At 60.0% G+C, this 57,671-nt stretch carries 47 protein-coding genes (2 of these 47 cut by a window edge); 39 read left to right on the forward strand and 8 right to left on the reverse strand.

The genetic code is table 11. From position 1 onward, the window contains the following. The 15 genes from E0486_RS07150 to E0486_RS07220 all read left to right on the forward strand — a co-directional run. A protein-coding gene (locus E0486_RS07150) for an acyltransferase (RefSeq protein WP_131851467.1) crosses the window boundary here: on the forward strand, nucleotides 1-301 show its 3' portion. The gene continues 281 nt to the left of window position 1, outside the view; 301 of the gene's 582 nt are visible here — the last part of the coding sequence; the start codon falls outside the window, past its left edge; it ends in the stop codon at nucleotides 299-301. Between the two features lie 111 nt (nucleotides 302-412). After that, entirely contained in the window at nucleotides 413-1,435 is a 1,023-nt protein-coding gene (locus E0486_RS07155; RefSeq protein WP_131851468.1) for a Gfo/Idh/MocA family protein, read from the forward strand. After that, nucleotides 1,425-2,768, forward strand: coding sequence for a lipopolysaccharide biosynthesis protein (locus tag E0486_RS07160; protein ID WP_131851469.1), 1,344 nt, complete (start codon nucleotides 1,425-1,427; stop codon nucleotides 2,766-2,768). Before E0486_RS07155 ends, E0486_RS07160 begins: the two co-directional genes overlap by 11 nt. Further along, nucleotides 2,765-3,379 (forward strand): imidazole glycerol phosphate synthase subunit HisH, encoded by a 615-nt coding sequence (hisH, locus tag E0486_RS07165; protein WP_131851470.1) that lies wholly within the window; start codon nucleotides 2,765-2,767, stop codon nucleotides 3,377-3,379. Before E0486_RS07160 ends, hisH begins: the two co-directional genes overlap by 4 nt. After that, complete coding sequence (locus E0486_RS07170; protein ID WP_131851471.1) at nucleotides 3,379-4,143, forward strand: AglZ/HisF2 family acetamidino modification protein; 765 nt, start codon at nucleotides 3,379-3,381, stop codon at nucleotides 4,141-4,143. The genes hisH and E0486_RS07170 overlap by 1 nt, the downstream gene beginning before the upstream one ends. Before the next feature lie 4 nt (nucleotides 4,144-4,147). Further along, nucleotides 4,148-5,317 carry an N-acetyl sugar amidotransferase gene (locus tag E0486_RS07175; protein WP_131851472.1) on the forward strand — a complete coding sequence of 390 codons (1,170 nt, stop codon included), beginning with the start codon at nucleotides 4,148-4,150 and terminating at the stop codon, nucleotides 5,315-5,317. Nucleotides 5,318-5,330: 13 nt separating this feature from the next. Then, nucleotides 5,331-6,383 carry a non-hydrolyzing UDP-N-acetylglucosamine 2-epimerase gene (wecB, locus tag E0486_RS07180; RefSeq protein WP_131851473.1) on the forward strand — a complete coding sequence of 351 codons (1,053 nt, stop codon included), beginning with the start codon at nucleotides 5,331-5,333 and terminating at the stop codon, nucleotides 6,381-6,383. Continuing rightward, nucleotides 6,380-7,537, forward strand: coding sequence for a glycosyltransferase (locus E0486_RS07185; RefSeq protein ID WP_131851474.1), 1,158 nt, complete (start codon nucleotides 6,380-6,382; stop codon nucleotides 7,535-7,537). Before wecB ends, E0486_RS07185 begins: the two co-directional genes overlap by 4 nt. A gap of 10 nt (nucleotides 7,538-7,547) precedes the next feature. Beyond that, the gene (asnB, locus tag E0486_RS07190) at nucleotides 7,548-9,389 is read left to right on the forward strand and encodes an asparagine synthase (glutamine-hydrolyzing) (RefSeq protein ID WP_131851475.1); all 1,842 of its coding nucleotides are present in this window, start codon (nucleotides 7,548-7,550) and stop codon (nucleotides 9,387-9,389) included. 121 nt (nucleotides 9,390-9,510) lie between these two features. Beyond that, entirely contained in the window at nucleotides 9,511-10,407 is an 897-nt protein-coding gene (locus E0486_RS07195) for an NAD-dependent epimerase/dehydratase family protein (protein WP_131851476.1), read from the forward strand. Next, nucleotides 10,392-11,849, forward strand: coding sequence for an NDP-hexose 2,3-dehydratase family protein (locus E0486_RS07200; protein ID WP_131851477.1), 1,458 nt, complete (start codon nucleotides 10,392-10,394; stop codon nucleotides 11,847-11,849). Before E0486_RS07195 ends, E0486_RS07200 begins: the two co-directional genes overlap by 16 nt. A gap of 99 nt (nucleotides 11,850-11,948) precedes the next feature. Further along, the gene (locus E0486_RS07205; RefSeq protein WP_131851478.1) at nucleotides 11,949-12,914 is read left to right on the forward strand and encodes a Gfo/Idh/MocA family protein; all 966 of its coding nucleotides are present in this window, start codon (nucleotides 11,949-11,951) and stop codon (nucleotides 12,912-12,914) included. Between the two features lie 89 nt (nucleotides 12,915-13,003). Beyond that, nucleotides 13,004-14,221 (forward strand): glycosyltransferase, encoded by a 1,218-nt coding sequence (locus E0486_RS07210; protein ID WP_131851479.1) that lies wholly within the window; start codon nucleotides 13,004-13,006, stop codon nucleotides 14,219-14,221. Nucleotides 14,222-14,287: 66 nt separating this feature from the next. Continuing rightward, complete coding sequence (locus tag E0486_RS07215) at nucleotides 14,288-15,502, forward strand: glycosyltransferase (protein WP_131851480.1); 1,215 nt, start codon at nucleotides 14,288-14,290, stop codon at nucleotides 15,500-15,502. After that, the gene (locus tag E0486_RS07220; protein WP_131851481.1) at nucleotides 15,503-16,603 is read left to right on the forward strand and encodes a glycosyltransferase family 4 protein; all 1,101 of its coding nucleotides are present in this window, start codon (nucleotides 15,503-15,505) and stop codon (nucleotides 16,601-16,603) included. Here the strand turns inward: E0486_RS07220 and E0486_RS07225 are convergent. Then, nucleotides 16,545-17,945: a hypothetical protein gene (locus tag E0486_RS07225; RefSeq protein ID WP_131851482.1), complete on the reverse strand. Its 1,401-nt coding sequence runs from the start codon at nucleotides 17,943-17,945 to the stop codon at nucleotides 16,545-16,547. The two genes, E0486_RS07220 and E0486_RS07225, sit on opposite strands and share 59 nt — an antisense overlap. 100 nt (nucleotides 17,946-18,045) lie before the next feature. On the opposite strand from E0486_RS07225, the gene E0486_RS07230 reads away from it, so the two are divergent. The 10 genes from E0486_RS07230 (at nucleotide 18,046) to E0486_RS07275 (ending at nucleotide 27,095) form a co-directional block, all read left to right on the forward strand. After that, a complete protein-coding gene (locus E0486_RS07230) occupies nucleotides 18,046-19,254 on the forward strand; it encodes a glycosyltransferase family 4 protein (RefSeq protein WP_131851483.1) in 1,209 nt (402 codons plus the stop codon). Between the two features lie 77 nt (nucleotides 19,255-19,331). Then, on the forward strand, nucleotides 19,332-20,183 hold the full coding sequence (locus E0486_RS07235; RefSeq protein ID WP_131851484.1) for a hypothetical protein: 852 nt from the start codon (nucleotides 19,332-19,334) through the stop codon (nucleotides 20,181-20,183). A gap of 17 nt (nucleotides 20,184-20,200) precedes the next feature. Continuing rightward, entirely contained in the window at nucleotides 20,201-20,935 is a 735-nt protein-coding gene (locus E0486_RS07240; RefSeq protein WP_131851485.1) for a tyrosine-protein phosphatase, read from the forward strand. A gap of 43 nt (nucleotides 20,936-20,978) precedes the next feature. Further along, nucleotides 20,979-21,854: a MerR family transcriptional regulator gene (locus E0486_RS07245; protein WP_131851486.1), complete on the forward strand. Its 876-nt coding sequence runs from the start codon at nucleotides 20,979-20,981 to the stop codon at nucleotides 21,852-21,854. Between the two features lie 112 nt (nucleotides 21,855-21,966). Continuing rightward, nucleotides 21,967-22,452 (forward strand): RNA polymerase sigma factor, encoded by a 486-nt coding sequence (locus E0486_RS07250; RefSeq protein WP_131851487.1) that lies wholly within the window; start codon nucleotides 21,967-21,969, stop codon nucleotides 22,450-22,452. After that, nucleotides 22,449-23,930, forward strand: a complete 1,482-nt coding sequence (locus E0486_RS07255; protein ID WP_131851488.1) for a phytoene desaturase family protein — start codon at nucleotides 22,449-22,451, stop codon at nucleotides 23,928-23,930. The genes E0486_RS07250 and E0486_RS07255 overlap by 4 nt, the downstream gene beginning before the upstream one ends. Continuing rightward, a complete protein-coding gene (locus tag E0486_RS07260) occupies nucleotides 23,927-24,769 on the forward strand; it encodes a phytoene/squalene synthase family protein (RefSeq protein WP_131851489.1) in 843 nt (280 codons plus the stop codon). Before E0486_RS07255 ends, E0486_RS07260 begins: the two co-directional genes overlap by 4 nt. Further along, nucleotides 24,766-25,305 carry an isopentenyl-diphosphate Delta-isomerase gene (gene idi, locus E0486_RS07265; protein ID WP_243697398.1) on the forward strand — a complete coding sequence of 180 codons (540 nt, stop codon included), beginning with the start codon at nucleotides 24,766-24,768 and terminating at the stop codon, nucleotides 25,303-25,305. The genes E0486_RS07260 and idi overlap by 4 nt, the downstream gene beginning before the upstream one ends. Continuing rightward, nucleotides 25,302-25,802 (forward strand): sterol desaturase family protein, encoded by a 501-nt coding sequence (locus tag E0486_RS07270; protein WP_131851490.1) that lies wholly within the window; start codon nucleotides 25,302-25,304, stop codon nucleotides 25,800-25,802. Before idi ends, E0486_RS07270 begins: the two co-directional genes overlap by 4 nt. Nucleotides 25,803-25,907: 105 nt before the next feature. Next, complete coding sequence (locus tag E0486_RS07275) at nucleotides 25,908-27,095, forward strand: lycopene cyclase family protein (RefSeq protein ID WP_131851491.1); 1,188 nt, start codon at nucleotides 25,908-25,910, stop codon at nucleotides 27,093-27,095. 29 nt (nucleotides 27,096-27,124) lie between these two features. Here the strand turns inward: E0486_RS07275 and trxA are convergent, their stop codons facing one another. Beyond that, on the reverse strand, nucleotides 27,125-27,421 hold the full coding sequence (gene trxA, locus E0486_RS07280) for a thioredoxin (RefSeq protein WP_131851492.1): 297 nt from the start codon (nucleotides 27,419-27,421) through the stop codon (nucleotides 27,125-27,127). 199 nt (nucleotides 27,422-27,620) lie between these two features. Between trxA and E0486_RS07285 the strand changes: the two genes are divergently transcribed. After that, nucleotides 27,621-27,869 carry a hypothetical protein gene (locus E0486_RS07285; RefSeq protein ID WP_131851493.1) on the forward strand — a complete coding sequence of 83 codons (249 nt, stop codon included), beginning with the start codon at nucleotides 27,621-27,623 and terminating at the stop codon, nucleotides 27,867-27,869. A 50-nt stretch (nucleotides 27,870-27,919) separates the two neighbouring features. Beyond that, nucleotides 27,920-28,276, forward strand: a complete 357-nt coding sequence (locus tag E0486_RS07290; protein ID WP_207906215.1) for a hypothetical protein — start codon at nucleotides 27,920-27,922, stop codon at nucleotides 28,274-28,276. A gap of 178 nt (nucleotides 28,277-28,454) precedes the next feature. On the opposite strand, the gene E0486_RS07295 is transcribed toward E0486_RS07290, so the two are convergent. Continuing rightward, nucleotides 28,455-28,853: a hypothetical protein gene (locus E0486_RS07295; RefSeq protein WP_131851494.1), complete on the reverse strand. Its 399-nt coding sequence runs from the start codon at nucleotides 28,851-28,853 to the stop codon at nucleotides 28,455-28,457. A 125-nt stretch (nucleotides 28,854-28,978) separates the two neighbouring features. Between E0486_RS07295 and E0486_RS07300 the strand changes: the two genes are divergently transcribed. Beyond that, complete coding sequence (locus tag E0486_RS07300; RefSeq protein WP_131851495.1) at nucleotides 28,979-30,868, forward strand: AAA domain-containing protein; 1,890 nt, start codon at nucleotides 28,979-28,981, stop codon at nucleotides 30,866-30,868. Here the strand turns inward: E0486_RS07300 and E0486_RS07305 are convergent. Next, nucleotides 30,865-31,254, reverse strand: coding sequence for a zinc ribbon domain-containing protein (locus E0486_RS07305; protein WP_131851496.1), 390 nt, complete (start codon nucleotides 31,252-31,254; stop codon nucleotides 30,865-30,867). The two genes, E0486_RS07300 and E0486_RS07305, sit on opposite strands and share 4 nt — an antisense overlap. Before the next feature lie 140 nt (nucleotides 31,255-31,394). Here E0486_RS07305 and E0486_RS07310 point away from each other — a divergent pair, with 140 nt between their 5' ends. From E0486_RS07310 to E0486_RS07325, 4 genes are all read left to right on the forward strand, one after another. Then, entirely contained in the window at nucleotides 31,395-34,553 is a 3,159-nt protein-coding gene (locus tag E0486_RS07310; protein WP_131851497.1) for a caspase family protein, read from the forward strand. Between the two features lie 58 nt (nucleotides 34,554-34,611). Beyond that, nucleotides 34,612-36,570 (forward strand): sensor histidine kinase, encoded by a 1,959-nt coding sequence (locus tag E0486_RS07315; RefSeq protein WP_165917231.1) that lies wholly within the window; start codon nucleotides 34,612-34,614, stop codon nucleotides 36,568-36,570. Further along, nucleotides 36,536-37,177 (forward strand): response regulator, encoded by a 642-nt coding sequence (locus tag E0486_RS07320; RefSeq protein WP_131851499.1) that lies wholly within the window; start codon nucleotides 36,536-36,538, stop codon nucleotides 37,175-37,177. The genes E0486_RS07315 and E0486_RS07320 overlap by 35 nt, the downstream gene beginning before the upstream one ends. Before the next feature lie 167 nt (nucleotides 37,178-37,344). Next, nucleotides 37,345-38,529, forward strand: a complete 1,185-nt coding sequence (locus tag E0486_RS07325) for a thioredoxin family protein (RefSeq protein ID WP_131851500.1) — start codon at nucleotides 37,345-37,347, stop codon at nucleotides 38,527-38,529. A gap of 369 nt (nucleotides 38,530-38,898) precedes the next feature. On the opposite strand, the gene E0486_RS07330 is transcribed toward E0486_RS07325, so the two are convergent. Further along, the gene (locus E0486_RS07330) at nucleotides 38,899-39,300 is read right to left on the reverse strand and encodes a hypothetical protein (protein WP_131851501.1); all 402 of its coding nucleotides are present in this window, start codon (nucleotides 39,298-39,300) and stop codon (nucleotides 38,899-38,901) included. Nucleotides 39,301-39,474: 174 nt separating this feature from the next. Between E0486_RS07330 and E0486_RS07335 the strand changes: the two genes are divergently transcribed. The 5 genes from E0486_RS07335 (at nucleotide 39,475) to E0486_RS07355 (ending at nucleotide 46,393) form a co-directional block, all read left to right on the forward strand. Then, the gene (locus tag E0486_RS07335; protein ID WP_131851502.1) at nucleotides 39,475-41,760 is read left to right on the forward strand and encodes a caspase family protein; all 2,286 of its coding nucleotides are present in this window, start codon (nucleotides 39,475-39,477) and stop codon (nucleotides 41,758-41,760) included. A gap of 6 nt (nucleotides 41,761-41,766) precedes the next feature. Then, on the forward strand, nucleotides 41,767-43,308 hold the full coding sequence (locus E0486_RS07340; protein ID WP_131851503.1) for a S1C family serine protease: 1,542 nt from the start codon (nucleotides 41,767-41,769) through the stop codon (nucleotides 43,306-43,308). Between the two features lie 103 nt (nucleotides 43,309-43,411). Then, nucleotides 43,412-44,590, forward strand: coding sequence for a CHASE2 domain-containing protein (locus tag E0486_RS07345; RefSeq protein ID WP_131851504.1), 1,179 nt, complete (start codon nucleotides 43,412-43,414; stop codon nucleotides 44,588-44,590). Nucleotides 44,591-44,592: 2 nt separating this feature from the next. Further along, the gene (locus E0486_RS07350) at nucleotides 44,593-45,471 is read left to right on the forward strand and encodes a hypothetical protein (protein WP_131851505.1); all 879 of its coding nucleotides are present in this window, start codon (nucleotides 44,593-44,595) and stop codon (nucleotides 45,469-45,471) included. Continuing rightward, nucleotides 45,455-46,393, forward strand: coding sequence for a hypothetical protein (locus E0486_RS07355; RefSeq protein ID WP_131851506.1), 939 nt, complete (start codon nucleotides 45,455-45,457; stop codon nucleotides 46,391-46,393). The genes E0486_RS07350 and E0486_RS07355 overlap by 17 nt, the downstream gene beginning before the upstream one ends. Before the next feature lie 69 nt (nucleotides 46,394-46,462). On the opposite strand, the gene E0486_RS07360 is transcribed toward E0486_RS07355, so the two are convergent. Both E0486_RS07360 and E0486_RS07365 read right to left on the reverse strand, forming a co-directional pair. Next, on the reverse strand, nucleotides 46,463-48,922 hold the full coding sequence (locus E0486_RS07360; RefSeq protein ID WP_131851507.1) for a caspase family protein: 2,460 nt from the start codon (nucleotides 48,920-48,922) through the stop codon (nucleotides 46,463-46,465). Between the two features lie 123 nt (nucleotides 48,923-49,045). Next, complete coding sequence (locus tag E0486_RS07365) at nucleotides 49,046-50,071, reverse strand: LacI family DNA-binding transcriptional regulator (protein WP_131851508.1); 1,026 nt, start codon at nucleotides 50,069-50,071, stop codon at nucleotides 49,046-49,048. A gap of 159 nt (nucleotides 50,072-50,230) precedes the next feature. Between E0486_RS07365 and E0486_RS07370 the strand changes: the two genes are divergently transcribed. Next, the gene (locus E0486_RS07370; RefSeq protein ID WP_131851509.1) at nucleotides 50,231-50,995 is read left to right on the forward strand and encodes an SDR family oxidoreductase; all 765 of its coding nucleotides are present in this window, start codon (nucleotides 50,231-50,233) and stop codon (nucleotides 50,993-50,995) included. 233 nt (nucleotides 50,996-51,228) lie between these two features. Here the strand turns inward: E0486_RS07370 and E0486_RS07375 are convergent, their stop codons facing one another. Beyond that, on the reverse strand, nucleotides 51,229-56,424 hold the full coding sequence (locus E0486_RS07375) for an Ig-like domain-containing protein (RefSeq protein ID WP_131851510.1): 5,196 nt from the start codon (nucleotides 56,422-56,424) through the stop codon (nucleotides 51,229-51,231). 591 nt (nucleotides 56,425-57,015) lie between these two features. Here E0486_RS07375 and E0486_RS07380 point away from each other — a divergent pair. Then, on the forward strand, nucleotides 57,016-57,671 hold the start of the coding sequence (locus tag E0486_RS07380) for a PKD-like domain-containing protein (RefSeq protein ID WP_131851511.1). 4,891 nt of this gene lie beyond the right edge of the window; 656 of the gene's 5,547 nt are visible here — the first part of the coding sequence; the start codon lies at nucleotides 57,016-57,018; the stop codon falls past the right edge of the window.

The raw sequence follows: 57,671 nt of genomic DNA on the forward strand, positions 1-57,671 counted from the left end.
CGCCGTTAGCCGCAAGAGCGAATACAAGCAAACGCTGGTGCGCCGCGGTGCCTCCATCGGCGCCAACGCTACGATCGTGTGCGGCAACGAGATCGGCGAGTTCGCCTTCATCGGTGCCGGCGCCGTAGTAACGAAGCCCGTGCCTGCTTACGCCCTCGTGGTGGGCAACCCCGCCCGCCAGACCGGCTGGATGAGCGAGTTCGGCCACAAGCTGAAGTTCGACGCCAACGGCAGCGCCAAATGCGACGAGAGCGGCGAAGGCTACGAGCTGAAGGAAGGCAAGGTGCGGAAGCTGTCCTGAAGGCAGGAAAGACGCCAACAGTGAGACGCACATGGTGCGTCTATACCAACGTAGGAAACAAGATGTAAAGACGCGCGATGCGCGTCTCCCAATAGACCCATAAACGAATCCATGTCAGACAAAAAGATCCGCTTTGCCGTCATCGGCTGCGGCCACATCGGGAAGCGCCATGCCGAGATGATCGACCGTAACGACGAAAGCGAGCTCGTAGCCCTCATCGACATCAAGGAACCCACCGCGCTCGGCATCGACAAGTACAACGTACCGGTATTTACGTCGCTCGAAGCTTTCTTCGACGCGGGTATCGAGGTGGATGTAATCAACATCGCCACGCCCAACGGCTACCACGCCGAGCATGCCCTCAAGTCGCTCGAGCACAAAAAGCACGTAGTGGTGGAGAAGCCCATGGCCCTCCGCCGCACCGATGCAGAGAAGGTGATTTACAAGGCGCTCAACGTGCACCGCCACGTGTTTGCCGTGATGCAGAACCGCTACTCGCCGCCGTCCGTCTGGATCAAAGACATGGTGGAGTCGGGGCGCCTCGGCAAGATCTACATGGTGCAGCTGAGCTGTTACTGGAACCGCGACGACCGTTATTACAAGGCCGACTCCTGGCACGGTAAGAAAGACCTCGACGGGGGCACGCTGTTCACCCAGTTCTCGCACTTCATCGACCTGATGTACTGGCTCTTTGGCGACATCGAGCATATCCGCGGCCGCATGGCCTGCCACAACCACCAGCACCTGACCGAATTCGAGGACAGCGGCTCGGTGAGCTTCGACTTCGTCAACGGCGGCCAGGGTGTGCTCAACTTCTCCACCTCGGTGTGGGACAAGAACCTGGAGAGCTCCATGACCATCGTGGCTGAGCACGGCACGGTAAAAGTGGGCGGCCAGTACATGGACAAGGTGGAATACTGCCACGTAAAGGACTACGAAATGCCGGAGCTCGAGCCGACCAATCCCGGCAACGACTACGGCGCTTATAAAGGCTCGGCGCAGAACCACCACTACGTGATCGACAACGTGGTGGACGTGCTGCAGAACCGCGCCACCATCACCACCAATGCCCTCGAGGGCCTCAAAGTCGTAGACATCATCGAAAGAATCTACAAGGAAACAGATGCTCGGTAGTATCCTGCAGAAATTCCGCAGCTCGGACTTCTCGAAGAACACGTTCATCATCATGTTGGGAACGATCTTCTCGCAGTTCGTGCTGATCGCGGCCACACCCTGGCTGTCGCGCATTTACACGCCCGACGAGTTCGGGCTGTACGGGATGTTCATCGGTATGGCCATGCTGCTCGGATCGGCCATGACGCTGCGGTACACCATTGCCATCATGATTGCCGACACGAGCGAGAAGGCCCACGACGTGGTGAAGCTTTGCCTCCTGCTTTCGGTGTGCATTACCGTGATACTCACCGGCGTGGCGGCCGTGTTTTACGCACCGCTGCAAGGGCTGCTCAACCTGAAGGACATTGGTTATTACCTCATACTGCTGCCGGTGTATGCCGGCGTGCTGGGGATCAACGAAACGCTCTTCAGCTGGCTCAACCGCAACAAGGCCTACAACTACATTTCGATCAACCGCATCGTGACGTCGTCGCTGACGCTGGCCACCACGCTGCTGTGGGGCTACTTTGTAGACCGCACGGCGCACGGGCTCATCATGGGCTCGCTGGTAGGGCAGGGGATGGGTACGGTGCTGCTGTTTTTCCGGGGCCTCCGCTTCCGCCCGTTCGATTTTCATATCGACCTTCCGCGTATCCGCGCCATGGCGCGCCAGTACCGGTCGTTCCCGATCTATACGCTGCCTTCGGAGTTCATCAACATCTTCACCAACCAGCTGCCGGTGTTCATGCTCAACAGCCTCATGAAGAACTCCGCCGCCGCGGGCAACTTCAGCATGACCAACCGGGTGCTCGGCATTCCGCTGGTGTTTGTATCGAATTCGATCTCGGAAGTGTTCCGCCAGAAGGCAGCCGACGAGTACCGCCTGAAAGGCACCTGTCGCCCGCTGTTCCTGAAAACCACGGGCGCCCTGGCGGCCATGGGAATCATTCCTTTCGCGGTGCTGTTCTTCTTCGGTCCGCAGATCTTCACCTTCGTGCTGGGCCCCAAGTGGACGCAGGCCGGTGAATATGCCCGCGTCCTGGCACCGCTCTTCTGCCTCAAGTTCATCGTCAGCCCGATGACTGTTACCTTTTTCATCGCCCAGAAGCAGCGCGTGGACTTTTACATCCACATCGCGATGCTGACGCTGACGGCGGCACCGTTCTACATTGCCAACTATTATTACCACAATACGTACTATGCGCTGATCGGCTTTTCGCTGGCCTACAGCCTCATATACCTACCCTATTTCTATTTATCTTTAAAGTTTGCCACCAACGAAGCGCACACGCCTCCTCCGCAGGACCCGGTTGTGGTGCCCGGCCTGGTGAGTCAACCCGAAACGATATGATCGCGATCATTGATTACGGTATCGGCAACCTGTTGTCGGTAAAGAATATGCTGAAGAAGGCGGGCGTGACGGATGCCGTCATCACCGGCGACCCCGGAGAAGTGCGCCGGGCCGATCGGATCATCCTGCCCGGTGTGGGTCACTTCGACTACGGCATGCGCAAGCTGAAAGCTTCACCGGCCTTCGACGAGCTCAATCGCAAAGCCCTCGAGGAGAAAGTCCCGGTACTGGGCATCTGCCTCGGCGCTCAGCTGCTCACCAACGGTTCCGAAGAAGGCACCGAGCCCGGTCTCGGCTGGATCGACGCCGATACGGTGCGCTTCGAGGTGGACCAGCTGGCCGAGCGTCTTCCCATCCCGCACATGGGTTGGTCGGAGATCGACTTCACGCCGCACCCGCTTTTTGAAGGCATGTACGCCGAGCCGCGCTTTTATTTCGTACACTCTTTTTACCTGAAGCCGAAAGACGACGCCAACAAGCTGTGCATGGCGCGCTACGGTCACCCCTTTGCCGCAGGCATCCAGCGCGACAACATCATGGGCGTGCAATTTCACCCTGAGAAAAGCCACAAGTTCGGCCTCAGGCTTTTGGAAAACTTTTCCCGTCTGTAATGAGAAGAATCCGTGTCATACCGGTGCTGCTGATCCACGAAGGTGGGTTGGTGAAATCCGTGAAGTTTAAGAACTACCAATACGTAGGCGATCCCATCAACGCGGTGAAGATCTTCAACGATAAGGAGGTGGACGAGATCTGCATTCTCAACATCTCCAACAGCAAGGCGAAGAAGGGCCCGGACATCCAGGCCGTAGCCGACATCGTGAGCGAGGCCTTCATGCCCGTGGCTTACGGCGGCGGCGTGACCACGATGGAGCAAGCGGAAAAACTTTTTTACAACGGCGTGGAAAAGATCGTGCTGAACTATGCCACGGTTACCAACCCGCAGCTGATCACCGACATCGCCAAACGCTACGGCAACCAGGCGGTGCTCGTAAGTATCGACTATAAAAGCAACTGGCTTGGCAAAAGCGGCGTGTATACGCTCAACGGCAGCGAAGCCGTGAAGCGCACACCGGTGGAGATGGCCCAATTCGTGGAAAGCCTCGGCGCCGGCGAGATCATGCTCAACAGCATCGAGCGCGACGGTACTTATGCGGGCTACGACCTCGACACGCTGGAAAAGGTAGTGGCAGCCGTCAACATCCCGGTGATCGCCTGTGGCGGCGCGGGCTCGGTCGACGATTTCCGCAAAGCTGTTTCGAAAGGCGCGTCGGCGGTGGCCGCCGGCAGCATGTTCGTGTTTCAGCGCCCCCACAATGCCGTACTGATCTCCTACCCACCCTACCAACAATTACAAGAAACATTAAACGCACAATAAGCTTATGTTCCATTGGTCGTATAACGAAGAGAACCTGAGGCAGAATCCTGTCGTAAATGGCGGCAGACCTTACCAGCAGTGCACCAAGACCGTGATGGACACCATCATGGACCCGGATATCACCTTCGACGAAGACGGTGTATGCAACTACTACCACAACTACATGAACCAGGTGGACAAGGTGGTGTTCAAAGGCGCGGAAGGCGACCGGCGCATCGAGGAAATGGTGCGTACGCTGAAAGCCAACCAGAAAGGAAAATACGACTCCATCATCGGTCTCAGCGGCGGTGTAGACAGCACCTACATGGTGTACAAGGCCAAGGAATGGGGCATCAACCCACTCGTGGTGCACTTCGATTATGGCTGGAACCTCGAGCTGGCCGTGCAGAACATTGAGCAAACGCTCAAGCATGCAGGCCTGGAATTGTATACCTACGTAATGAACTGGGAAGACTTCAAGCACCTGCAGCGCGCCTACTTCAAGGCGGGCGTGCTCGACCTCGACGTGCCGGCCGACCACCTCATCTTTGCCGCCCTCAACATGGTGGCCAAGAAATTCAACATCAAGTACCTGCTGAAAGGCTACAACTTCCAGTCGGAGGCCATCCTGCCCCGCACCTGGAACTACAACCGCAAGTTCGACCTGAAAAACCTGCAGGACATCAACCGCCAGTTCGGCGAGCGCAAGCTGAAAGACCTGCCGAAGCTCGGTCTCTGGCAGCAGATCTACTACGAGCGCATCTACAACCTGAAAAGCTTTTCGCCCCTCAACAACTTCGACTACAACAAGGAAGCCTGCAAGAAAGAGCTCATCGAAAAGATCGGCTGGGTAGACTATGGCGGTAAGCACTTTGAGAATGTGTTTACGCGTTTTTACCAGGGCTACATTCTTCCCACGCGCTTCGCCATCGACAAGCGCAAGGCGCACCTCAGCACGCTCATCTGCAGCGGCCAGGCAACCCGCGAAGAAGCCCTCACCGAGCTCCAGCGTCCTCCTTACGACCTGAAAGTGATGCAGGAAGATTATGTATATGTTTCAAAGAAGCTCGGGTTCAGCGAAGCGGAATTCGACCAATGCCTCACCGGGCCGATCCGCCGCCACGACGAATTCAAAGAGGAAGTGAAGCTCCAGAATTTCCTGAGCAAAGCTGCCAAACTCATCATCCGTAAATAAGCCACTGCATAGCATGAAGATCATTTCCATCATCGGCGCGCGTCCGCAGTTCATCAAGCACGCGCCCGTTTCGCTGGCCCTGAAGAAAAAGTTCCAGTCCCTTTCCATCCATACCGGTCAGCACTACGACGAAAACATGAGCAAGGTCTTCTTCGACGAGATGAAGATCGACCGCCCGGATTTCATGCTCGACATGGGCAAGGCTACGCGCCACGGTGCGCAGACGGCCGTAATGCTCCAGCAGATCGAAGAGATCCTGATCAACGAGAAGCCGGGAGCGGTGTTGCTATATGGCGATACCAATTCGACGGTCGCGGGGGCGCTCGCCGCGGCGAAGCTGGGTATCGGCATCATCCACATCGAAGCCGGCCTGCGCAGCTACAACCGCCACCTGCCCGAGGAAATCAACCGCGTGATGACCGACCACCTGTCGCAGCTGCTGTTTGCGCCTACGGCCAACGCGGTGGAAAACCTGAAGAAGGAAGGCATCACCAAGGGCGTATTCCAGACCGGCGACGTGATGTGCGATGCCGTGCGGATGACGACGCCGTACCTCGAGCGCAAAGCCGACGGCAACTACTACTTCGTAACGCTGCACCGCCCCTACAATACCGACGAGCCCGGGCGCCTGCGCGCCATTCTCACCGAGCTCAACGGCCTCGGCAAGAAAGTGATCTTCTCCATCCACCCGCGCACGTCCAACAACATGACGAAGTGGAACATGGACCCGGCGCAGTTCGCCAACGTGGAATTCATTCCGCCGGTGGGCTACCGCGAATGCCTGTCGTACCAGACCTACAGCGACGCCGTGATCACCGACTCGGGCGGCATCCAGAAGGAGGCCTATATGCTGCACAAGAAAGCCATCACGCTCCGCTCGGAAACCGAGTGGATCGAAACGATGAAAGGCGGCGCCAATACCCTGGTATTCGACAACCTCTCCGACATCTCGAAGGTGCTGGGCGAAAAGAACCACATCGAGTTCGAAGACGCTTACGGCGACGGCCATGCTGCCGAGGAGACTGCCGACATTATTGAAAAAAATATTTCCCTGCTCAGCATATGAGTCAAAAGAAAGGCCTGCTCATCTTCCCGATCCTGAAAGACCTCAACGCGGCCGACGGGATCCTGGTGAAGAATGCCGGGATCCAGAAAGGCTTCGAAGAGAACAACATTCCTGTAGATGTACTGGAGTTCAACTCGCAGGGCGTTTTCAACGGCAGCGAGAAGGTGTATTCGTTCTCGACGGGTCGCTACGGCCGCATCTACCAGTTTTACGTCAGTGCCTGGAATGCGATCGCACGCTACGTGGCAAAGAAGCGCTACGACTTCATCTGGTTCCGCGTGCCGCTGCTGACGCCGTTCATCGCCGACTTCGTGGCCTACGTGCGCAAGCAGCTCCCCGACTGCCAGATCATTCTCGAATACGGCGGCTATCCCTACGAGAACGAGCTGCAGGGGTTCCGCAAGAAGTTTTACCTGATGAACAAGCGCTTCGAAAAGAAGCTGCACGGCAATGCCGACTTCATCATCACCTACCTCGGACAGGAGTCGGTGGACGGCCTGCCGAACATTCCCATCGGCAACGGCATCGACATTGATAAGATCCGCATGGTGCAGGGGCAGCCGCCGCTGAACGAAGGCATCCAGATGATCTCGGTATCGAGCCTCAAGAAGTGGCATGCCTACGACCGCATCATTGAAGGGATGGCCACCTACGTGCGCCGCCCCGACGCGAAGAAGATCGTGTTTCACGTGATCGGGATGGGGCCGGAGTACGAGCGCCTTACCGGCCTCGTAGCCCAGCACCAGCTGCAGGACTACGTGATCTTCCACGGCAACAAGATCGAGTCGGAGCTCGACACCCTTTACGACCAGGGCCACGTGGCCATTTGCACGATGGGCTTCCACCGGGTGGGGGTGAGCACCTCCAGCTCGCTGAAGAACCGCGAGTATTTCGCACGCGGCCTGCCCATCGTTGTGTCCATTCCCGACGAAGACATGCCCGTGGACCTGCCGTCGGTGCTGGAAGTGCCGGCCGACGAAAGCCCGGTAGACATTGAAGCCATTGTACGGTTCACCGAAAAGGTGTACGAAGACCCGAACGCGGGTCGCAACATCCGCGCCTGGGCCGAAGACAAGGTGACCTGGAAAAGCAAAGTGCGGACTGTGCTCGAATTCCTGGAGAAGCACAAGCGCCCTGTAGCCATTAACTCTTAATACCATCGATATGTGCGGCATTGCCGGATTTTTCACGAAGGGCAGCACGCGCCCGCAACTGCAGGAGGCCACCGATACCATGGTGCACCGCGGTCCCGACGCGGGCGGCTATTTCTATGACGACTGCGGCATCGGCCTCGGTCACCGCCGCCTTTCCATCATCGACCTTTCCGAAGGCGCGCACCAGCCGATGTATTCGGCCGACGAGCGCTATGTAATGATCTACAACGGCGAGGTGTACAACTTCCAGGAACTCCGGGCGAAGCTGCCCGACCACGCCTGGAAAACACATGGCGACTCTGAAGTGGTGCTGGAGCTTTTCGTGCGCTACGGCCCCGAGAGCTTTGCCTGGCTCAATGGTATGTTCGCCGTGGGCATCTACGACAAGCAGACCGAGCAGCTCACCATCGCCCGCGATCCCGTCGGCATCAAGCCCCTGTATTACTATTATGACGGCACTTCCTTCAGCTTTTCTTCGGAGCTGAAGTCCATCAAGCAACTGTATCCCAACCTCGCTGTCAACCGCGAGGCGATCCCGTATTTCCTGCACCTGGCCTACATCCCGGTGCCGCTGACGATCTACAAGGACGTCTATAAATTCCCTTCGGGACACTACCTGGAAGTGTCGCTGAAAGACGGCGCGCCGAAGCTTTCCGAGGCGCGTCCCTTCTGGCAGGTGAGCCAGCACATCAAATCCGAAACGATCTCCGACGAGGCGCAGGCCAAGAGCGGACTCAAAGACATTCTCTTCGGCGCCGTACAGCGCCAGCTGATCTCCGACGTGCCCTCGGGAACGTTCCTGAGCGGCGGCATCGACAGCAGTACCGTGACGGCCATCGCCACGAAAGTGTCGGACACGAAGATCAAGACCTTCTCCATTGCCGTGGTGGACGGAAAGGTGAACGAGGCGCCCTACGCCGCGGCCATCGCCAAATACCTCGGCACGGAGCACTACGAGCTGCCCATTCACCAGAAGGATATTCTCGACATGGTGCCCGACCTGCTGAGCGTGTACGACGAGCCCTTCGGCGACACGTCGGCGTTCCCCACGATGCTCGTGAGCAAGCTGGCGCGCCAGCACGTGACCGTGGCCCTCAGCGGCGACGGTGGCGACGAGCAGTTTTACGGCTACGGCACCTACACCTGGGCCCAGCGCCTGCAGAACCCCCTGCTGCGCGCCCTCCGCAAGCCGCTCTACGCGGCCAGCCGCCTCGCGCCCGATTACTACCGCAAGGCCGGACGCATGCTCGGCTATGAAAACGATTCGATCCTCAAGAGCCATATCTACGGGCAGGACTATTTCCACAGCAACGAGCTGAAGCGCCTGCTCACCTTCAACGGCTATTCCTTCGACGGCCTCAACAAGGACGTCGAGAGTGTCCGCTCCCTGAGCGCACGCGAGAAGCAATCCTTCTGGGACATGGCCTATTACCTGCAGGACGACCTGCTGGTGAAGGTGGACCGCGCCTCGATGAAGTATTCGCTCGAAACGCGCGTGCCCCTGCTCGACCTTGAAGTGCTGAAGTTTTCGCTCAACCTCCACGAGAGCCTCAAGGAAAAGAACGGCGAGCGCAAATACCTGCTCAAACAGGTGCTCTACGACCTGGTGCCGGCGAAATATTTCGACCGTCCCAAATGGGGCTTCGGCATCGCGCTCGACAAAGCGCTGCTCAACGAGCTGCGGCCGCTGGTAGAGCAATACCTCACGAAGGCTGTCATCGACAAGCACGGCCTGGTGCACGCCCGCGAAGCGCTGGCGCTCAAAGACCGATTCTACAAAGGCGAAAATTCTTCCTACTTCCGCGTGTGGCTGCTCACGGTGCTGCACTGGTGGATGGAGGAGAACGGGTAGCGGGTTTATTGGTCTATTGGTTTATTAGTTTATTGGTAAGCCTGTACTTCGTAAACATTTACTTAGCGTCTTCGCGTCTTTGCGTCTTCGCGTGAATGGCCGCTTGCGGCCAACTGAAACGATGAATAAAGTAGCGGTATTTGGATCTAATGGCTACCTCGGCCAGCACATGGTGCACTATTTGCTGCGCGAAAAAGGCGCTGTCGTAACCGGTTTCGACCTCGCCGACGCGTACGCGGGCAGCGACTCCATTGCCTATCGTAGAATGGACATCACGAAGCCCGCCGACGTGCAGACGCTCGAAGAAGGCTTCGACACGATCTACTACTTCACCGGTCTTACCGGAACGGATATTTCGTTTGACCGTTACGAGCTGTTCGTGAGCGTCAACGAGCTCGGGCTGCTCCACCTGCTGCAGCATCTGCGCGGGATGGAGAAGAAGCCCAAGATCGTGTTTCCCTCCACGCGCCTCGTGTACAAAGGCGCCGAAGGCAAGCCGCTGGCGGAGGACGATGAAAAAGAATTCAAGACCATCTATGCGTCTTCGAAATACAATGGCGAGCAGTACCTCGCAATGTACCGCAACCTGTTCGGCCTCGACTACACAGTGTTCCGCGTGTGCGTGCCCTACGCCAACCTGGTGGCGGGCGCGCTGTCGTACGGCACGGTAGGCTTCTTTCTCGGCAAGGCGCAAAACGGCGAAGCCATCTCGCTCTTCGGCGACGGCGGGCTGAAGCGCACCTTCACCCACGTGTGGGACATCTGCCGCCAGGTGGTGGAAGTGTCGGCGCTGCCCGAAAGCAGCGGCTGCGTGTTCAACACCGACGGCGAGACCTTCTCGCTCAAAGAAGCCGCGGGGCTTATCGCCGGCAAATACGGTGTGGAGCTCCGGTACGTACCCTGGCCCGAAAAGGCACTGCAGCTCGAATCGGGCGATACGATCTTCGACGGCAGCCGCATCCGCAGCCTATTTCCCAACACCCTCACCTTTTCCCTCCAAGAATGGATACACGCATAAGCGCCGCGCCGCAGCCGACCTTTAATCAAAATGCGCAGCTGCTCTTCCTGCAGTCGGCCCTCACGCTCGACAACCCCTTCAACAGCACGCAGCAAGTGCTGGCGTGGGTGCAGGAACGCAACCGCCAGGTAACCGTCAACATCGAGCGTATTCCGTTTGCGCAGATGCGCAACTGGTTCATCGATGCGGAGCAGACCAAGCTGCAGCACAGCTCGGGTTCCTTCTTCTCCATCGAAGGCATCAACGTGCGCACCAACGCGGGCCCGGTGCCCGACTGGGACCAGCCCATCATCAACCAGCCGGAAATCGGCTACCTGGGCATCATTACCAAAGAATTCAACGGCATCTTATACTTCCTGCTGCAGGCCAAGATCGAGCCGGGCAACGTGAACAACGTACAGCTGTCGCCCACGCTGCAGGCCACCAAAAGCAATTACACGAAGGTGCACCAGGGCAAAACGCCCAACTACCTTGAGTACTTCACCGACCGTGGCCGCTGCGAGATCCTTCTCGACCAGCTGCAGAGTGAACAGGGTGCCCGCTTCCTGAAAAAGCGCAACCGCAACATCATTATCAAAACCACCGAAGACATTCCCGTACTCGAAGACTACTGCTGGCTCACCCTGGGCCAGGTAAAGGAACTGATGCGGATGGACAACGTGGTGAATATGGACACGCGTACCGTTATCTCGGGCATTTCCTACGGCAATCACTCCGACGAAACGGTCCGCTTTTACAACCTCGTGAACCGACCGGGCGCCTCCGCCGGTCCGCGGTTCCTGGCTTCGGAGCTAAATGCCCAGGTGGCGCTGCATACTTCTGACGAGATCATTCACTGGTTCACCAACCTGAAGGCCCGCTACGACCTCCTGATCAAAAGCCTGCCGCTGCATAGCGTGCGCGACTGGGTGATCGAGGATGCGCAGATCCGTCACAAGGATAATAAGTTCTTCCGTGTGGTAGGCGTGCACGTAGAAATCGGCAATCGCGAGGTAACGAGCTGGGATCAGCCGCTCATCGAACCGGTTCAGGAAGGCATCTGCGCCTTTATCGTAAAAGAGATCCACGGCCTGCTGCACTTCCTGGTGCAGGCCAAGGTGGAGAGCGGCAACTTCGATATCCTGGAGATGGCGCCGACCGTGCAGTGCATCACGGGCTCGTACCGCAACGAGAGCAGCCTGCAGAACCTTCCCTACCTGAGCTACGTGCTCGAGGCCGCACCCGAAACGGTGGTGTTCGATACGCTGCAGTCGGAGGAAGGCGGCCGCTTTTACCGCGAGCAGAACCGCAACATGATCCTGATGGCCGGTCCCGATTTCCCCGAAGAAACACCGGAGAACTATACCTGGATGACGCTCAACCAGCTGAAGACCTTTATCAAGTTCAATAACTACCTGAACATACAGGCGCGCAGCCTTATTGCCGCGATCAGCTTTCAGTGAGCAGGTGAACGGGTGAACAGGTGCGTGGTGTGCGCAACGTAAAGCTCACTTGCTGACGCGCTCACTACTTTGCGTACTTACTAAAATCTTTGCAACCTTATGAAATGGGGAGTACTCGGAGCCGCCAACATTGCGCTCCGCTCGGTGATGCCGGCCATTCAGGCGATCCCGGAAAATGAACTGGTAGCTATCGCCAGCCGCAGCCAGGCGAACGCCGACGAGGTCGCGGCGCCTTTCGGCATTGCCGGCCTGGGCAGCTACGATGCGCTGCTCGACGTGGACAGCATCGAAGCGGTGTATATCCCGTTGCCCAACAGCCTCCACTACGAGTGGGTGACCAGGGCCCTCGAGGCGGGCAAGCACGTGCTGGTAGAAAAGTCGGCGTTTGTGTCGCTGGAGGAAGCCGAAAAGGCCGTGGCCCTCGCCCGCAGCAAGGGACTGGCCATCGTGGAGAACTTCCAGTTTCAACACCACCTCCAGCACCGCGTCGTGCGGCAGCTGCTGCAGGAAGGCGCCATCGGCGAGGTGCGCTCGATCCGCGCCTCCTTCGGCTTTCCGCCCTTTGGCGGCGACGCCAACATCCGCTATAAAAAGGAACTCGGCGGCGGCGCCCTCCTCGACTCCGGCGCCTATACGCTGAAGGCAACCAGCTTTCTTTTCGGGAACAACTTCAACGTGAAAGCGGCACAGCTTTCCTACAACGGGCAATACGGTGTCGACTGGTTTGGCGGCGCGTTCCTCGTAGACGAAGCGCAGGGCCTTTTTTCGGAAGTGGCCTGGGGCTTCGAAAACTTTTACCAGTGTAACTACGAAATCTGGGGCAGCGCCGGCAAGCTGACGGCCACACGTGCCTATACGGCCAAGGCCGACTTTCAGCCCTCCCTGATCCTGGAGCAGGCCGGCGGCACGCGCGAGCTGAAGCTCGAAGCCGACGATCACTTCAACAACATGCTGTTGCACTTCAACCGTATTATTACGGACGGCCGCAGCGAAGAAGAGCTGGAGAATATCCTTGTGCAGGCGCGCCTCATCGACGGCGTGCAGCGGCTGGGTGGCTGGCGCTAGAGGCGTGAGGCGTGAGGCGTGAGGCGTGAGGCGTGAAAATTTGGTAGCGTACAAGGTACCAATTACCTAATAAACCAATCAACTCTTACTTGAACATACTCGTACTGGTGCAGGAATTCGGGCAGGGCGGCGCCGAGAAGGTGGCCGCCATGGTGGCGCAGCTGCTGCAGGAGCGCGGCCGCGGCCGTGTGTTCTTTTACGCCCTCAACCGCGGCGGCAGCATCCCGGTGATTGAAGGCGTAGAATGCGGATCGCTCGACATCGTACCGCGCGGCGGGATCAAGGGGAAACTGGGCACGTACCGCGAGCGCTTCGGCCGGCTGGCGCGCCTCAAGAAGGAAAAGCAAATCGACCTCAGCATCTCGCAGCTCTGGCCGGTAGACTGGATCTCGGCGCTCACCGGCAACGAGCGCAAGGTGGCCGTGATGCAGATCAATATCCTCAACAACGACCAGAACAAAGCGATGGTGCGGATGCGCCCGCTGGTGTCGTATATCTACAGGAAGTTCAACCGCATCGTGCTGGGCTCGGCCAACCTCGTGCCGGAGCTCGAAGGCTTCTTCCGCATACCGAAAGAGAAGCTGCAGGTGATCTACAACCCGATCGACACGGCGCTCATCGACCGCAACCGCGCCGAGCCGCTGCCGTACCGCCTCGAAGAAGTGTATGCACAACACCGCGTGCTGGTGGCGGCCCACCGGCTGGCGCCCATCAAGAATACCGAGTCGCTGTTTCCCATTTACAAAGGCTTGCCGAAGGAGGCCAACCTGAAGCTGCTGCTCATCGGCGAAGGCGAGGAGAAAGAACGCCTGCAGCGCGATGCGGCCGCCGCCGGCCTGCGCACGACGCAGTGCGAAAGTGCGGACTTCGATGCCACTGCAGACGTCTACTTTCTCAACTTTCAAAGGAACATCCACAACCTCATTGGCCGCTCCGCCGCCTTCGTGTTTCCCACGAAAGGAGAGGGATTGCCGCTGGGATTGCTCGAAGCCCTGTATAGCGGTGCCCCTGCGCTGGTGAGTGATTGCGCCAACGGTGGTGTATTCGAAGTGCTGCAGGGGAAAGGCGAATGGAAGCCCGGGCGCCGCAGCCCAGAAGAAGCGAGCGGTTCTTTCCTGATGCCCGTGCCCGCCGAAGGCGACGCCGAGAGCATCCAAAGCTGGCAGCAGCAGCTCCTCGCTGTCGTTAATGCCGATGAAGCCACGAAAGCGCGGCGGGCCGCACAGGGCCGCGCGCGGGCCAAAGACTTCGATAAAGAAAGCATCCGGAAAGACTGGTATACCCTGGTTGATGGGGTAATGGGATAATGGGGTAATGAGGAGGCGGAGTTCACAACTACAAACTATAAACTACAAACTACAAACTCATTTCTCTTGTCTGATAAAACTGTATTGTACCTCTCTTACGACGGCCTGAGCGATCATATCGGGCAGTCGCAAGTGTTGCCGTATATCGTTTCCTGCGCTGAGCGGGGTGTGAAATTTCACCTGCTGACGTTCGAGAAGTCGGCCAACGCGGCCAAGGTGCAGAAGATCCAGCAGCTGCTCGACCAGCACGGGATCGTGTGGCACCGCCTTGAGTTTACCACCGGCCGCAGTATCCGCTACAAGGTGCGCGACTTCCGCCGCTTTGTGTCGAAGGCCTTCGCCATTACGCGGCAGCATCGCTTCGCCGTCATACACAGCCGCTCCTACATCGCCTCCTGCGTAGGCTACCTTGTGAGCCGCCGCTTCCGGGTGAAGCAGATCTTCGACAAGCGCGACTTCTGGATCGATGCCGTCGTGGAAACGGGTCGCCTGCAAACTTCGGGATTGCCGCACGGACCTGTGTACCGCGGCCTGCGCTGGTTCGAGCGCAACCTTTTTGAAAAGTCCGCGCACATCGTGTCGCTGACGCACCGCGCCAAAGACATCGTGCTGCAGAAATACCCCTCGCGTAAGGCGGAAGACATCACCGTCATTCCCTGCTGCGTGGACCTCGGCCTCTTTGACCCGGCTACCATCCCGCCCGCCGAAACCGAAGCGCTCCGCGCGAAGCTCGGCCTGAGTGGCGCCACGGTATTCGGCTACGTCGGCTCCATCGGTGTGGCCTATATGGTGCCCGAGCTGCTCGAGTGCTTCAAGGCCATCAAGGGGAAGGTGCCCAATGCCAAGCTGTTCTTCATGGTCAACAACGACCGCGAGGAAGTGCTGAAGGTGGCCGAGAGCGCCGGCATCGCCCGCGAAGACGTGGTCGTGACATCGGTAGCGCGCGCTGAAATGCCGCTGCACATCTCCACGCTCGACTACGGCCTCTTTTTCATCATGCCTTCGTTTGCCAAGAAAGCGACGTCCCCCACGAAGCAATACGAAATGCTGGCAATGGGAAAGACCCTCATTACCAACGAGGGCGTTGGCGACGCCGAAAAGGTGTTTGCCGAACTGCAATGCGGCTACCTGCTGCCGCAGACGAACGCCGCCGAATACGAGCGCGCCGCCGAATGGGTGGCGCAGCAAACGCCGCAGCCGCGTCGCTACGACCTTTCGAATTACTCGCTGGCCTTCGGCGCCGAGAACTATTTCCAGGTTTACCAGAAACTTCTTTCCTAAATGAGCACCCCCACCAAGAAGCGCATTCTCTTTATCAATCCTTACCCGCACGACAAGGCGCCGAGCCAGCGCCTCAAGTACGAGCAGTACTATCCGCACATGCGGGCAGCGGGTTACGAGATCGAATATTCCTCTTTCTACGACGACGAGATATGGAAGGTGCTGTACAAGCCCGGACACATCTTCGCCAAGGCCGCCGGCTTCGCGCGCGGCTACGCCCGTCGCATCAAGGACCTGTTCCGCCTGCGGCACTACGACATCGTGTACATCCACCTTTGGGTAACGCCCATCCGCCCGGCCTTCTTTGAATGGCTCTACGGACGCGTGGCCAAACGCATCATCTACGACATCGACGACCTCGTGTTCCTGAAAGAGGCGAAGCACATCGCCTGGTGGCGCGGCATGCTCAAGAGCCGCAAGAAGCCGGTGCACCTGATGAAGAAGGCCAGGCACGTGATCACCTGCACGCCTTTCCTTGACGAATTCACCCGCCAGTACAACCAGAACACTACTGATATTTCTTCCACCATCGATACCGATGCGTACCAGCCGGTAAACAATTACCAGAACGACCATCGCCTCGTGCTCGGGTGGAGCGGATCGCACAGCACGGTGACCTACCTGAAGCTGTACAGCGATATGCTGCAGGAGCTGGCCAAAACGCACGACTTCAAATTGCTGGTGATGGGCTCTGCCGACTTCAGCATCGAAGGGGTGGATTACGAAGCCGTGGCCTGGACCGCCGAGCGCGAGATCCCTACGCTGCAGCGCTTCGACATCGGCCTCTACCCGCTGCCGCTCGACGACCAGTGGGTGATGGGAAAGAGCGGCCTGAAAGCCTTACAGTACATGTCGCTGGGCATCCCGACGGTGGCCACCGGCATCGGTGCCAACTACCGCGTTATCGAAGACGGTGTGTCGGGCTACCTCGTTAAATCGAAGGAAGAGTGGATCGAAAAGCTGAAGCTCCTCCTGGACAACCCCGAAAAGCGCCGCCGTATCGGCAGCGCCGCCCACGACCGCGTGGAGGCATTGTACAGCATCAAGACGAATGCACCGGTATATCTTCAGATTCTTGATCGTGTAGTGCACGAAGCTTAGCCGCGTCCCGCTCGCGGGCCTCGGCCACCTTCACTTGGTAGAGATACACGAGGAAGAGGAAATAGAAGGGAAGACAGGGGATTTTGTAGCGCACCAACGTACCGAAGTTCGCCGCGGCGATGCCGGTCATGAACGCGAAGAGGCCGGTGAACATCACGCAGAACTGGAGCACCGGCGTGCGCGCGATGATCTTAAACGTACTGCCGAGGCCGCCCTTGAAGAAGAGCATCACCGTGAAATAAAGCACGAGCATACTCTCGATCGAAGAGAAGAAAATAAAGATCTTGGCATACTCCCATGGGTAGGGCCGGAACAGCGTCAGGTTGATCCCCACGGGGATTGCCGCCAGGATACCAAGCGGCGAGGAAAAGTCTACATTCAGATCGTAGGCCGAGCCAGCCGAGCCACCGTACATCGTGATGTTGTTGTAGGTATTGGCAGCCGTGTCGAGCGCGTTCTCCACCGAATAGCGGCCGAGCAGTTCGTCGGCGTTCCTGAGAAACACCAGGATGGCGGCACCGGCGATGACGAAGATAAATGGTGTGGCCAGCACGCGGACGGCGTCGTTGCGGATCCGGTCCTTGTAGGAGTTGAAGATGAACAGCAGGAAGAACGGCACGAAGGCCGCGAAGATGTACACCTTTACGCTGATGATGAGGTACGCCGCCAGCGCAAAGCCGGCAATGTTCTGGAGCACTTTCCGCGGGCGCACAAAGGCATAATACCCCGTGATAAACAGCCAGCACATCGAGCTGAAGGTCACCGTGTCTTTAAAGATCGAGGAGTCCCACACCAGTACGGATGGAATGAAGATGGTGCAGAAGGCCGCCAGCTGCGTTCGGATGCCGAACTCGCGCTGGATGAACACAAAGAAGTTCCACAGGGCGATGTAGGCGAAGAAGCAGAAGATCAACGACAGCGGCAGGAACATGTGGAAGGCACCGTAGTTGAACAGGGCGCCGATCTTGGCCACGAAGAACGATTCGTTGGCAAAGAGAAAGTAGTTGGACATGTTCAGTCCGTCGAGGTTCGTATTGTTGAAGTCGCCGATGCTGTTGAAGAATACCCGGAACACCTCGCCCGGGTGGCGGCTGAAGTAGGTGTTGAGCACGTTCGCCCCCTCGAAGTACCAGCGTCCGTCGTAAGCGCCGCGGTAATAGTGTTCGTAGATCAGGCCGATGGCGATGCCCCCGATGAACTTGAGCACCATCCCGCGGGTGAAATATTTTTTGAGCTCCGGCTCGTGGCGGTGCTTTCGGTGAAAGTAAGTGAGCAGCAGGCCCCCCAGGATCATGAGATAGATCGGTAAGGCCACATAGTCGTACCAGAAGATAAAATACATATTAACCCGCGTGCGTTCAGTAAGTGGGTAAAGGTAGGAAGCCCGGGCGGAACCACGCCCCCGGCCCACTTTATAATTTCTTTAAAACCGTTTTTTCGTAATGCCCCGAGTCCTTTGTGTGCTGAACCGCCTGATCATCGGCGGCCCCTCGATCATCGCCGCTTACCTGACCCACTATGCCCGTCCCGAGTTTGAAACCCTCATGGTCATCGGGGGCAAGGACGACCATGAGCAGGACGCCAACTTCATCACCGACCAGTTTGGCATCCAGCCGGTGGTGGTGCCGGAGATGCGCCGCGCCATCAAGTTTCGCGACGACCGCGCCGCTTACCGCCGCATCAAGGAGATCATCCGCGACTTCAAGCCCGACATCGTGCACACCCACGCCGCCAAAAGCGGCGCCCTCGGTCGCCTCGCCGCCTTCGCCACGAAGGTGCCGGTTACGATCCACACCTTCCACGGACACGTTTTTCACAGCTACTTTTCGCCTCTGAAAACACAGGCGTTCATCCGCGCCGAGCGCTTCCTGGCCGCCCGCTCCTCGGGCATCATCGCCATCTCGGAACTGCAAAAAGAGGAGCTCGCCGGCGAGTTCCGCATCTGCGCGCCCGAAAAGATCCGCGTCATTCCCCTCGGCCTCGACCTGGCGCCCTTTCGCGAGGGGCAGGCCGAAAAGCGCGCCGCCTTCCGCGGCCGATATGGCGTGGAAGACGACGAGATCGTGATCGGCCTCATCGGCCGCATCGTGCCGGTAAAGAACCACGCGCTCTTCCTGGCCATGGCCGAAGAACTCGCCCGCAACACGGGCCGCCGCCTCCGCTTCTTCCTCATCGGAGATGGCGACGAGCGCCCCCTCGTGGAAGCCGAATGCCGCACCCGTGGGCTCGATTATACCTATTACCCCGAATCGCCGCGCCGCGCGCTGGTAACCTGCACTTCGTGGCAGACCAGGATGGACGAGGTGTACGCCGCCATGGACATCGTGGCCCTGACCTCGCACAACGAAGGCACACCGGTGTCGCTCATTGAGGCGCAGGCCGCCGGAAAGCCGGTGCTGGCTACCAACGTGGGGGGCGTGGCCGACACGATGGCCGATGGCCGAACGGGCTTCCTTGTGCCCGCGGGTGGCGCCAAAGAGGGCGCTGAGCGCCTGCTGCGCTTGGTGGAGGACGAAGCGCTGCGCGCATCCATGGGCGCCGCCGGCCGCGCTTTCGCGGAGGAAAAGTTCTCGGTGCAGAAGATGGTACAGGAAACGACAGCCTATTACCATGAGCTGCTCGAGGGCGCAAGGATGGGGCGCAAAGGGTAAGCTCAGCCATTTCTAATGGCCCTCTAATGGATAACATATAGCGGAAAGGCGCTATCTTTGGCATCTTACTCCAACTCGTGAAGAAAAAATCCATCCATAAGTGGTTCGTTTCGCTATTGCTCTTCACGTCGCTGTTGCTGCTCACGCTCAACCTCATTCCCTACCAGATCGATTATTATAAGGACAAAGGCCATCCCGGCGAGAAGTTCGACCGCGCCCTCGTGCGCGAGATCCGCTCCGTGGACGACCTGCTTGATCATACCGACGCAGTTGCCCGCGACAAGGGCATCGGCCAGGGTACGCTCGACTATACGCTGCTGCTGCTCAACGTGGTGGAAAACCGCTTCATGCACGGCTATTGCTGCTACCGCCTGTCGCAAAACTGGATCGCGTCCTTCAGTGGCGTGGTGCTGCGCGACTATGCCGCTATTGTGCTTCCCGACGACATCCTCAAATTCCCCAACGCCGCCTGCTCCCAGCAGAGCATCGTGATGATGGAAGCCCTCCGCCGCAAAGGCTTCGACGTCCGCAAGATCCTGTTCCCCACCCATTTCGCCTTCGAGGCCCGTGTCAATGGGAAGTGGTACTTCCTCGACCCCGATGTGGAGCCCAACCTGACGGCTGCCAACGCTTCCGACGTGGCTTCGATCGCCAACAGCCCGACGCTGAATGGCATCTACGCCGGCGTAACCGATGAGGTATTGCTCCACGAATATTTCGACAACTACCGCGTGGGTGCCATCAACGAGCCGCCGGCTAAAAACGCCGCACTTTTTCACCGCGTGACCTACTGGCTGTCGAAGCTGGCTTTCCTGTTCCCCCTCGTTCTCGTGTACCGCCTCAACCGCCGCCGCAGCGCGCTCCGCCAGGCAGTTACGCCGGTGGTCAGCTTCCGGGCTAAAACCCGCCCGGAGCGAGTGCTTCCCTAAAGGCGTACTTTCGTCCCATGTTCTTCTGGAAAAAACGCAAGCCGGCAGCCGCTGACCTTTCCTGGCTGGTGGCCGACATGCACTCCCACCTGGTGCCCGGCATCGACGACGGCGCCCCCGACGTGGAAACGAGCCTCGTGCTCATTGAAGGGCTCCAGCGCCTCGGCTACCGGAAGCTTTACACCACCCCGCATATCCTGTCGGATATGTATCCCAATACCCCCGAAACGATCGGCGCCGGCCTGGCGACCCTCCAGAGCGCGCTCCGCGAAGCCGGCAACGACGTGCCCCTTTCGGCCGCGGCCGAATATTTCGTGGATGCCCATTTTGCCGCCATGGTGAAAGAGCAGCAGCCGCTGCTCCGCCTCCGCGACAACCTCATCCTCGTGGAAGCTTCCACCTTTTCGGCACCCCTGGAATTCAAGGAGGTGCTCTTTGAACTGCAGCTCCAGAATTACCAGCCCATCATCGCCCACCCCGAGCGGTATACCTACCTGAAGCAGGATCCAGGCTACCTCGACGACCTGCGCTACAACGGTTGCTTTTTCCAGCTCAACCTGATGTCGCTTGCCGGCCACTACGGTGCCCTGAGTAAGGAGCTGGCGGAAAACCTCATCCGCAAAGGCTTTTACGACTTTGTGGGCACCGACATCCACCACGTGCAGCACCTGCCCGTGCTGGAGCGCGCGGCCGCCTCGCCGCTGCTGCAAAAGCTCCGCGACAGCGGACGTCTTCAAAACGATCGACTCTAGGCAATCCAAACTTTTCCCTGATTCGTTTGTATTAGTGCTGACTATGGGATTTACCATTAAAGAACTGGAGACGCTGACGGGGATCAAGGCCCATACCATCCGGATCTGGGAACAGCGGTACCGTTTCCTGAAGCCTTCGCGCACGTCTACCAACATCCGCACCTACAACAACGAGGAGCTTAAGACGCTGCTCACCGTGGCCCTGCTGAACAAGTATGGTTATAAGATCTCCCGCATCGATGGCATGGACGCCGACCAGCGGCACCGCGAGGTGCTGCAACTCGAATTCGACGAAGCCCGCGAAGAACACCTTGTCAACGAGCTTATCGGTTGCATGGTAGACCTGGAGGCCGCGGGTTTTGAGCGCCACCTCGACAGCTACCTGCAGCGACATGGACTCGAGCGCACCATTACCGGGCTCGTATTTCGCTTCCTGGAAAAGACCGGCATCCTGTGGCAAACGGGCCGAGTAAACCCGGCGCACGAGCATGTGGTCTCCAATATCATCCGCCAGAAGGTGATCTGCGGCATCGAGGCGTTGCCCCGTATGACCGGCGGCGGGCCCCTGTTGCTGCTGCTGTTGCCCGAGGGCGAGCACCACGAGCTGGGGCTGCTCTACGTAAGCTACCTGCTCCGCGCGCGGGGCCACCACGTTCTTTACATCGGCGCCAATACGCCGCTGCGCGACGCCCTGTACGTAGTCAACCTGAAGAAGCCCGAATACATCTATATGCACCTGACGGCCGTGCACCACCGGCCCCAGTTTACCCGTTTCCTGCAGGGCCTTTGCGCCGGCGCTCCCGCGTCGAAAGTGCTGCTGTCGGGCTACGTGGCGCTCGACGCCCCGCGGGCGGCGGCCGAAAACCTGGTGCTGCTCCAATCCCTTTCCGGCGTCCATACGTATATCTCGCAGCTCTGAGACTACCGCATCTCCGATCCATTTTGTTTAAGAAAAAATATAATAAATTAAACAAAAGGAATTCTTGCGGCCTGTTTTTTGTTTAGTTTTGGAGTAGTAAAAATTAAACACGATGGGAATACAGGAGTTCAATACCCTGGTGGTACACAGTGCCGAAGGCCTCCGCCCCTTCGCCATCACCCTCACCCGCGACCGGGAGGCGGCCCGCGATCTTTGCCAGGAGACCGTGTGTAAAGCCCTTACGCACCGCGACAAGTACCAGCCCGGTACCAACATCAAGGCGTGGCTCAGCACCATTATGCGCAACATCTTCATCAACGACTATCGCCGCGACGAGCGCAAGCGATTGGTATTCGATGCGGTGCAATATGCCGCCCGAAACGGCAGCCCCACCGCCTTTGCCGACAGTGGCATCCGCCTCCAGGAAATTAATCGGGCGCTTTACGGTTTGCCCGCTATATTTAAACAAGCGTGTCTCCTGTATCTGCAGGGCTACAAATACCAGGAGATCGCCGATGCGCTCAACGAGCCGTTGGGCACCATCAAGAGCCGCATTCACTTTGCCCGTAAAATGCTCCAAAAACGTCTGGACCGATGAAGCGAACCGTATTGGTGATCGGGGCCGGCTTCGCCGGGTTGTCGGCAGCCGCCTTTATGGCGCGGGCCGGATGGTCGGTGACGGTGATCGACAAAAATGAAACCGCCGGCGGCCGCGCGCGGCGCCTGCAGGAAGCGGGGTTTACCTTCGACATGGGTCCTTCGTGGTACTGGATGCCCGACGTGTTCGAGCGCTTCTTCGCGCAGTTCGGCAAAAAGGTATCCGACTACTACCAGCTTACCCGCCTCGACCCCTCGTACCGTGTGTACTGGAACGACGGCCATACCGACATCCCTGCCGACTACGAGGCCTTTCGCGCCCTGTTTGAACAGTTGGAACCCGGAAGCGGCACCCGCCTCGATAAGTACCTCAAAGAGGCTGCCCATAAATACAGCATCGGGATGCAGCGCCTCGTGTACAAGCCCGGGCGTTCGCTCACCGAATTCCTTGACTGGGACGTAGTGCGCAACGTGCTGCGCCTCGACGTTTTCACCTCCATCAAAAAACACATTGCGCGTCATTTCAAGAACGAGCGCCTCCGCCAGCTGATGGAGTTCCCGGTGCTTTTTCTCGGAGCCTTGCCCGAAAACACACCGGCCCTGTACAGCCTGATGAACTGGGCCGACATCCGCGGCGGCACGTGGTACCCCGAGGGCGGCATGTGGAGCATCGTGGCCGCTATGCAATCGCTCTGCGAAGAGCTCGGTGTGCAGTTTCGTCTTGGCGAGGAGGCCCGCGAGATCGTCGTGCACAACCGCACGGCCACCGAAGTGCGCACCGACAAGGGCACGCATCGCTTCGATGCAGTGATCAGTGGCGCCGACTACCATTTCACCGAAACGCAATTGCTGCCGCCCGAGCACCGTACTTATACGGAAGCCTACTGGCAGCGCCGCGTGCTGGCGCCTTCCTGCCTGATGTATTACGTGGGGCTCAACAAGCGGGTGGACAACCTGCCGCACCACGCCCTCTTCTTCGACGTGCCTTTCGACCGTCATGCCCGCGAGATATACACCGACCCGCAATGGCCCGCTGAGCCGCTGTTTTACGTGTCGGCAGCTTCCAAAACCGATCCACACGCGGCACCGGAAGGCTGCGAGAACCTCGTGTTTCTCATCCCGGTGGCCGCCGGCCTCACGGCCGACACCGAAGAGATCCGCGAGCGCTACTTCAACGGGCTCATGCAGCGCCTCGAACGCCACTGCGGCCAACCGCTCCGTGATGCCATCATCTACAAAAAGTCGTTCTCGGTGAGCGACTTCGAGCGCGACTACCATTCCTTCAAAGGAAATGCCTACGGGCTTGCCAATACCCTGATGCAAACTGCCATCTTCCGACCCTCCTGCCGAAGCAAAAAAGTCCCGAATCTCTTTTACACCGGCCAGTTCACCGTGCCGGGGCCGGGCGTACCGCCCAGCCTCATCAGCGGTGAGGTGGTTGCAACGCAAGTGGTTAAACAGTTTAACGGAATGTCATGACAGAAGCCCTTTTCCATAAAACGAGCAGCGAATGCAGCCGGGTGCTGACGCTGAATTACAGCACGTCTTTTTCATCGGCGATCCGCCTCCTGCACAACGACCTCCGCGGGCCGATCTTTCACATTTATGGCTTCGTGCGCCTTGCCGACGAGATCGTGGACACTTTCCACGGCCGCGACAAAGTGGCCCTGCTGGAGCAATGCCGCGCCGAAACCTTCGACGCTATTGCCCGCGGCATCTCGCTCAACCCGATCCTCAACTCGTTTCAGAAGACCGTCAACGAATACGGCATCGACCACGACCTCATCGAAGCCTTCTTCCGCAGCATGGCCTCCGACCTTACCGAGCAGGCCTACGACCGGCAGGGATACGAGGAGTATATCTACGGGTCGGCCGAAGTGGTAGGCCTTATGTGCCTGTATGTGTTCTGCGGTGGCGACCGCAAGCAGTATGAAGGATTGCGTGACGCCGCCCGCGCGCTGGGGGCAGCCTTTCAGAAGGTGAATTTCCTGCGCGACATCCAGGCCGACTACCAGGTGCTGTCGCGGATGTACTTCCCCGGCTGCGACTTCCACAACTTCAGCGCCCGCGACAAGGCCGGGATCGAGACCGATATCGAGGCCGACTTCCGCGCTGCCTACGAAGGCATCCTCCGGCTGCCGATGAAAGCCCGCTTCGGAGTGTACGTGGCGTACAAATATTACTACTCGCTTTTTCGCAAGATCAAGGACACGGCGCCAGCCCATATCCTGCAAAAGCGCATCCGCATTCCCAACTATTACAAGGCGTACATTGTGCTGCGGGCCACGGTCAAAAACCGCCTGCGCCTGATCGGATGATGGAACCGCAAGTAGTTTTGGTTAACGAGCGGGACGAGCCGCAGGGCACGACCGGAAAAATGGAAGCGCACCAGCGCGGGTTGCTGCACCGCGCCCTCAGCGTGTTCCTGTTTGATCGCGAAGGACGCATGTTGCTGCAGCAGCGGGCCGCGGGCAAGTACCACGGCGCCGGCCTCTGGAGCAATACCTGCTGCAGCCACCCCGCCCCCGGCGAAGCGCCCGAAGCCGCCGCCCGCCGCCGCCTCCGCGAAGAGCTTGGCATCGAGGCAGACCTGCGGCCGGCTTTTGCCTTTACCTACCGCGCCGAGGTGGAGAACGACCTCATCGAGCACGAATACGACCACGTGTTTACGGGTCAGTACGAGGGTACTTTTGTGCTGAACCCCGACGAAGTGGCTGCCGTGCGCTACCTCGGCCGGGCCGAACTGGAACGCGAATTGAGCGAGCAGCCGGAACGGTATACACAATGGTTCCGGATGATCTACGGAAGGGTTCACGATTTGTGGGAAAAACGATTTGAAGGAGAACACCTATGACCGCAATCTATTTTATCGCTGTATGGCTGGCCACTTTCGTGGCGATGGAAGGCATCACCTGGCTCACGCACCGCTTCGTGATGCACGGCTTCCTCTGGTACCTCCACCGGGATCACCACCAGGTGGAGCCGGGCTTTTTTGAGAAGAACGACCTCTTCTTCGTCATCTTCGCGGTGCCGAGCATGCTGCTCATCGGCTTCGGGGTGCACGACGGCGTGTGGTGGCAGGCGGCCATCGGCTTCGGCATCATGGCCTACGGCGCCGCCTACTTCGTTGTACACGACGTGATCATTCACCAGCGCTTCAAGTGGTTCAGCCGCAGCAACAGCACCTACGTGCGCGCCATCCGCTGGGCCCACAAAATGCACCACAAGCACCTCGGCAAAGAGCACGGCGAAAGCTTCGGCATGCTGCTCGTGCATAAAAAATACTGGGAAAAAGTGCGCCGCGACAAGCGGTTGATGAAAGCCCAGAAAGTGGGGTACGCGCCAGAATAAGTTTGTAGTTTGGGGTTTGTAGTTGGCGGACGCTCGACATCCTTCGCCATCCATCTTTATTTGAAGCTAACCCCCAAGCTCTATACTTCAAACTCCAAACATCCCATGCAGGCTACCGCGCTTCCTGATGCACGTTTCGAATACGAATACCTCTTCGCAGGAAGTGGTTGCGCCGGCTTGAGCCTGCTCCATCATATGATCGGAGCGGGTTTGGTGGAAGGCAAACGCATCCTGCTGGTGGACGCCGACGAGAAAAAGGCCAACGACCGCACCTGGTGCTTCTGGGAAGTGGGGCCGGGGCCTTTCGAAGCCATCGTGCACCGCCGCTGGCCGCTGCTCGACTTTTACGGACCCCGTTTTGAACGCGCCCTCGACATCGCGCCTTATGAATATAAGCTCATTCGCGGAGCGGACTTTTACCGGCACTGCCGCGAAGCTGCCGCGCGCTTTCCGAACATCGAATTCCGGCAGGCCCGCATCGATTCGGTTTTTTCATCGGAGGAAGAAGGCGCCGGCATCCGCGTCGGCGGCGAAACGATTCGTGCGCAGCATGTCTTTAGCAGCCTTTATGAGAAACCGGCGCCGAAGCCCGGTACCCATTGGCTGCTGCAGCATTTCAAGGGGCGCCTGATTGAAACGGCCGCGCCCGCCTTCCGCCCGGGCCGCGCCACGCTGATGGACTTCCGGGTAAACCAGGCGGCGGGCACCAGCTTCGTGTACGTGCTTCCCTTCAGCGAGCGGCAGGCGCTGGTGGAGTACACGCTGTTTACCGAATCCTTGCTTGCTCCGGCGGCCTACGATGCCGCGCTGGACGATTACATCGGGCGCTTCCTGGAGTTGTCGGGCTACACGGTTCTGGAAGAAGAATTCGGCGTGATCCCGATGACGAACCACCGCTTCCCACAGCGGCAGCACCACGTGGTTTACCTGGGTACCGCCGGCGGCCGTACGAAGGGCTCCAGCGGCTACACGTTCCGCAATATTCAAAAGCACAGTGCCGCCATCGTGGAGAGCCTGAGGCGCCACGGCCATCCCTATGCTGTGCCGCCGCCGTCGCGGCGCCACCATTTTTACGATGCGGTATTGCTGGAGATCCTGGCGAAGCGCAGTCTCGAGGGCGCCGACGTGTTCACCGACTTGTTCCGGAAGAACGACCCGCGGCGGGTGCTGCGTTTTTTGGACAATGAAAGCAGTCTTGCGGAAGAGCTGGGGATCATCAGTACGCTTCCCACGCTGCCCTTTGCACGGGCGGCTTTGCGGCAATTGATCCACCCGGCAGCAGCACCGGGATAGGGGTGAACGAAGGGGGCGGCCGGGTCGGGCTACTCGAAGCGCTCGATCACCTGGGCCAGGGCGGGCGCCGGCACCACGCCTGACTGCCGCCATTTGACCTGCCCGTTGCGAAACAGCAACAGGGTGGGCACGCTCTGGATGCCGTAGTATTCGGCGGCCTGGCGGTTCCGGTCGATGTCGATCTTGACGATCGTCACCCGGTCGCCCAGTTGGCTCTTGGTCTCCTGGAGAATGGGCGCCATTGTCTTGCAGGGGCCGCACCAGTCGGCGTAAAAGTCTACCAGTACGGGCTTTTCGGAGTTGATCAGTTCCTGGAAGGAGGCCATAACAAAGATTTTACCCCTTAGCCTCTTCCATAATCATACCAGCGGACCCCGAAATCCACAGCTCCCGTATTTCTACGGGAGGAGGATGCTCTGGAGGGCCGTGAAAACCGCGTGAAACGGGAGGGTATGATAATTGCAGGACGAAGGTGTGCGGTTGCCGGCACCCCGGAACCGCTGATTGCTCACCAACCTACGGCTTATGCAATTCACAGAGTTCAAGCTGCTTTCGCTGCCCGTGCAGGCTCATATCGTCTGCGAACGGGGCGTGCTCCTTTGCGAACGTCGGGAAGAACCTTACCTGATCGCGCTCTATAGTGTGGAAGCGTTTTATGTGGAGGTCTATTACCGGCTGCCGGGCGAGGAGATTGAAAAATTCCGCTCTTTCCACAACCCCGAGCTCCTGGAGCCCTACCTGGGCGCTATCCATTTCGAGGAACTGGTTGCCTGACGCGTCCGCGGCACCAAATTGGTATAGGTTCGGTTGTAAAAAAGGAATCTATGGAACCGCAAGACAACAGCATGGACATGCAGGCTAACGACCGGAATACGGAAATGACGGACATGGCGCCGCTCCTCAACAAATTGACCCTCGACGGCTACGCCGACCAGTTCCGCGTAGAAAAGGGCAAGCTCGTCAGTATGGACGATAAGAAATCGTTCAAACCCAAAGACATCAAAGCCGTCAACTTTTACCGCTTCGAGGGCATCTCCGACCCCGAGGATATGTCGATCATCTATGCCATCGAAACCCACGATGGCCATAAAGGCACCCTCACCGATGCCTATGGACGCTATGCCGACGAAGAAGTAGGCAAGTTCATGCAGGAAGTAGAGGTGAAGAAGCAAGTGAATTAAATACGTGAAACGTCAATCCGCGATGTGCGGTTATAGAGAACGTTCCGCCCTTGGTGCGGAACGTTCTTTTGTTGGTAGCTATACGCCCTTCCCTTTCGCCGACGGCCGAAGCCTTTGGCGAAGGACGTGGCAAGGGTTGGGGATGGGCCTCGCGAAAAAACCGCCCGGAGGCGGTTTTTTATGGCCGGGTGAAGCCCAATTCGTAGCGCAGCGCTACGCCGTTGATGCGCCGTTCCTGCCGGAGGCGGAATTCGTGCCCGCCGCGGAGTAGCAGGTAGGCGCTGCCGTCGAGCCAGAGGGTGCTGCCCTCGAGTTGCCAGGAGCCGCTGCGGACGCCGCCCAGGCCGGGCGCGCAGCGCTGCCCGCTGTCGGCCACTTCGTAGCGGCCATCGGGGTAAAAGATCCAGCGGTCATCGAAGCGGCAGGGATCGTAGTAGTATTCACACCACAGGTTTTGCCCGTTGGCCCGCTCCTCGGTCTGCAGCCAGGCGCCCTCGGGCGGAGGACCGCTGTCCGCGCGGCCGCCCTTGGAGCAGGCGGCCAGCAGCGGAAGCAGGAAAAGGATGGTGTTTTTCATAGGCCGAAGTTGGCCCCGCCGCACGGACGTTTCCAAAGGCTTTTCACCAGTATTTGTTGCTTTTTTCCCGGCCGGAACGCGGTGTTTTTCCCGCGTGTTTTTAGCGGTCGGCTACCTTTACGCCCATGGATTATTTCAAGGACTTGCAGCGCCTGCTGAAGCTGGAGAAGGAAGAAGACCGCCGGAGCTGGGAAGCGATGGCCCTGTCGGTGCCGCTGGCCGAGCGCCGCGCCGCCGGCAGCAGCTGGTTCCCGGTGGCCATCCGCGATACCGAGATCGGCCGCGGCGACTACCTCACCGTGGAGTTGGAGCGAACCACCCATCTGGATGTAATCCACCAGTTTCGCTTCGGCGCCGCCGCCGCCCTTTTTTCCAACCACGACCCGAAGGGCGACCGCGCCGAAGGCGTCGTTACCCATGTCGGCGGCAACCGCCTCAAGATCGCCCTGCGCGTAGACGAGCTTCCCGACTGGACGCGCGACGGTAAGCTCGGTGTGGACCTGCTTTTCGACGAAAATTCCTACGAAGAAATGGAGCGTGCCCTCAAGGTAGCGCCTGAGCGGGCGGCCCAGCGCGTGGAAGGGCGGCTGCTGCGGGTGCTGTCGGGGCAGGAAGGAACGGAGTTCTACACGGAAAAGGCGTACACGCCACTGCCGCAGCTCAATGAAAAACAAAACGAGGCCGTGGCCCGTATCCTGTCGGCCTCCGACCTCGCCATTGTGCACGGCCCGCCGGGCACCGGGAAGACCACCACGTTGGTGCAGGCGGTGCGCCTGCTGGTGCGCGAAGAGGGCGGCCCGGTGCTGGTGGTGGCGCCCAGCAATGCCGCCGTAGACCTGCTCAGCGAGCGGCTCGCCGCCGAAGGGCTCAACGTGGTGCGCGTGGGCAACCCGGCCCGTGTGTCGGAGGCGCTGCAGGCGCTCACGCTCGACGAGCGGATGAGCAGCCACCCGCAGTTCAGGGAGATCCGCCGCTTGAAGCGTCAGGCTGCCGAGTACCGCGATCTGGCGCAGAAATACAAGCGGTCTTTTGGCCCGGCGGAACGCGAGCAACGGAAAGCCCTTTTTGCCGAAGCCCGCGCCATCGCCGGCGAGGTGGAGCGCACAGAACAATACATAACGCAGGATGTGCTGGGCCGCGCCCAGGTGATCACGGCTACACTGGTGGGCGCAAGCCACTATTCGGTGCGGAGCCTTAAATACGACACGGTGGTGATCGACGAGGCCGGCCAGGCGCTGGAGCCCGCCTGCTGGATCCCGCTGCTGAAGGGCCGCCGCGCCGTACTGGCCGGCGACCACTGCCAGCTGCCGCCCACGATCAAGTCGGTGGAAGCGGCGAAGGGCGGGCTGGAGCGCACGCTGCTGGAGAAATGCGTAGCCCTGCACCCGCAATCCGTAGTTCTACTGGAGGAGCAATACCGGATGCACCGGACGATCATGGAGTTTTCGTCGAGGGAATTTTATAAGGGGAAGCTGAAGGCGGCGCCGGCGGTGGCGGAACGCACGCTTAGGGGCGAAGCGCCCCTCCGCTTTATCGACACGGCAGGTTGCGGCTACGAGGAAAAGGTGGAAGGCACGCGGCTCTCCAACCCGGAGGAGGCCGTATTTCTACTGAAGCAGGTGGAGCGCCTCGTTGCTTCCTTGCCTGGGGAGGAACGCCCGACCATCGGGGTCATCTCGCCCTACCGCCGGCAGGTAGAACTGCTCAGGGAGCTCGCTGCCGCCCACCCGTTGTTGTCGGTTTACCCGGCGCTTACCATCAACACGATCGACTCGTTCCAGGGGCAGGAGCGGGGCGCCGTATTCATTTCACTGGCCCGCAGCAATGCCGACAACGTGATCGGCTTCCTGTCGGAAGTGCGGCGGATGAACGTAGCCCTGACACGCGCGCAGAGGAAGCTGGTGGTGGTGGGCGACAGCGCCACGCTGGGGCAGTATCCGTTTTACGCCGATTTCATCGCCTACGCCCAGGAGCAGGACAGCTACGTGAGTGCCTGGGAGCTGATGGATTTTTAATAGTGCAGGATGCGGCGGACGCTCAGGTAAAAAATGAGCAGGGCCGACAGTGCGATGAGCACCCGGTAGAGCGGCCGCTTACTGTACAGGAACAGGATGCCGAAAAGCAGCAGCGGGTATACAAAGGAGGCGATGCGGAGCGGGCTTTCCGTGCCGATCCTTTCGGCAACAGGCCGCCCTTGCTGGAGTTTGTCATACACCCAGCTCAACCCGTTCAGCGCCAGCGCGCTCAGGGCGATGAGCAGGTAGCCCGTATCGGAAACCCGTTTGCGCGCGGGCACGGTGTCGCCGGCAAGCAGGGAGGCTTCTTCGTGAAGCGGCTGGCTGCAATGCTGGCAGTAGCGGGCGTCGGCGTCGTTGAAAGCGGTACAGGAAGGGCAGGTCATGGGCGAAAAATACGGCTTCCGGGCAAACGGGCAAGCGGACGTACCCATTTTCAGGTATTGCTGCTGCCGGCACTTTGAACGATTTTTATGCCTCTATCGGAATAGTGTATCTTCTTGCTTTCCTACCAAAACGAACTTTTATGCGGATCCTGATCCTGGCGGCAGCCCTTCTTTTCAATGCAGCGATGGCTTCGGCGGGTGACGGCCCGGAACGACCGGCCGGCCGCAGCCCCCACGCACCGGGAATCATCAGCTCGAGCCGTATTATTACGGTGCACCGCGACAATTATGCCCGCTACCTCAACGGCCAGCGTCCCGACTCGGCGATCGCCTACCTGGTGCGCTCGAAAAAAGGCAGCAGCGGCTCGGACGCGAAAGCCAACAGCGACACGCTCGACCGGCAGCTCCACCAAAAAAACATCCTCTACTTCCGCTGCTTTTACCGCAACGGCCCTGCGCTTCGGCGCTTTGTAGACCTGTCGCCTGGAGGCGCCCTCCAAAAAGAGGTGGCGCTCCAGGATACGCTCGCGATGCAGTTGGAGATCCGGCAGTATTACCCGCAGGGAGCACTGCGGTCGACGGGCGGCTACAAGTATTTGGATTCCCTCAACCTGGTGGGCACGAGCGTCCGGCCCTGGTATGCGCCCGGCGCTGAGCTGCAGCGTGCGGGAAAGGAAATGCGCTACCATCTCAATGGCCGGCCCCAGCTGGAGCTGGACTACATGGATGGAAAGCGCCGGGATGGCGTGTATACCGACTGGGACGACGAGGGTGCCGTGAAGGCCACCTATGAATTTCGTGACGGCAAGCTCGTGGCGGTAAAACGCCTTCAGCCCATCGGCTCGTCGGAGCGCAAGGCCTTCCTGTTCGGGCAAGACCTCTACGAAGGTCCGAAGGGTCGAAAAGAAAAGGATTGGCTGATGGACCTGAATGGTTGCTACAACGACATCACGAAACTGAAGGCAACGTTGGAGCAATCGGCAGGCTTCGAGGCCCGGAACGTGTTGATGACCGGTGGCGAAGACGCCACGCGGGCTTTTCTACTGCGCGCCTTCGACCGCTTTGTGAGCAGCCTGAACCGGGGCGACAAAGTGTTTCTTCATTTTTCATCGAGCGGATTTTTAACCCGGGACGATGCCGGTTTGCACTTTTACATTCCCTGCCGCGACATCTGGAAGTATACGTTGGAAAGGCCCGACTCCGGCGCGATAAGCCAGGCCGAGCTGCTCGCTTTTCTGAACCGCGTACAGCGGAAGGTGGGCCGGCAGGGGCAGGTGCTGCTTTCGCTGGACGCCTGCCACGCCGGTGTTTTTCTGAGTGACTCGGCCAACGTGGGATCCGTGGCCACGAATGCCGGCCTCAGCCTGCGGGGCGAACAACGAAATTTCCTGTTCGATTTTATTCAGAAAGTGGAGACGCCCTCTGCCATTCTCTCGGCCACCACCCGCGAGGGTTACAGCATGGAAACCCGCGGCCCCGACGGGAAAACGTACGGATTGTATTCCTACTACCTGGCCGAAGCCCTTTCCGATCCGACGATGTCGGATCTGAACGAACTCTTCCGCACCGTCAGCGACAGCATTCAGAAGAAGCAGACCAGCCAGCAGCCCGGCTTCCTGGCCCGCGGCCCGATGCGGCTCTTTGAAGCGGGTGCGGTAACCGGCAGCGATGCCGTTTCTCTGCCCGCGCTCCGCCCAAGCGGTAACACCTTCAACCTGTCGGTCGGCATCAGCCAATACCCGCGTTCCGAAAAGGCCGGACTTTCGTTTGCCAATGCCCGCAGCGACGCGGAAAGCTACCACCGCTATTTCGGGGAGCAGTTCGCGCGCCTCAACGGCGACAGCGCCGGCGGTGCCCGTACCGTATTACTACAGGATGAGCAGGCAACGAAGGAAGAGATCATCTGCTTCATCAACGAGGCTATCTCCAGCACGCGGCCGAACGACTACTTCGTGTTCAACTTCTCGGGCTATTGCCGGCAGCTGACCGACAGCGCCGGTAAGAAGCAGACCTGGTTCGTGCCGTACGGGCTGACCAACATCGGCTCCGATGCGGAGATCCGGGAAAAGGGCATCAGCCTCAGCCAGCTGAAAGAGTTGTTGCAGCTCATTCCCGCCAACAACCAGCTGTTCATCTCGGAAGCGGGCGCCACGCCCGACTTTCAGCGCGAATTCATCCAGGCGCTGATCGAAACGAGCCCCACGATCGCCGGCCTGTCGAAGAAGAACCGCGTGTTCCTGGTTCCGAAAACATCGGGCGCCGACAATTGTCCGTGTAAAAGCGTGGTGCTGCAACAAGGGCCACTCAATCACTACATCACGTCGCTGCCGGAGGGGCTGAATATCTACGGCCTCTTCGCCGATTCGCTCAACACCGAAGCGATCCGCTTTGCGCTGGCGAAGGCAGAAGTGGAGTGCGACTATTTCCGGACGGGTTATTTCGACATCTTCTTCGAGCGTGATTTTATCCGGCAGATGAAGCTTTTCCTGCCCGAGGAAGTGATGCAGTCACGCGGGATCGGAATTAAAGAAAAAGAGCGCAAGGAGCTGGTAGCGCGCATCGGCCGGCGCGTGGCTTTTATCGTGGGCACCAACGAATACGCCGCCGCCACGCAGTGGACGCGCCTCGCCAACCCCGTGGCCGACGCCCGTGCCATGGCCGACGTGCTGGCGCGCAACTTTGGCTTCGATACGATACTCTTGCTCGACAAGCCGGCCGATAGTATTTATAGCCGCCTGCTGCAACTGGCACAAACGCTGCAGCCTTCCGACCAGCTCCTCATCTACGTAGGCGGCCACGGCGACTTCGACGAGCGGCTCTTCGACGACGGCTTTATCGTGACGGCCGACTCGAAGCCGCTGACGGAAGACCCGTTCCGGAACACCTATGTGCAGTATTCGAAGCTGTCGCGCCTCATCAACCGCCTGCCGCCGATGCAGATCCTGACGGTGCTCGACGTCTGTTTCGGCGGCACCTTCGACGAGCGGGTGGCGCGCAACAAGGCACGCGGCGGCTACGACGACCTTTCGAACGCTGCGTTTTTACAGGACAAGCTGAAGAAGCGCACGCGGCTCTACCTCACCTCCGGCAGCAAAAACGTGGTGCCCGACGGTTATGCCGGCCGTCATTCACCCTTTGCGCTGCGCCTGCTGGAAGCTTTTGAAACCCGTGGCGGCACGGAACGCATGCTCACGGCCAGCGCCCTGTACCAGTTTGTGCAGAAGTTGCCCTCGAAGCCGATGCTCGGCTCCTTCGGCGACGACGAGGTCGGCAGCGAGTTTGTGCTCGTGGGCCGCTAGATTACCCGCTTTTAAGTATAGGCGGAGCCACCGCTTTTTACGACCTTGCCCATCTGCCATGAAACTGCGCCTGCTCCTGTTGCTCTTCTCTGCCACTATGCTTTCTGCTTCGGCCCAGACCGACAGCGGGCTGCGTGGCCGTACACTTTTTCTAGAGATCGAGCGTGCAAAGCGCCTGCCACCGGGCGATCAGCCCGCGGCCCTCGTGCGCATTGCGCGCGCGGCGGCCGAATCGTCGCAGGAGCTGACCCGCCTGCTGCAGGCCGCGGGCAGCCGCGAAAGCGCTCCCGGAAGTGTGGCGCTGCTGAAAGCGGCCGAAGCGCGCGTGTCGTCGCTTGGCGCGGATCGTAATGCTACGGACGCCCTCACGGTGGCTGATCGCGCCTTGGCGCGCCTGCCGGCCGACACCGCCACGCAGGTGCGCCTGCTGCTGGCCGATGCCGCCGCCTTTGCGGGGCAGCCCGGCCGGAGCGCAGCTTACCGCCTGCAGGCGGAAGCGACCCTGCGTGGCAGCGACAATCCCCTCGACCGGCTGGCCAACCTCGACGCCCTGACGCGCATCAGCAACGGACCGGCGGTGAGCAGCGGCTACCGCGATCTGCTGCGCACGCCTTCCCTGGGCGAAAACGACCGCGTGCACATCCTCAGCCGCCTGCTGATCAACCTGTGCCGCCTCGGCGGCGGGGTGGCGGCTACCGGCCCGGCGCAGGAGCTGCAGGGTGCGCTGGCGCGTCCGCCCCGCGGCTTCGATGCCGCCGAGGCCGACCTCGCCCGCGCGCTCTTTGCCGAAAGCCGTAGCCGCTCCCTGGAAGCTTCCTTGCTCTATCACCGTATTTCTACGTACCCGGCTTCGCCTTCGGCCACCGAGGGCCTCATTGCCGCCGGCGACTTTTACAGCCGCGCGCTGCGCCCCGACTCGGCCCGCTACTACTTCGCGCTGGCGCGGCAGGGAGCCGGCTGGAACGAAGTCCCGGGGCTTGCCTACCTCTGGCGCCGGGCGCAGGCAGCGCATGCGGCGCGCATTCGTCAGGCACCGTTGCCGGCGGCTTTTCGCACGGCTTTGCTACAGCAGGATTCGATGTACCGCGCCGAGCTGCAGGCCAGCAGCCGCGAGCTGGCGCTTCAATACGAAGTGCTCGAAAGCAGCGCCAAGACCCGCGCCCTGCGCGACCAGCAGCAGCTGGAGGGGCTCCGTTACAAGCAGCAGCGCCAGCGTACCTGGATCGCCCTGCTGGCCCTCGGCTGCTTCAGTCTGCTGGCCCTCGGCGCCGCGCTGCTGCTCAACCAGCGGCGCCGCCACGCCGCGCGCCTCCACGCCGCCGAACTCGAACGCCGCGACGTGGAGCACCGCGCCCGGATGATGACGGAGCTCGCGCAGGCGCAGGAAGCCGAGCGCGGTGCCATCGCCGGCCAGCTGCACGACGAGATCGGTACGATGCTGTCGGTGGCCCGGATGAACCTCTCGGCCGGCACCGATCCTGAACACCTGCAAACAGCCGGGAAGCTGCTCGGCGACGTAGCTCAGACGGTGCGCGTAATGAGCCACCAGCTGATGCCCGTGGCGCTGCAGCAATACGGCTTCCGCCAGGCCGTGGAGCAACTCGTGGCCGACATCAATGCCGCGGGAAAGCTGCCCGTGGAGCTCGCCCTCGTGGGCTTCGAGAGCCCCCGTTTCACCGACCTCTTTTACAGCACCTGCTACCGTATGGTGCAGGAGCTGCTGCAAAACGTGCTGAAGCATGCCGGTGCCGGTCATGCGCTGCTGCAGTTGGTGGAACACCCTGAATTGGTATCTTTAATGGTAGAAGATGACGGCTGCGGCCTCGGCCCGGAAGGGCACCGCGATGGGCGCGGGCTCCGGCTCCTGGCTTCACGCGTGGCTTTCCTGCAGGGCAGCCTGCACATTGAAAGCAGCCCCGGCGCCGGAACCACCGTCATCGTCGAGCTGCCGGTGCAACCGGCCTTCTTAATACCAAACGAACATGCCACAACCCGTACGGATCTTCATCGCGGATGACCACCAGGTCCTGGTCGACGGACTCATTTCCTTTTTCGAAAAGACGAAACACATCGAAGTGGCAGGCGCCGCTAACGATGGCCGCACCCTCCTGGAAACCCTCCCGCAGGCCGACCCCGACATCGTGCTGCTCGACCTGAACATGCCGGGGATGGACGGCGTGGCCGCACTCGAACAGATCGTGCGGCGCTTTCCGAAGGTGAAAGTCATCATCTTGTCCAACTACCACCAGAGCGGGCTGATCAAAAGCTGCGCCCAGAAGGGCGCCTGGGGCTACCTGCTCAAGAACGGCTCCATGGACGACCTCATGGCGGCCATCGACGGTGTGATGGCCGGGAAGAGGCAGTTCGCGGCCGGAGAGGAGGAAGAACGCGTGGAGAAACCGCATTTCCTGGACGATTCCTTCCTGCAGCAATACAGCCTCACCAACCGCGAGGTGGACATTATCCGCTCCATCTGCCAGGAATTGAGCAGCAAGGAGATCGCCAGCCAGTTGTTCATCAGCGAGTTCACCGTCAACACCCACCGCCGCAACATCATGCGCAAGCTCAATGTGCGCAACGCCGCAGGGATCATCAACTTTGCGGCGCAGCACAAACTCGTGTGAATGTCAGATCTCTGATTTAGGATTTGTAGGCTCTGTTCAGGGAATCTGAAATCCTAAATCCTAGATCTGAAATCGTTAAGCAGCTGTGAATCACTATTTCTGAGTATAGGCCCCCGGCGGGGCCTTTTGTTGTTTTGCTGTATTCCTCAAACGACAAATACCCGGTTATGAACAAGAAATTCTTTGCCCTCTGCCTGCTGGTGCTCGCCAGCCTTTCGGTCTTTGCCAACGGCATCCGCTTCGTTGAAAACAAAAAATGGAAGGACATTCTCGCGCTTGCGAAAGCGCAGCACAAGCCGATCTTCCTCGATGCCTATGCCAGCTGGTGCGGGCCTTGCAAGTACATGAGGGAAAACGTGTTTAACCAGGCGATGGTGGGGCAACTGTACAACGACAAGTTCATCAACGTAAAAATGGATATGGAAGAAGGAGAGGGGCCGGATTTGGCCAGGGAGCTCAATATCGAAGCCTACCCGAGCTTTTTCTTCATCAATGAAAAGGGCGAAGTGGTGCACAAGTCGGTAGGCGCTCTCAGTGCCGTGGCCTTCGTGGAGTTGGCGCGCACGGCGCTGGATCCCGCCCGCCAGTTTTATACGCTGCAAAAGAAGGCGGAGCGGGGACAGCTGACGCCGGCGGCCTTTCACCAGTGGCTGGCGCAGGCCGAGCGGGTAGACGGCAGCGTGGTAGACAGCACGGTGGCCCGCTACCTACGCCAGGCGAAGTACCCGCTGCTCGACTCCGACATGCTGCATATCCTGGTGGACTACGCGAAGACGCCCTCGCGCGCGCAGGTGGACTTCCTGTTTGCGCACCGCGATGACGTAGCGCGCCTGCTCCACCTGAACGGCGCCGAGCTGGAGCGCAGCCTGCTGCGGAAGCTGCGCGGCTATGCCCTGTCACTGTCGGCGGCCGCCGACTCGCTCAACTTCCCGGCCTTTGAAGGCATCGTGCAGCAGTATGCTCCCGTCAGTGCGTGGGTGGAAACGCAGCGCCTCCGCACGGCCTGGCAGTTTGGCGACGGGCAGGACGATCGCGGAATGGGCAGCCTGCTCGACCTGCTGAAGCGCCCCAATAGCGGCCTTTTTGCCGAAGACCTCGCCGACCTGCTGCTGGAACACGTAGACCGCATCGCGCCACATCCACGTGCCGCCGAAGTGGCATCGGCCGCCAAAGCGTTCGTGTTGCGTCCCGATGAGCCGAAGGGCTATTACCGCGATGTGTCGTTGCTGGTGCTGGCACTGAAGCAGAAAGACGCTCCCGCCATCCGCACCTACGCCCGCGCCGTGTACGACAACAGCACCGTGCCCGATGATCTCCGGGAACGCGTAAAGGACCTGCGCGACTATGAATAAACCAGGGTTTTCGTTTGATAGACAAGCCCCGCCTTTCGGCGGGGCTTTTTGGGGCCAGAGAAAGAACGCAGATCGTTATGATGATTAAGATTTACGCGGATAAAATTTGTACGTACCAAGTGTCGGCGTGAGTGGGCGAACGATTCGAAGACTTTCTGCAAGCAGAATGCTTACTGCTGGTCAATAGGATTCAAATCGCTACGAAGGCTGGCCGGCGGCGAAATGATCCTTCCTATGGCATCAGCATTTCGCTGTAATCCGCGTACATCCTGCAAAATCCGCGTCATCTGCGTTCTTTCTCTTTGTTGCGCGGAGCGTATGAAAAAGCCCCACCATAGGGCGGGGCTTCCAGATCCATGGAGGATAAGCTTATTGCAGCTTGTAGGTAACGTTGGAGTTGGTGCAGTTTCCGGAATCGCTCCACTCGCGGGTGCCGCCAACCGATACAGCGTAAACGGTGGTGTAGCCATCACCTACGGTAACGGTGCCTTTGCCCCAGGCGTCCACCGTGCCGCGGTAAACACCGTCCACATACACCTTTACATAGAGGCTTGTCCAGTTGTCGAAAGTGATGGAGCAGGCGCCGCGGGTCTTCGTGCCCTTCGTCATTACGTCGGTAGTAGAAGCGTCTTTTTTGATGTTGGGGTTGGCGCCACGGTTCTTGGCTACGGCCTTGCCCTGCACGGTGCGGGTGGTCTGGGCGTTGGAGTCCATCGAGGAAGCCATCAGGAGGCCGGTGGCGAGCAGGAGGCTAAACAGTACTTTTTTCATTTTGGTATGTTTTTTAATTTATTCAAATATAGCAGAACCGGCGTGTAATAGTAAATACCAATTAGTGGGTATTTTTGCGTCTCTTCCGAATAAATATTTTCGCCTATCTTACCTGATACAGGATTGTATAAGTACGGTCCGTGGTTCACGAAACTAACGCTAAAGGTTCATATTATGAAAATATCCACTTTCAGATTCCTGCTCCGCGGAGCCTGCGTGCTCCTGCTGGCCGCCGCCGCGGCAACCGCCGGCGCCCAGGAGCAGCGCGCCCTGGTGATCGGCATCGATACCTACCAGCCGCCCGATGGCGTTACCCCCGCCAACGACGGCGGCCGTATCGACTTCCCTGACCTGGACGGCTGTAAAAATGACGCCCAGTCCATGAAAAGCCTCATCACCCGCTACAACTTCGCTGAAAGCAACGTGCGCGAGCTGTACGACCGCGCGGCCACACGCGACGCGATTTTGGCGCAGATGAATGCGCTGCTGGCCGACAGCAAGCGCGGCGACCTGGCGCTCATTTACTACGCCGGCCACGGCAGCCAGATGCGCAACTCCGTGGGCGGCGAAGACGACGGCCGCGACGAAAGCGTGGTGCCGTCCAACACCTGGGAGAAAGGCGTGTCGGACATCCGCGACAAGGAGCTGGCAAAGGTTTTCAACCAGTTTATCGACAAGGGCGTGAAGCTTACCGTCATTTTCGACTGCTGCCACAGCGGCTCGATGTCGCGCGGCAACCCGGTATATAAAGTGAAGTCGCGCTATATCGCGGAAAGCAACTTCGATGTGAAAGATGCTTCGCGCCCGGTGCCGCCGGAGAATCGCCCCAACAGCGACTTCCTCATTCTTTCCGCTGCGCAGGACAACGAGTTTGCGCAGGAGCAGATGGGCAACGACAACATGCCGCACGGCGCCTTTACGGTGGCCCTGCTGCAGGCCATCCAGCTGCATTCGATCAACGTGCCCGTGACCACGCTCTTTCAAAGCCTCCGCGAGATCCTGAAGTCGAACGGCAAGCGCCAGGAGCCCGTGCTCACCGGCTCGCTCGAGCGCCAGCGCCAGAACCTGTTCGGCGTTACTCCCTCCAAACTGAGCGACGACGTGGTGGTACCCGCCTCCCTCGCCCCCAGCGGCCGTGTAACGCTCCGCGGCGGTGTGGCCCTTGGCCTAGGCATCGGCAACGAGCTCGTAAAGGTCAATAATGAAAACGTGCGCTTGCGGATCGTGAAGTTGTCGGGCATGGGTGAATCGGAGGCCGAAATCGTCGCCGGGAAGCCCGCCGACGTAGAAGCCGGGTCCTTTTTCCGCGTGGCCAACTGGGTATCGACCACCGGCCCGCTGCTGAAGGTATACCTGCCCGCGTCCGTTTCCTTTAAAGACGCCCAGCAATTCGCCACCGTGGCCGCCGAAGTGCGCCGCTCGCCGAAGGTGAGCTGGGTGAGTAAGATCGAAGAGCAGGTGCCGCAGGTGAGCGTTTATTACCAGAATGGAAAGTGGATGGTGGAAAGCGCCGACTACCCGGCACCGCAGGAGCTGGGCGCCTTCACTGCCGCCAACATCATCAAGGCGGCCCAGGGCCCCAAGGCGCAGGTGCGCGCCCTGTACGTGGAGCTGCCGCCGGCCAAAGAGCTGGTGGATGCCGTCAACAAAAAATTCGCCGATTACAAAAACCTGCAGCTGGTGACCAATGCCTCTGCCGCCAACTATGTTGTATACGGAACGGTCAGCGCACAGGGTTTGCCCGGCTTCGGGCTGAAGCGCCTCGAAGTGAACATCAGCGACAGCCTGAGCTCGATGCCGCTGCGCACGAATTATTTCCCGGCCAGCGCCGCCACGGCCACCGTGATGAACGACATCGCCGACAGCCTGTTCACCTACGCCCTGCGCCTCGGTAAGGTGCGCGGCTGGCTGATGATGGCCGCTCCGAAGCGCGCTTCCTTCTTTCCCTACCACCTGGAGCTGCTGAACACAGCCACCCATAAGGCGGTGGACAGCACGGGCGACCACATCGGCGATGAGCTCGACCTGAGGCTCGTAGCCAATCCCGACTACCTCGACAAGGCCATTCCTACCAAGTATATCTACGTCTTCGCCATCGACAAGGCGGGCACGATGACGCTGCTCTTCCCGCTCGGTACGGCCGGTGCCGTGGACAACAAGTTCCCGGTGCGCGGGCCCAACGACCAATACCCCGTGGCCAAGACGCTGATTGAAGGCATCCAGGTCATTCCGCCCTCGGGCACGGATAATTACATCTGCCTCGCCTCTGAGGTTCCGCTGAACAATTACCAGCAGCTGTTTACGCAGGAAGGGGTCAACGACGGTGTTCCCCGCGGCGAGCCGGCCAGCCCCATCACGTCGCTGATCGACATGGGCAACATTACGGCCCGCGGCCCGCTGCCGCCGACGCCCGCCAACTGGAACCTCGTTCGCCTCTCCGTTAAAACACGCTATAAATAATACGTCATGACCTTCCGATCCAGCCTCCAAAGCCTCCTGCTCTGTGCCCTGCTGCTGGGCGGCCCGCTGCTCCGCACGGAGGCGCAGACTGCTGCCTCCACTACACTCGAAGGCGCGCTCAGCGCCGTAGTGACCGTGGCCGTTTATGAAACCGAATTCGGTAAGCGCTCCCTCGGCTTCCGAGGCGGCCCCGCCAACGCGGCCGACCAGGCCTACGCCAAGATGCTCGACCTGAGCGGCGCCTCCGGCTCCGGCTCGGGCTTTATCATCAACCAGGGTGGCCGTCCCCTCATCGTCACCAATGCACACGTGATCGAGCAGGCCGCCGATAAGGACGGCGCGCTCTACGTGTTCACCATCAACCGCAACAAGTACAAGGCCCGCGTCATTGGCGGCGACTCTTTTTACGACCTGGCGATCCTCGAGTTCCTCGATACGCCCGGAGCGGAGATCAGCGCCCTCGACATCCGCACCGACGCCGCGCATATCGGCGAGCCCGTATATGCCATCGGCAACCCGCTGGGCGAGTATCCCTATTCGGTGTCGGAAGGCATTATCAGCGCCCGCAACCGCGTGCGCGGCGGCCTTACCGGCAAGTTCGGTTTCCTGCAAACCACCGCCACCGTCATCTGGGGTAATAGTGGTGGCCCGCTGGTGGACGCACAGGGCCGCGTGGTGGGGATCAATTCGCAGATCGCTTTCGCGCAGCAGGGCAACCAGAGCATCTGGCAGCCGCAGATCAACTTCGCGCTCGAAATGCCCATCGCCAAGCGCCTCATCGACGAACTGCTGGAAAACCGCATCGTCAGCCGCTCCTACTTTGGCGTGGAGCTGACGCAGAAGCGCTCGGCCTACAGCCCCAACAGCCGCGAATACGGCTACTACGGCCGCAGCTACCCGAGCGACCCGCTGCCCATTGTGGGCAAGGTGATCGAGGGATCGCCCGCCGCCGCACTCAAACCCTATGCCGGGTACGCCGTGACCGCCATCGATGGCGAGGCCGTGCGCAATCTCGAAGAGGTGCTGGGCAAGCTGGAAGGAAGCAAGGCCGGGCAGGCAATGACCTTTACGCTAAAGAAGGACGGCAGGACCGAGCAGGTGTCTGTAACGCCCACGGCGCTGGACGGCACCAATGCCGCCCGGATCGGCGAGGCCTTCCTGCGTGCGGCGAGCGCGGCCTATTCCGCCGAAGGAAAGAACGTGGTGCTGCGTTTCGGCGCCGCCGGCAGCGAGACCAAAGGCATGAACGGCAGCCTGCAGAAAGGCAACGCCCTGGACTTTACCGCCGAACGTAACCCGGTGAGCCTCAGCGGCGACTGGCAGGCGCTCGGTATCGGCTACTTCCAGCAGCAGGGCCAGGAATCGATGTGGCGCGTGCAGGACCTTGCCGACGTAGGGACCGCCGCCCGCCTCACCGGCCTGCTCGGCATCGTGGATATTGCGCTGTTTCGCAAGGGCTCCAACCCCGACGTGAGCGACAACTACCGCATGAAGCGCATTAACCTTTCGGGCAACGACCACCAGCTGCAGCAGACACTCTGGTACTAAGAAAAGTCGGAAGGCGGAAGTGGGAAGTCAGAGGGGATTGATCCCTTTTCCCGAGTTTTGCGCACGCCTGACGCTTCACGCTTCACGCCTCACGATTTCATTTATGTTTCGATACCTGTTTAAAAGAGATACGTTTTTCGCTACCATCGCCGTGTTCGTGGTGATGGGGCTGCTGGCGCTGGTGCCGCTGAATACGCACGTGCTGGACCCGTTCAAGATGGCCCTGCAGGACTTCGATTATAACGACCTCGCGTTTTCGAAGATGCGCACGGCGAAGCATGGGCCCGGCGACAACGACATCCTCGTGGTCAACATCGATACCGCGGGCCGGGCCACCCTTGCGGCCTACCTGCAGCAGTTGCAGACGCTGAAGCCCCGCGCCATCGGTCTCGACGTTATTTTCGACGAGGCGCGCGATCCGGCCACGGACGCCGCGCTGGCGCAGGTCCTGCGGCAGACGCCCGGACTTGTGAGCGCTTACAGCCTGGAAGAAGAAGGCCACCACAGCGTGGGCCGCGACTATTTTTACGAGACGGGTTCGGTTCATAAAGGCTTTGTCAATTTCGTGGGAGAAGACACGGGCGTGATCCGCTATTTTACGCCCCTCGTGAAAGACGGCGGTCATAACTATATTGCCTTTGCCGCCGCCCTGAGCCGCGTAGCCGACCCGGGGGCTTATCGCCGCCTCGCGGAACGCGGTCACGAAACAGAGATCATTAACTATACGCGCCGGCAAGGCGAGTTCCTGGTGCTGGATGCAGCAGCCCTATTCGATCCCGCAAGCGCCTCGCTCTTTGCCGGCAAGATCGTGCTGCTCGGCGACGTGAGCGATGATCCCAACAACTTCATCGACCGCCACTTTACGCCGATGAACCCGCGCATGGTGGGCAAAAGCTGGCCCGATATGAGCGGTGTGTTCGTGCACGCCAACATCCTGCGGATGATCCTCGACGGGGATTACATCAACCGGGTGCCATCCTGGGTCAACTGGCTCGTGGCCGTGCTGCTTTGCTGGCTGATGTCGGCGCTGTTCATCCGTTTTTACCTCGACAAGCACCTGTGGTTTCACCTGGCGGCCAAGACCGCCCAGCTGCTCTTCGCCATCCTGTTTGTGTACCTCGGCCTGCTTTTCTTCGCCCGCCTGCAGCTCAAGATCAACCTGAGCCTGACGCTGGTGGCGGTGATCCTCGTGGTGGATGTACTGTATTTCTACGAGGCCCTGAGCGTATGGCTGCACCGGAAGTGGGGTTATAAAACGATCTTTTACCGCGAACACCATTAACCATGAAAAAGCTGCTGCTGTCTCTGCTGCTCCTGTTGTCGCTGGCCGCGTTTGCGGCGCCGACCGACTACAAGGTGTATTACGTCAGGGGCGTGGTGAAGAAGGGCGTGCAGGTGCTCCGCCGCGGCGACTCACTTTCCGTGCAGGACGCGGTGCAGCTGTCGGCGGGTGCCGAGCTGTACCTGCTGTGCCGCGACTATAACCTTGTTCAGCTCAAAAAAGCAGGTGCCTACAAGCTCCGCGACGTAGCCACCTGCCCGGCGAAGAATACATCGCTGACGGCCTCGTACTTCCGCTATGTGTGGGACGAGCTGCGCAGCCACCACGGCGACCCCGAAAAGAACCCGCGGCACTACATGCGCAATAAGGGCGCCGTTACGCGCGCTGGTTGCAACGATCCAAAGTTCCGCTCGGCGCTGTTTGTGGACACGATCATTTCTTCCGGGGGCAACCTGCCCCTGTACTGGAAAGCTGCGGCGGATACGTCCTGGCTCACGGTGTATGCCGCCCCCAACGGAGGCGCGCCGCTGCATACGACTGTTTTGCCGAAGGGTGCGCCCCTCGGCCTCATCGACCTGCAGGTGGCTGCTCCGGAGAGCAATGAGCTCTATTGGTTCGTGGGATCCGCCGATGGCGGCGACTGTGCCCGCAAATACCTGCTCCTGCTGCCCGCGCCTGAGTACCAGCTGCGTGTGCAGGACCTGCTGCAGCAGGTGGTGCCGACCACGCCTTTCGAGACGGCGCTGATGAAAGGATTCCTGCTGGAGGAAGCCCATTACCTGCAGGAGGCCCTGCTGTACTACGCCGAGGCCTTCCGCCTTCAACCCAATAACCCGCGGGCGAAAACCGCTTTAATGCATTATTATGAACTCCCTGAGTAAAGTAAGCGCGCTGCTGCTGGCAGCCGCCACCTGCGCCGGCTGTGCCGGCTATCGCGCCGGCGAAGCAAACAAGAATGAGCAGGTGGCCGTTAAGATCACCGAGAAGCCCGATGTAATCAACTATGCCGTGTTGCAACGCCAGGACGTGCCGTCGCTGGCCGCCCGTGGCGGCAGTCGCGGGGTTGTGTCGGGACTTGCCGGTGGTGCCATCTCGCTGGCCACCACGGCCATCAAGCAGATGATCGCCAAGGACAAGGCGAAATACAACGCTGAGTACAGCCAGGCACTCACCGACTTGTATTTCTACGACCAGCTTTCTACGCAAGGTCCATTTGATCCCATCGGCATGCAGTTCAACGGCTTCCGGATGGTGCGCACGTTTCAGAACGGCGACCGTCTCGACACGGCATTGGTGGCCGATTTCGAGCTCGATACCCGCAATCCGTACGAAATCATCAACAACTCCATCTTTCGTCTCAAGTTGCGCTCATTGAAACTCAATTACGCCAAGGCCAAAGTGGCCAACAATGGCAAGCGCACGCTCAACATGGATTTCGAGATCACCTTCAACAGCTCGTATGTAAACGGCGACGGCGTGCTGTTCAAGAACATGGAGCTGGGTCGCTTTTACTTTTTCCTGCGCGATGCACCGCTGGATCCTTCGGCGCCCAACTATGCTGAATACTACAACGGCCTGCAGGGCAAGCCGCTTGAAGGAAAGAGCTTTATCGTGCCGCGCTCGTACGGCTACCACGTCGTGGGCAGCAATGCCACCGAGCCTTCGTTCAGCCAGGGCGCCTACGATATTCACATCAATGTGAAAGAAAGCTCGAAGAATTCCTTCGTCAATACAATGATCATCGACAACTCGGGCAACGTGATCGACCTGGTAGGAGATAAGGTGAAGGCGAAGATCAATTAGGAATACACTTCCGGAAAATTAAAAGGCCCGCCATCGGCGGGCTTTTTAATTATATGTGCGGGCGGCCTATCACCGCTTTGTTTTTCGCTCCGGGAAATATTTCTTCACGAGGGCTTTGTATTCCGGTGTCTCGCGGAGCGGCGCGAGGTCGCCGTCGCACTGCAGCATCTCGTACTGCCCGAAACCGAGCGCCAGCGCTTTCTGCAGGCTGGCGAGCGCCGTGCTGTTTTCTTTTTGCTGAGCCTTCCAGCAAGCGTGGTGGTACCAGCTCCAGGGCTCGTGCAGCTTGTAGTCGAGCATGTGTTTGTACAGCGTGTCGAGGGCGCCGGGGTTATAGCTGCGGGCCGAATCGCGCAGCACGCAGTAGAATACCGATACGAGGTCCATATACTGCAGCTCCAGCTGCAGCGGCTTTTTCTGGAAGGTCTTGAAGAGACTGCTGTCGGTCACAACCCAACGCTTGTTGAAGTACAGGTCGAAGTGCGAAAAGAAAGCCTCTTTGTGCGAGGGCACTTTTTCGTACGAAGCGAAGAAGCCGTTGATCGCCGCTTCAAATTTTCCTTCGTGCGCGTCGATGCTGGCGAGGTTGAACATCGGGAAGGCCGAGGCGTAGGAGCTGTCGGAGGCAATGGAGATTTGGAAATAGCGACGCGCCGAATCATTGCGGCCACCCATGAAGAAGGCATGCCCGATGTTGTTGTAACATATGCCGCAGCCGGGTGTGCCTTCAGCGGCTTTCTTGTAGAAATACACGGCGCTGTCGGTCATCGCCTCAAGCGAATAGTAGATGCCGAGCGTAAAATGCTTGTCGGTGCTGTCTGTGCGGGCCAGCTCCCAGGCTGTTTTCCGCGCTTCCTTTTTGCGGCCGGAATAATAATCGCATTCGAAGAGCAGCGACTTCAGAAAGGTGTACGACGGGTATTCCTCGAGCAGCTTGTGCAGCAGTGGCGCCGCCTTTTCGTAGGCTTTCAGCTTCATATAGATCTGCACGGAGGTATACTTCGCGTAGAAGTCGGAGGGGCGCAGGCTGACGTAGCGGGCAAAGCTGCGCGTCGCTTTGTCGTATTCATCGAGCAGGTAGTAGTTCGTGCCCAGCGCCGAGTACGTGTAGGCGGCATTCGACTCCAGCGCCGCCGATGCTTCCAGCAGGCGGACGGCTTCCTCCACCACCGGCTTTTGCCCGATGTTGTAGTCTTCTTCGCTAAGGGCCCAGGTGAGCGTCATGGCATCGAGGTACAACTTGCGGGCTTTCAGGTTGGCAAAGAGGTAGTGGTCGGTGCCGAGCAGCCCGAGACAGCTGTCGAGCTCCATCGCGGCATAGTAGCATTCGTCTTTGGTAGAGTAGCTCGTTTCTCCCCGCAGTTGCGGCGCCACGATGTCGTTGAAGCGGATGTTGAGGGCCGCGGCCAGGGACCGGCGCATGTCGGCGGTGAGTTCGTTTTGCGGTTCCATCCGTTCAAAGGCGCGGTAGTCGCGGAGGGCGTTGCTGTCGAGCGGCCATACGAGCGCACGGGCGGCCAGCCTGCGCTGGAAGGCGTCGTAAATGCGCCGCGCCGCGGGTTTAAGCGAATCGGGACTAGGACCGCCGGCGGCGCGTCCGTTGTTCATCGCCAGCATCGGGTAGTTCTGCTCCTTCAGCTTGCGCAGCGTAGCCACGGTGGCGGGGTTCACCTTGAAAAACGAACGTTCCAGGTCGCCGGTGACGACGGGGATCTGCCGGCGCTCGCTGTATTTGGCCACATTGGTCTTCAGGTACGATTCGAGCTCATACATGCTCACCTCGCCATTGCCGTCATCGTCGGCCAATCCTTTTACGGCTTCCTCGAAGCACCAGGAAAAGAGGCCGCGGCCGCCGCCCCAGGCGGTGTCTTCTACCGATAGCTGGTTGGGCTGGCAGGAGAGGATCTTGTATTCTTTGCCCCAACTGGCCAGCAGCGCCGCGCCGGTTTGCCGCGTTCCTTTGATACCACCCGACAGGTTGCCGGAATGGCAGGCGTCGATGATGAACATGACGTCCGCGCCCTTGGTTTCGGCCAGTTGCGACAGGTAGCGCTTCAGGTCGAGGATCTGGAGCACATCGTCGTTCATGCCAAAGTAATTGCCGTTGGGTGAGTTCACCAGTAGCAGCAGGCCGTTTTCCATCTGGGTATAGTCTTCCATGTCGCCGTGGCCGGCGAAGAAGAAGTAGAGGCGGTCGCCCTCCTTCACTTTGCGGATGGCGGAGGTGATGGCATCACCTACATTGGAGCGTGTGGCCCGCTCGTTGAGCAGGAGCTCGATGTTTTCTTTCGGGATGGAGCCGCCGGCTTCGCTGCGCAGGAACTCTTCAAAAGCTTGCGCATCGCGGTGGGCGTAGCGCAGCTTTGTTACCTGCTTGTAGGCGCTGATGCCGATAATGATGGCGTAAGTCTGGCCCCTGAAGGTCGAAGCGCCGGATGGTACGGCCACGCCTCGTTGCCCGGGCTGTGCGGAAGCCGGCAGCAGGCCGCAGAGAACGGCAAGCAGCAGGAAGGTCCGGTAATGGAACATGCTCCTGAATTTCCTTCAAGGTAGCTAAAGCGACGCAGGATCGGGATACCGGGAACCGGGTATTTTGGACAAGTAAAAAAGTCGGAAGTTGGCGGCGAGAAGGGCTGCCGGTGACCGCAAGGTTTATACCTTCTTCGACGAATCGCGGAACACCAGCTCGGTCTCCATCACCTTGTTCTGGAACTCGGTTATGGGGCGGCGGCTTTCGATCATCTGGATGAGGAATTCGGTGGCGGTCTGGCCGATCTCGAAGGCAGGTTGCTGGATGACGGTGAGCGACGGCGAGAAAAGGTCGCCCACGGCGGTGTTGGTGAATCCGATGAAGCCCGGTTCTTTCTTGAGCTTCATGCGCTTCAGCAAGCCGAAGCAGGTCATGGTAAGGCGGTCGCCGGCGCCGAAGAATGCGTCGGGCTTTTGCTTGGCCTTCATCAGCGACTGGATGGCTTCTTCCACTTCGGGTACTTTCATGCCGCCGTGGGGGCAGTAGCGGATCAGCTCTTCGCGGAAGGGCACGTCGTGTTTGGCGAGCGCGTCCTTATACCCTTCAAGGCGCTCTTTGGTAATGGAGAGGTGCGGCGACGACGTGATGTGGGCGATGCGCTTGAAGCCCTGGTAAATCAGGTGCTCCGTGGCGTGGTAGGATCCCCAATAGTTGTTGGCCGTAACGGTATGCGTTTCGATCTCGTGGCTCACGCGGTCGAAGAACACGATGGGCATGCCCTTTTCGTGCAGCTCCTTGAGGTGGGCGATGTCTTCCGATTCGCTCGACAGCGAGATGAGCAGTCCGTCGACGCCGCGGGCGGCCATGTGCTCCACGTTGACCTTCTCGCGCTCTGCCGACTCGTGGCTTTGCGTGATGATGACGTGGTAGCCGCGGTTGTAGGCGATCGACTCGATGCCGTTGATGGCTTGTGAAAAGAAGTTGTTGGCGATTTCGCTCACCACCACGCCGATGGCGCGCGTGCGGCGCTCCTTGAGCGAAAGGGCGATGGGGTTGGGCCGGTAGTTGATCTTTTCGGCGTACTCGAGCACCTGCTTTTTGGTTTCCGAGCTGATCTCGTAGGAGCCGCGCAGGGCCCGCGACACCGTCGAAGTGGACAGGTTAAGAGCTTTGGCGATGTCTTTGATCGTGGCGCTTTCGAATTTCATGGTACCGGGGGTAGGTTTCGCTTTCGACGTTTGGCCTTTAAATGTACGACTTTTGAAACGCGTGCTTCCGCGCAGGCCGGAATCGATTGCGCAAAAAAATCAGTGCCGCCTTCCCAGCCACCGACGACAAGCGGCTAATTTGGCGGCCAAACATCCCGCATGATTTGGAATCCTTCGCTTCTCGCCGGCAAAACGGCCCTCGTTACCGGCTGTAGCCGCGGCATCGGCCAGGCCATGGCCGTTGCGCTCGCCGAGGTCGGTGCCGACATTATCGGAGTGTCGCATTCCCTGCAGGCGGGGAGTGCCACCGAGGCTGCCGTACGGGCGACGGGCCGTCGCTTTACCGCTTATTCGGCCGACCTGGGCAACCGCGATGCGCTGTATACCTTCATCCGGCAGGTGAAGAGCGTGCATCCCGTGGTCGACATCCTGGTCAACAACGCGGGCAGCATCCGCCGCCATCCGGCCGTCGAACACCCCGACGAGGCCTGGGACGAAGTGCTGCAACTGAACCTCGATGCCCCCTTCATCCTTGCCCGCGAGTTTGGTCGCGACATGCTGGTTCGGGGCAGCGGCAAGGTGGTGTTCACCTGCTCGCTGCTTTCCTTCCAGGGAGGCATCACGGTGCCGGGCTATGCCGCCAGCAAAGGCGCACTGGCCAGCCTTGTGAAGGCGCTTGCCAACGAGTGGGCCGGGCAGGGAGTGAACGTCAACGGCATCGCGCCTGGCTATATCGCCACCGACAACACCGAGGCCCTGCGCCAGGACCCGCAGCGGAGCGCGAGCATCCTCGCCCGCATTCCCGCCGGACGCTGGGGCGAGCCCGATGACTTCAAGGCGCCGCTGGTATTCCTGTGCTCAGACGCCTCCGCCTATGTGCACGGCACCATACTTACGGTGGATGGCGGATGGATGGGGCGGTAGGGAGAAAGAACAGGAGAACAGGAGAACAGGAGAACAAGAGAACAAGAGAACAAGAGAACAAGAGAAAGAGAGAACGAGAGAACGAGCGTTTGCGACAGGCTTTGCCTTGTGGGAAGCGCTCCCTCACCGGCGCCCCGATCGGCGCGGGCGGGCTCTCCATGACAAAGGCCCCGCACCGCGGGGCCTTTGTGCGCCCCTCTCCCTTGGAGAGGGGTTGGGGGTGAGGTGGGTGCTTATTGCTTCACCACCGTCACCGCTTCGCTCGCCTCGCCATTGGCGGCGATGGCTTTCAGGTGATAGTTCCCGGTTGCCAGCCCGGTGACGTCGAGGCGGACCGTAGAACTACTGCCGGCCTCAGTGAGTACGCTTTGCTGGCGCACGATGCGGCCCTGCATATCCGTGAGCTGGAGCACCACGTTGCCCCCCTGGGCCGAAGCCTGCAGGCGAACCGAGGCAGCGCCCTTCACGGGGTTGGGGTAAATGCCATCCAAGGTGATGATGCCGCTCTTGTCGCTTTTCAGCATGACAACCGCGCTGTACTTCGAGCGGCCGTCGAGGTCTTCCTGCTTCAGGCGGTAGTACCACTTGTTTCCAGCAGCGATCGATTCGTTGAAGGTGTAGTTGATATCCGAAGCGCTGTTGCCCCCGGCCGCGCGGCTGGTCACAAAAGACACCTGTGTAAAGTGGATGCCGTCCGTGCTGCGCTCGATGGCGAAGCCGCGGTTGTTGTTTTCCGAAGCGGTCGCCCACTTCAGCTCATTCACGTTGGCCGTACGCTTGCCCGTAAAGCGGATCAGCGATACCGGCAGCGGGGCGTCGATGTTCGAGATCGCGAAGGGCGAGAAATACGTAAGGTCCGAAACGCTCACCGCTTTCAGCCCACCTGCTGTTGCCGGTATCACGGCGCCGCCACGCTTGGCCCAGCCGGCAGCCCCGTCGTAGTGCCATACCTGCACACCCATGGCGTTGCTGAAGGAAGCGCCCACATCGGTGGAGCCGTTGTAGTAGAAAGTAACACTGGCGCCCGGTACAGGCACGGGGTTGGCCGAGGGCGTGATGATCCACTGGCGAGAAACCGCTTTGGCTACATTCGGTGCATAAGGGCCGGTAACATTCGATACGGCGTCTTCCACGCGCACGCTCCAGTCAAGCAGTGTGGCGGCCGAAAGATCCATCGGGTTGTAGGTGCTGTTGCCCACGGGGAAGGCCGAGGCGCTGTTGGTTACGCCGCGGATGGTGAAAGCGCCGCTGCCCGACGTGCGCACATAAGAAGTCGCGGAGCCGCCGCTGACCGCACCGGCCGCTGCCGACAGGTTCCGCGCGTCGAGGTCGATGATGCCGTTGCTGAGCGACAGCGTTCCATTGACCTTGATCGAACGGGAGAGGGTCACTTTGCCGCCGCCGTTGATCGTTACGTCGCGCACGATGTCCGTTGCAGGCACTTCCGCACCGGTGCCGAGGTCGCTGCTGTTGGCAAACTCCAGGTCGACGCTGCCGAGGAAGACGGGCGCCGTGTCGAGCGAGCCGGCATTGCGCACCACGCGTGCGCTGTTGGCCAGCAGGAGGTTCTCGCTGCCCACGATGCCGCCCTCTTCGAGTTGCAGGCGATGGGCCACGTTGATGAAGTTGCCCGCCGTGAGACTGCCCGCGGTTTTCGATACCGACAGGTCATAGAAGTTGCCGGGAGCGCTGCCGCTGAAGGCCTGCGCATTGCCTCCGTAAAAAGATACGGTGCCACCGCCCGGCTGGAAGGTGCCGTCCTGCACCCAGTTGCCGGCGAGACCCAGGTTGTTGCCGCCCGATGCGAGGATAGTTCCGTTGCCGATGGCGACATCGCCGCTGATGCTCATCGAAGTGGCCAGCGTTTTGGTACCGCCCGTAGAAGATTGCAGGCTTTCATAAGGGAAGTCGGGTACGGACTGGTTGCCGCTGCCGTTGAAGTTGATCGTGCTGCCCGTAACCGTGTGGCTGCCTGCAGCCGTCGCGGTAAAAGTTCCCGCCACACCGGTGGTGCCCGACGCAAGGATCTTTTGTCCGCCCGTAAGCGCCAGGTTGCCATAGTTGATCGCGAGGACGTTCTGCCCGTCGCTGTTGCCGCTGTAGCTGACGGTGCCGCCCGTAGCCGACGTGAGGCTGCCACCCGGGGCGCTGACGCCGCCGTTGAGGGTGAGGGTCTGCGTGCCCACGGCCAGGGTGCCGCTGTTGAGCGTAAGGTTGTTCGACACGGTGAGGGCCGATCCGAGCGAGGCGGTGCCGCCGCTGTTTACGATAAAATTGTAGACCGTGCCGTTGCTGAACGTATTGGCGGGGATGCTCTGCGCGCCGGCGCCCTTGAGGATGATGGTGCCCGCCGAGGCGTCGATGCTCCCCGTGCCGACGGAGATCGTGCCGTTCAGCGTCAGCGCATGCGTGCCGATGTTGAGCGTGCCGGCCGTCAGCGTTACATTTTTCGTGCCGCTGCTCAGCAGGTTACTGGCCAGCGACAGCGTGGCCGAAGGCTTGTTGACCACGGTGTTGATCGTGCCCGAAACCACGGAGCCATTGAGCTGGGTAATGGTCTTGCTGTTGCCGCCGCTGAAAGTCAGCGTAGCGGTGCCGGAAGATTGCGTCAGCTCGGCGATGTTGGCACCCGAGTTCAGGTACAAGGATCCTCCGATATTCATCGTGCCCACATTCCCGGTGCGTGCGTTCGTCATATTAAAGACGGGGCGGCTGTAGCCACTGGCGGGATAAGAGACAGTGGCATCGATGTTCACGTCGCCGCCGATGACCAGGTTGGCGGTTCCGTTCGAGCCGCTGAAGGGCATCAGGTTCCAGTTGCCGGCATACACGTTCAGGTTGCCGATGATGTTGATGTTGAACGGCGTACCGCTGGTCATCTGCGTAGCCCCCGTATTTGTACGGGCCAGTGTGAGGTTGCCCGCGATGGTCAGGCCCGATGTGAAGGCTCCTTGCGCAGCGAACACTTTAAAGCCGGCCGAGGTAAGGTTCGGCAGGTCGAACTCGACGTTGCCGAAAAGCGAGGAGGCAGGTGTGCCCACAGCGCCGATCTGCGAAGCCGTGGTGGCGCCGGTAATTTTCAGGGTGCCGTTGCCGTTGACGGTAGACCAGGTGGCCGCGGGGATCTGGCCCGTGCCGGAGCCGGTGAGCACCGCCGTAAGATTATAGGTGCCGAGGCCGGCTACCGATGAAAAGAGCAGTGTGCTTCCGCTGGAGGTGATCGCCGTAGTGCTGGTGCTGGCGTTGTTGAACGTGCCGGTGACGGTCACGATCGAGCCGGTGGTAACGAAGGTTCCCGAATTCAGGGTATAGGTGCCGGCGATGCTGCTGGCGCCGCCGACGGTCAGCGCGGCACCAGTGGCCTGCGTCAGTGCAGAACCGCTGGCGACCGTGATGCCGTTGCTAACGGTAAGGGCAGCCGAGGTGAGCGTAACGCTGGCGGAGTTGGCGAGCAGGAGGCTGTTGATGGTGGTTGTGCTGCCGATGCTCACCGTGGCGGTGGGCACCGTGGCGCCGTCGAACTTCAGCACGTCGCTGTTGGCGGGGCTGCTGCGGAGCGGCGACCAGTTGTTGGCGCTGGCCAGCAGGTTGTCGCCGGCAGCGCCCGTCCAGGTGTAGGGTCCTACAACAGTGACGGTGAAAGGAGCGCTGCCACTGCAACCGCTGCTGCTGTTGCTGACGGTGATCGTGGCGTTGTATACCGCTGCGGCGGCGGCTGGCGGCACGGCGAGGGACAGCGGACTGGCCGTAAGGGTTGTCGTGCTGATGTCGGTAAAGCCAGCGGCCTGCGCCGTAGCGTCGTAGGCAATGGCATACTGGTTGGGCGTATTGCTGGTTGTGTATACGAGGTTGCCTGCGCTGGCACCTTGCGGCACCGTGATGCCGGTTGGTGATATGGTGGGCAGGCCATTGACCGTGGCAGTTACTGCCGTGCGGCTCGACGACACGCAGCCGGTTGTGCTGTTGCGCGTTTCAGCGTAGTAGGTCGTGTTGGCCGAAATAGTTGGCGAGGAGAAGGTGAACGTGCCGGACCCTCCCGTCTGCAGCGTGCCGCCGCTGGCTGCGGAATACCAGTCGATGGTGTAGCCTGCCCCGGGATCATCTACAGCAAGGGTCACCGAGCCGCTGCCGCAGCGCGCCGCGCCCACAGCGCCGGTGGGTGTGCCGGGTAGCGGGTTGACGGACAGGCTGACCGTGTTGTTGCTGGAGAAGTTCGAGGTGCAGGATCCGCCAATGGTCATGCTGCTGATGGTCAGTGTTTGGGCGTCGTTGGCGGCGGTAACCGGCACCGTAAAGCTTGCGTTGCCGAGTGCATCGGAGGTGGCCGAGGTAACGACTGTGCTGCCGCCGGCGATGTTGTAGCTGATGGAGTGAACGCTGCTGGCCGCGAGGCCGGAAAGGTTGATGGAGGCGCTGTTGCCCGAGCAAACGGCTGCGGCCTGGCTCACACCCGAAATCGTTGGCGACGAGCAAGCCACGGCAGGCGTTCCGTTGCAGGTGACGGCGGTCGCGTAGTTGAAGGCGCGGTCAACTGCGAAGATGCTGTAGTAATAGGTGGTGCCGGTGTTGAGGCCGGTGTTGGTAAAGGTGTTGGTGCCGGCGGGAACGATGCCCACCACGGTGCCGCCACCGGAGGCGGCGCTGTTGCCGACGCCATAGATTCCGTTTACGTTCAGGGATTGAGCGGTTGCTGACGTGTGGCGTACAATCACGTAGCCGGCCAGGTCAGCCGCGCCCGAAGCCGTCCAGGAGATATCGAGAGACGTGGTGGAAGCGACCACCGCATTGGCCGACGTGGCCGCAGCAGGAGCGGTGACGTCAACGGTTGAGCCGGGGTAGATCACATAGTCGTCGATGTTGTAGCCGGGGCTGGCGAAGCTGCCCCCATTGGGTAAAAATTGAACGAGTCCGTAGCGGGTGGCTGCAGCACTGGAGCCGGAAGTGACAACAATGGCGGCCTTTGTCCACACGGTGGAAGCTACTGAGTTGACGCCCAGCGTGCCCGTAGTAACATTTGATCCAAGTTGTGCAGTGCCGTCGGGACTGATCGCGACGTTGAAGGCACGGGCTGAGCCGGTTGTTGTTTTAAACCAATAGAACTGGACGACGTATTGTGTGCTGTTGCCGATGCCGGTGCTGGGCGCAGTTGGCGAAAACAAGACGCCGCTTGTGCTACCGGTGATCCAGTTGAGTGACTTGGCGCCGGTGCGGCTTGCGTTCGAAATCGAAGGCGTACTGTTGGTAGCATTGGCTCCGGTATATGCAGCCAGTTGTGCGCCGCTTGCGACACTGGTGGATGCCTGCTGCGCTGCGTTTGCATTTTCAAAGCCACCCTGCATATTCGGAAACGACCCGATCACCTGGTTCTGCGCCTGCGCGGAGCCAGCGGCAAACAGGAGCAGGAGCGACAGCAGGGCCGCGGCCCCCATAGATTTCGCTCTGAAAAATTCAGCGGACGACAAAAGACGACGGAATGGGCTGTTTGCACAAAGGGCAAACGAGCAAGCAAGACTTCTCATAAAGCGCGTTGTTTTAAATGGCCAGGTTTTGGAAGGCTAGGGGAGAGCTTTGGATAGGATATTGGCCAATGAGAAAACGGCGCAGGAGCAGGCGGGAACACAAGGCACAGCATCGACAGTAGAAATACAAGCGAGCAGCGCAACCGTCTAACAAGTTTCATCACAAATCACGACTCGCGCCGATTTTTCTATGCAATCGTTACCGGAAACGTTTGCATAGAAACTTGTTGTCCGGATTTACAAATCAATCTACTTTGGTACCGTTGACCAGAACTATGGGTATCGTTGCAAAGGCTTTGTGTGCTTGCTTTTGAATGTTGCGGATATCCTAGCCAAACACCACCCCCGGAGCCCTGCTTGCTGCTTGCTGTGTGACCCCTGAACGCTTCCGGGATTTCGGATCGCCTCTCCCTTCCACTCGTTTTACCAGGCCTGGTGACCGCCCGATGCGGCCGCCCGGACCATTGCTGCTCTAACTCAAAACCAATAACCGGACTTGCTATGCGCTTTTCCCTTGAATCAACGCCCGCCTTTCTGAAGCTGGCAACGCGGCATCGTCAACGCCTGCTTCGCTGCCTCTGCGCCGCGCTGCTGCTCCTGGCGGGCTGCCCCGCCGGCGCCCAGAACTACACCTACAGCACCGAAACCTTCGACGTTACCACCGAGTGGCCGCAGGCACAGGCACAGGCGCCCGCCACCGAATCGCAGTACGTCACCAGCACCGGTGCCTGGCGCCTTTACAAAGGCTACACGGTCACCGGCTCCGACCCCTGCAGCAGCCCGCGCGCCCTCCGCTTTCCCAGCGGCTCCGGCGCCTACCTTGTGTCGCCCCCGCTGGCGCAGGGCTGCGGCGTCGTGACGTTCAACGATGCGCGCACCAACCGTGTTTATACGTATTATACGTCCACCGACAACGGTGCTACCTGGAGCGCCGGTACCAACACGCCCTCCTCGGGAGCATCCTGCGCTACCGTCACCATCACGATCAACAATCCCGCCGTCAACCGCTTCAAGCTCGGTTATACCGTGGCGCAGGATGCCGGCGTAGACAACTTCCTCATCACCACCGCCACCATCGTGGCGCCCACCGTGACCACTACGGCGGCCAGCGCCATTACGTTTACCTCGGCCAGCGCGGGCGGCAACGTCACTTCCGA

Source organism: Flaviaesturariibacter aridisoli (assembly GCF_004343705.1).
GTDB classification, from domain to species: domain Bacteria; phylum Bacteroidota; class Bacteroidia; order Chitinophagales; family Chitinophagaceae; genus Flavisolibacter; species Flavisolibacter aridisoli.

Excerpts from the sequence above, each read along its gene's own strand:
- trxA (WP_131851492.1), bottom strand. The coding sequence starts at position 27,421 with ATGGCCTCCTTCCAGGAACTGATCAACTCCGAAAAGCCCGTACTGGTA.
- E0486_RS07225 (WP_131851482.1), bottom strand. The coding sequence starts at position 17,945 with ATGTATTTTATCTTCTGGTACGACTATGTGGCCTTACCGATCTATCTC.
- E0486_RS07195 (WP_131851476.1), top strand. The coding sequence starts at position 9,511 with ATGAATAAAGTAGCGGTATTTGGATCTAATGGCTACCTCGGCCAGCAC.
- E0486_RS07370 (WP_131851509.1), top strand. The coding sequence starts at position 50,231 with ATGATTTGGAATCCTTCGCTTCTCGCCGGCAAAACGGCCCTCGTTACC.
- E0486_RS07160 (WP_131851469.1), top strand. The coding sequence starts at position 1,425 with ATGCTCGGTAGTATCCTGCAGAAATTCCGCAGCTCGGACTTCTCGAAG.
- E0486_RS07175 (WP_131851472.1), top strand. The coding sequence starts at position 4,148 with ATGTTCCATTGGTCGTATAACGAAGAGAACCTGAGGCAGAATCCTGTC.
- E0486_RS07340 (WP_131851503.1), top strand. The coding sequence starts at position 41,767 with ATGACCTTCCGATCCAGCCTCCAAAGCCTCCTGCTCTGTGCCCTGCTG.
- asnB (WP_131851475.1), top strand. The coding sequence starts at position 7,548 with ATGTGCGGCATTGCCGGATTTTTCACGAAGGGCAGCACGCGCCCGCAA.
- E0486_RS07240 (WP_131851485.1), top strand. The coding sequence starts at position 20,201 with ATGTTCTTCTGGAAAAAACGCAAGCCGGCAGCCGCTGACCTTTCCTGG.
- E0486_RS07325 (WP_131851500.1), top strand. The coding sequence starts at position 37,345 with ATGAACAAGAAATTCTTTGCCCTCTGCCTGCTGGTGCTCGCCAGCCTT.
- hisH (WP_131851470.1), top strand. The coding sequence starts at position 2,765 with ATGATCGCGATCATTGATTACGGTATCGGCAACCTGTTGTCGGTAAAG.
- E0486_RS07300 (WP_131851495.1), top strand. The coding sequence starts at position 28,979 with ATGGATTATTTCAAGGACTTGCAGCGCCTGCTGAAGCTGGAGAAGGAA.
- E0486_RS07320 (WP_131851499.1), top strand. The coding sequence starts at position 36,536 with ATGCCACAACCCGTACGGATCTTCATCGCGGATGACCACCAGGTCCTG.
- E0486_RS07275 (WP_131851491.1), top strand. The coding sequence starts at position 25,908 with ATGCAGGCTACCGCGCTTCCTGATGCACGTTTCGAATACGAATACCTC.
- E0486_RS07285 (WP_131851493.1), top strand. The coding sequence starts at position 27,621 with ATGCAATTCACAGAGTTCAAGCTGCTTTCGCTGCCCGTGCAGGCTCAT.
- E0486_RS07355 (WP_131851506.1), top strand. The coding sequence starts at position 45,455 with ATGAACTCCCTGAGTAAAGTAAGCGCGCTGCTGCTGGCAGCCGCCACC.
- E0486_RS07245 (WP_131851486.1), top strand. The coding sequence starts at position 20,979 with ATGGGATTTACCATTAAAGAACTGGAGACGCTGACGGGGATCAAGGCC.
- E0486_RS07185 (WP_131851474.1), top strand. The coding sequence starts at position 6,380 with ATGAGTCAAAAGAAAGGCCTGCTCATCTTCCCGATCCTGAAAGACCTC.
- E0486_RS07260 (WP_131851489.1), top strand. The coding sequence starts at position 23,927 with ATGACAGAAGCCCTTTTCCATAAAACGAGCAGCGAATGCAGCCGGGTG.
- E0486_RS07250 (WP_131851487.1), top strand. The coding sequence starts at position 21,967 with ATGGGAATACAGGAGTTCAATACCCTGGTGGTACACAGTGCCGAAGGC.
- idi (WP_243697398.1), top strand. The coding sequence starts at position 24,766 with ATGATGGAACCGCAAGTAGTTTTGGTTAACGAGCGGGACGAGCCGCAG.
- E0486_RS07290 (WP_207906215.1), top strand. The coding sequence starts at position 27,920 with ATGGAACCGCAAGACAACAGCATGGACATGCAGGCTAACGACCGGAAT.
- E0486_RS07255 (WP_131851488.1), top strand. The coding sequence starts at position 22,449 with ATGAAGCGAACCGTATTGGTGATCGGGGCCGGCTTCGCCGGGTTGTCG.
- E0486_RS07220 (WP_131851481.1), top strand. The coding sequence starts at position 15,503 with ATGAGCACCCCCACCAAGAAGCGCATTCTCTTTATCAATCCTTACCCG.
- E0486_RS07205 (WP_131851478.1), top strand. The coding sequence starts at position 11,949 with ATGAAATGGGGAGTACTCGGAGCCGCCAACATTGCGCTCCGCTCGGTG.
- E0486_RS07360 (WP_131851507.1), bottom strand. The coding sequence starts at position 48,922 with ATGTTCCATTACCGGACCTTCCTGCTGCTTGCCGTTCTCTGCGGCCTG.
- wecB (WP_131851473.1), top strand. The coding sequence starts at position 5,331 with ATGAAGATCATTTCCATCATCGGCGCGCGTCCGCAGTTCATCAAGCAC.
- E0486_RS07330 (WP_131851501.1), bottom strand. The coding sequence starts at position 39,300 with ATGAAAAAAGTACTGTTTAGCCTCCTGCTCGCCACCGGCCTCCTGATG.
- E0486_RS07350 (WP_131851505.1), top strand. The coding sequence starts at position 44,593 with ATGAAAAAGCTGCTGCTGTCTCTGCTGCTCCTGTTGTCGCTGGCCGCG.
- E0486_RS07305 (WP_131851496.1), bottom strand. The coding sequence starts at position 31,254 with ATGACCTGCCCTTCCTGTACCGCTTTCAACGACGCCGACGCCCGCTAC.
- E0486_RS07295 (WP_131851494.1), bottom strand. The coding sequence starts at position 28,853 with ATGAAAAACACCATCCTTTTCCTGCTTCCGCTGCTGGCCGCCTGCTCC.
- E0486_RS07230 (WP_131851483.1), top strand. The coding sequence starts at position 18,046 with ATGCCCCGAGTCCTTTGTGTGCTGAACCGCCTGATCATCGGCGGCCCC.
- E0486_RS07155 (WP_131851468.1), top strand. The coding sequence starts at position 413 with ATGTCAGACAAAAAGATCCGCTTTGCCGTCATCGGCTGCGGCCACATC.
- E0486_RS07200 (WP_131851477.1), top strand. The coding sequence starts at position 10,392 with ATGGATACACGCATAAGCGCCGCGCCGCAGCCGACCTTTAATCAAAAT.
- E0486_RS07310 (WP_131851497.1), top strand. The coding sequence starts at position 31,395 with ATGCGGATCCTGATCCTGGCGGCAGCCCTTCTTTTCAATGCAGCGATG.
- E0486_RS07375 (WP_131851510.1), bottom strand. The coding sequence starts at position 56,424 with ATGGGGGCCGCGGCCCTGCTGTCGCTCCTGCTCCTGTTTGCCGCTGGC.
- E0486_RS07345 (WP_131851504.1), top strand. The coding sequence starts at position 43,412 with ATGTTTCGATACCTGTTTAAAAGAGATACGTTTTTCGCTACCATCGCC.
- E0486_RS07270 (WP_131851490.1), top strand. The coding sequence starts at position 25,302 with ATGACCGCAATCTATTTTATCGCTGTATGGCTGGCCACTTTCGTGGCG.
- E0486_RS07335 (WP_131851502.1), top strand. The coding sequence starts at position 39,475 with ATGAAAATATCCACTTTCAGATTCCTGCTCCGCGGAGCCTGCGTGCTC.
- E0486_RS07170 (WP_131851471.1), top strand. The coding sequence starts at position 3,379 with ATGAGAAGAATCCGTGTCATACCGGTGCTGCTGATCCACGAAGGTGGG.
- E0486_RS07365 (WP_131851508.1), bottom strand. The coding sequence starts at position 50,071 with ATGAAATTCGAAAGCGCCACGATCAAAGACATCGCCAAAGCTCTTAAC.
- E0486_RS07315 (WP_165917231.1), top strand. The coding sequence starts at position 34,612 with ATGAAACTGCGCCTGCTCCTGTTGCTCTTCTCTGCCACTATGCTTTCT.